The organism is Scytonema sp. HK-05, from assembly GCF_963872035.1.
In the GTDB taxonomy this organism is placed as follows: domain Bacteria; phylum Cyanobacteriota; class Cyanobacteriia; order Cyanobacteriales; family Nostocaceae; genus Kalymmatonema.
Window position 1 is genome coordinate 1 of record NZ_CAWMYC010000156.1, and the last position, 43,240, is coordinate 43,240.

34 protein-coding genes are annotated in these 43,240 nt (G+C 44.9%); 13 read left to right on the top strand and 21 right to left on the bottom strand.

Going from position 1 to position 43,240, the window contains the following annotated elements; genetic code table 11:
- Positions 1 to 424 precede the first annotated feature (424 nt).
- Positions 425 to 2,710 (top strand): amylo-alpha-1,6-glucosidase, encoded by a 2,286-nt coding sequence (locus tag AACT52_RS35995; RefSeq protein ID WP_073635207.1) that lies wholly within the window; start codon positions 425 to 427, stop codon positions 2,708 to 2,710.
- 285 nt (positions 2,711 to 2,995) lie between these two features.
- On the opposite strand, the gene AACT52_RS36000 is transcribed toward AACT52_RS35995, so the two are convergent.
- On the bottom strand, positions 2,996 to 3,328 hold the full coding sequence (locus tag AACT52_RS36000) for a DUF2973 domain-containing protein (protein ID WP_073635208.1): 333 nt from the start codon (positions 3,326 to 3,328) through the stop codon (positions 2,996 to 2,998).
- A 347-nt stretch (positions 3,329 to 3,675) separates the two neighbouring features.
- Entirely contained in the window at positions 3,676 to 3,993 is a 318-nt protein-coding gene (locus AACT52_RS36005) for a DUF2605 domain-containing protein (RefSeq protein WP_073635209.1), read from the bottom strand.
- Between the two features lie 1,087 nt (positions 3,994 to 5,080).
- Between AACT52_RS36005 and thrS the strand changes: the two genes are divergently transcribed.
- From thrS to AACT52_RS36030, 5 genes are all read left to right on the top strand, one after another.
- Positions 5,081 to 6,925 (top strand): threonine--tRNA ligase, encoded by a 1,845-nt coding sequence (gene thrS, locus AACT52_RS36010; protein ID WP_073635210.1) that lies wholly within the window; start codon positions 5,081 to 5,083, stop codon positions 6,923 to 6,925.
- 76 nt (positions 6,926 to 7,001) lie between these two features.
- Positions 7,002 to 7,193: a hypothetical protein gene (locus AACT52_RS36015; RefSeq protein ID WP_073635211.1), complete on the top strand. Its 192-nt coding sequence runs from the start codon at positions 7,002 to 7,004 to the stop codon at positions 7,191 to 7,193.
- The gene (locus AACT52_RS36020; RefSeq protein WP_073635212.1) at positions 7,178 to 7,480 is read left to right on the top strand and encodes a type II toxin-antitoxin system RelE/ParE family toxin; all 303 of its coding nucleotides are present in this window, start codon (positions 7,178 to 7,180) and stop codon (positions 7,478 to 7,480) included. The genes AACT52_RS36015 and AACT52_RS36020 overlap by 16 nt, the downstream gene beginning before the upstream one ends.
- A 215-nt stretch (positions 7,481 to 7,695) precedes the next feature.
- Positions 7,696 to 7,839 (top strand): hypothetical protein, encoded by a 144-nt coding sequence (locus AACT52_RS36025; RefSeq protein WP_158054920.1) that lies wholly within the window; start codon positions 7,696 to 7,698, stop codon positions 7,837 to 7,839.
- A gap of 99 nt (positions 7,840 to 7,938) precedes the next feature.
- The gene (locus tag AACT52_RS36030; protein ID WP_073635213.1) at positions 7,939 to 9,096 is read left to right on the top strand and encodes a DNA cytosine methyltransferase; all 1,158 of its coding nucleotides are present in this window, start codon (positions 7,939 to 7,941) and stop codon (positions 9,094 to 9,096) included.
- Here AACT52_RS36030 and AACT52_RS36035 read toward each other — a convergent pair.
- The 7 genes from AACT52_RS36035 to AACT52_RS36065 form a co-directional block, all read right to left on the bottom strand.
- The gene (locus AACT52_RS36035; protein ID WP_073635214.1) at positions 9,082 to 9,615 is read right to left on the bottom strand and encodes a hypothetical protein; all 534 of its coding nucleotides are present in this window, start codon (positions 9,613 to 9,615) and stop codon (positions 9,082 to 9,084) included. The genes AACT52_RS36030 and AACT52_RS36035 overlap by 15 nt on opposite strands.
- Before the next feature lie 133 nt (positions 9,616 to 9,748).
- Positions 9,749 to 10,246 (bottom strand): thioredoxin-dependent thiol peroxidase, encoded by a 498-nt coding sequence (gene bcp, locus AACT52_RS36040; protein WP_073635215.1) that lies wholly within the window; start codon positions 10,244 to 10,246, stop codon positions 9,749 to 9,751.
- 91 nt (positions 10,247 to 10,337) lie between these two features.
- Positions 10,338 to 10,844, bottom strand: a complete 507-nt coding sequence (locus tag AACT52_RS36045; protein ID WP_073635216.1) for a pyridoxamine 5'-phosphate oxidase family protein — start codon at positions 10,842 to 10,844, stop codon at positions 10,338 to 10,340.
- A gap of 330 nt (positions 10,845 to 11,174) precedes the next feature.
- Entirely contained in the window at positions 11,175 to 11,591 is a 417-nt protein-coding gene (locus AACT52_RS36050) for a heavy metal-responsive transcriptional regulator (protein ID WP_073635217.1), read from the bottom strand.
- Between the two features lie 94 nt (positions 11,592 to 11,685).
- Positions 11,686 to 12,234 carry a cupredoxin domain-containing protein gene (locus AACT52_RS36055; protein ID WP_073635234.1) on the bottom strand — a complete coding sequence of 183 codons (549 nt, stop codon included), beginning with the start codon at positions 12,232 to 12,234 and terminating at the stop codon, positions 11,686 to 11,688.
- Positions 12,235 to 12,242: 8 nt separating this feature from the next.
- Entirely contained in the window at positions 12,243 to 14,504 is a 2,262-nt protein-coding gene (locus AACT52_RS36060; protein WP_073635218.1) for a heavy metal translocating P-type ATPase, read from the bottom strand.
- A 495-nt stretch (positions 14,505 to 14,999) separates the two neighbouring features.
- Positions 15,000 to 15,461 carry a GNAT family N-acetyltransferase gene (locus AACT52_RS36065; protein WP_073635219.1) on the bottom strand — a complete coding sequence of 154 codons (462 nt, stop codon included), beginning with the start codon at positions 15,459 to 15,461 and terminating at the stop codon, positions 15,000 to 15,002.
- Positions 15,462 to 16,085: 624 nt separating this feature from the next.
- On the opposite strand from AACT52_RS36065, the gene AACT52_RS36070 reads away from it, so the two are divergent.
- The 3 genes from AACT52_RS36070 (at position 16,086) to AACT52_RS36080 (ending at position 19,822) form a co-directional block, all read left to right on the top strand.
- The gene (locus AACT52_RS36070; protein WP_073635220.1) at positions 16,086 to 17,789 is read left to right on the top strand and encodes a tetratricopeptide repeat protein; all 1,704 of its coding nucleotides are present in this window, start codon (positions 16,086 to 16,088) and stop codon (positions 17,787 to 17,789) included.
- Between the two features lie 153 nt (positions 17,790 to 17,942).
- The gene (locus AACT52_RS36075; protein ID WP_083630739.1) at positions 17,943 to 18,746 is read left to right on the top strand and encodes a nucleotidyltransferase domain-containing protein; all 804 of its coding nucleotides are present in this window, start codon (positions 17,943 to 17,945) and stop codon (positions 18,744 to 18,746) included.
- A 281-nt stretch (positions 18,747 to 19,027) separates the two neighbouring features.
- The gene (locus tag AACT52_RS36080; protein ID WP_073635221.1) at positions 19,028 to 19,822 is read left to right on the top strand and encodes a PhzF family phenazine biosynthesis protein; all 795 of its coding nucleotides are present in this window, start codon (positions 19,028 to 19,030) and stop codon (positions 19,820 to 19,822) included.
- Positions 19,823 to 20,036: 214 nt separating this feature from the next.
- Here the strand turns inward: AACT52_RS36080 and AACT52_RS36085 are convergent, their stop codons facing one another.
- From AACT52_RS36085 to AACT52_RS36095, 3 genes are all read right to left on the bottom strand, one after another.
- Positions 20,037 to 20,408, bottom strand: a complete 372-nt coding sequence (locus AACT52_RS36085; protein ID WP_073635222.1) for a hypothetical protein — start codon at positions 20,406 to 20,408, stop codon at positions 20,037 to 20,039.
- A 61-nt stretch (positions 20,409 to 20,469) separates the two neighbouring features.
- Complete coding sequence (locus AACT52_RS36090; RefSeq protein WP_073635223.1) at positions 20,470 to 20,838, bottom strand: pentapeptide repeat-containing protein; 369 nt, start codon at positions 20,836 to 20,838, stop codon at positions 20,470 to 20,472.
- A complete protein-coding gene (locus tag AACT52_RS36095) occupies positions 20,820 to 21,140 on the bottom strand; it encodes a hypothetical protein (protein ID WP_198941058.1) in 321 nt (106 codons plus the stop codon). The genes AACT52_RS36090 and AACT52_RS36095 overlap by 19 nt, the downstream gene beginning before the upstream one ends.
- 256 nt (positions 21,141 to 21,396) lie before the next feature.
- Here AACT52_RS36095 and AACT52_RS36100 point away from each other — a divergent pair, with 256 nt between their 5' ends.
- A complete protein-coding gene (locus tag AACT52_RS36100; protein ID WP_158054923.1) occupies positions 21,397 to 23,295 on the top strand; it encodes an ATP-dependent DNA ligase in 1,899 nt (632 codons plus the stop codon).
- A gap of 327 nt (positions 23,296 to 23,622) precedes the next feature.
- On the opposite strand, the gene AACT52_RS36105 is transcribed toward AACT52_RS36100, so the two are convergent.
- Together AACT52_RS36105 and AACT52_RS36110 are read right to left on the bottom strand one after the other, a co-directional pair.
- Positions 23,623 to 23,820 (bottom strand): hypothetical protein, encoded by a 198-nt coding sequence (locus AACT52_RS36105; RefSeq protein WP_069348024.1) that lies wholly within the window; start codon positions 23,818 to 23,820, stop codon positions 23,623 to 23,625.
- Positions 23,821 to 23,945: 125 nt separating this feature from the next.
- Entirely contained in the window at positions 23,946 to 24,482 is a 537-nt protein-coding gene (locus AACT52_RS36110) for a GAF domain-containing protein (RefSeq protein WP_073635226.1), read from the bottom strand.
- 513 nt (positions 24,483 to 24,995) lie between these two features.
- Between AACT52_RS36110 and AACT52_RS36115 the strand changes: the two genes are divergently transcribed.
- On the top strand, positions 24,996 to 26,231 hold the full coding sequence (locus AACT52_RS36115; RefSeq protein WP_073635227.1) for a sedoheptulose 7-phosphate cyclase: 1,236 nt from the start codon (positions 24,996 to 24,998) through the stop codon (positions 26,229 to 26,231).
- Positions 26,231 to 27,061, top strand: coding sequence for an O-methyltransferase (locus AACT52_RS36120; RefSeq protein WP_073635228.1), 831 nt, complete (start codon positions 26,231 to 26,233; stop codon positions 27,059 to 27,061). The genes AACT52_RS36115 and AACT52_RS36120 overlap by 1 nt, the downstream gene beginning before the upstream one ends.
- Before the next feature lie 371 nt (positions 27,062 to 27,432).
- On the opposite strand, the gene AACT52_RS36125 is transcribed toward AACT52_RS36120, so the two are convergent.
- Positions 27,433 to 28,782, bottom strand: coding sequence for an ATP-grasp domain-containing protein (locus tag AACT52_RS36125; RefSeq protein ID WP_073635229.1), 1,350 nt, complete (start codon positions 28,780 to 28,782; stop codon positions 27,433 to 27,435).
- 394 nt (positions 28,783 to 29,176) lie between these two features.
- Here AACT52_RS36125 and cas6 point away from each other — a divergent pair, with 394 nt between their 5' ends.
- Entirely contained in the window at positions 29,177 to 30,031 is an 855-nt protein-coding gene (cas6, locus tag AACT52_RS36130) for a CRISPR-associated endoribonuclease Cas6 (RefSeq protein WP_073635230.1), read from the top strand.
- A gap of 3 nt (positions 30,032 to 30,034) precedes the next feature.
- Here cas6 and AACT52_RS36135 read toward each other — a convergent pair whose 3' ends face one another.
- The 6 genes from AACT52_RS36135 to AACT52_RS36160 all read right to left on the bottom strand — a co-directional run.
- Positions 30,035 to 32,338 (bottom strand): CHASE2 domain-containing protein, encoded by a 2,304-nt coding sequence (locus AACT52_RS36135; protein ID WP_143172955.1) that lies wholly within the window; start codon positions 32,336 to 32,338, stop codon positions 30,035 to 30,037.
- A gap of 65 nt (positions 32,339 to 32,403) precedes the next feature.
- The gene (locus AACT52_RS36140; RefSeq protein ID WP_143172956.1) at positions 32,404 to 33,219 is read right to left on the bottom strand and encodes a DUF928 domain-containing protein; all 816 of its coding nucleotides are present in this window, start codon (positions 33,217 to 33,219) and stop codon (positions 32,404 to 32,406) included.
- A 114-nt stretch (positions 33,220 to 33,333) separates the two neighbouring features.
- A complete protein-coding gene (locus AACT52_RS36145) occupies positions 33,334 to 36,102 on the bottom strand; it encodes a CHAT domain-containing protein (RefSeq protein ID WP_083630740.1) in 2,769 nt (922 codons plus the stop codon).
- A 1,249-nt stretch (positions 36,103 to 37,351) separates the two neighbouring features.
- A complete protein-coding gene (locus AACT52_RS36150) occupies positions 37,352 to 37,519 on the bottom strand; it encodes a hypothetical protein (RefSeq protein ID WP_158054926.1) in 168 nt (55 codons plus the stop codon).
- Positions 37,520 to 37,897: 378 nt separating this feature from the next.
- Complete coding sequence (locus tag AACT52_RS36155; protein WP_073635233.1) at positions 37,898 to 40,414, bottom strand: two-partner secretion domain-containing protein; 2,517 nt, start codon at positions 40,412 to 40,414, stop codon at positions 37,898 to 37,900.
- Positions 40,415 to 40,768: 354 nt separating this feature from the next.
- Positions 40,769 to 43,240: beta strand repeat-containing protein (locus AACT52_RS36160; protein WP_198941057.1), on the bottom strand; the 2,472-nt coding region annotated here is incomplete at its 5' end.

The following is a 43,240-nucleotide window of genomic DNA, read 5'->3' on the forward strand; positions in this document are numbered from 1 at the left end:
ATTTTAGTAATAATAGTATATAATTATTAGTGATTCGTATTATACATAATATATTTATTTTTTAATTCCCTTTACAAGAAATTTTAAGTAACAGTTTAGGTAAAAGTGACTAACCTGTTGCGTTTTGCTGTGGAAAACCCCTATTTCCATATTGCTGCCGAGGGGCGTCTACATCTTGCCATTCTGAAGAAAAGCGGCTAAGAAAACAAGTAGAAATCCATACTTTTAAGCTTCTTCATAAAATTTTTAGAAAATCATAGATTTATAAAGATTTTATGATCAAGGCTTTCTTCATGTTTTGTGACTAGCTGTATGCGATTATGATTTTTGCTCAATGGCTCAAATCTGCTTCTAACAGCGTCTTTTTTCCTGTTGACGCTGATGCTCGTATAAAAAACTAGACCTGTACACGGAATTTTGGCTGATGACACCGGATACGCTGATGACACCGGAAAAAATTTTTCTAGACGGAAAAACTTTTGTTCCTGCCGATCAAATACCTATTCCAGAATGGCCCTGTGTAACAAGTGAAAGACCACAACCGACACTCACGGTTAAAGATGATGATTTATTTCTGGTCACAGACACTTTAGGCAATATTTCTGGCTGTTCGCTCAATGATGGAAATCCCAGTATGGGGCTATTGTGCTGTGACACACGCTTTCTTAGTCGCCTAGAGTTGCAAATTGATGGACACTCTCCTGTGTTACTGAGCAGCACTGCTGAAAAAGGATTTTCTCTGTCAATTTTGTGTACCAATCCCAGAATCGAAGACCGTCTGAGAGCCGATACAGTGGGCATTCGTCGGGAACTCGTACTTAATGGAGCATTATTTGAAGAGTTAGAAGTTTCTAATTATAGCACAAGTTCCGTCAGCTTTGAACTCAGTATTAGTTTTGACGCGGATTTTGCCGATTTATTTGAAGTCCGGGGCTATGACAGGCAAAAACGGGGTAGACTTTTACGCCTTGTAGAACCGACACCTGAAGAAGGAACATCAACTGGTGAAGGTATTTCTGCACAATCTGTGCCACCCGTACAAAAAGAGCAATCCTTGAGCCTTGCTTATGAAGGTCTGGATGGCTTACTCATGGAATCTCGCATTCAATTCCAGCATAGGCAACCAGACTATTTCAAAGGTTACACAGCAGTTTGGCGGCTGGAGTTGGCTTCTCACGAAACTCAAAAGTTGGGCTACCGAGTCAATTTCTTGACAAACAACAAATCGACTTCCATTGTCAACGCGCCTTTCACTTTAGTGCAAGCGAAAGCGTCTGAGATGATGGAGGAACAACAGTGGGTACAACAAATTACACGAATTCGCTCAGACAAAGGGACGTTCAATCACATTATTGAGCGAGCTGAGCAAGATATGTATTTGTTGCGTCAGTCCTTCGGCAAGTACAAGACTGTTTCCGCAGGAGTGCCGTGGTTTTCCGCGCTGTTTGGGCGCGATTCGATTATCACAGCTTCCCAAACCCTGATGTTAAACCCTCAAATTGCCAAAGAAACTCTGCAGCTTCTGGCGACATACCAAGGCAAAACTGATGATGATTGGCGCGAAGAGGAACCAGGTAAGATTTTACACGAGTTGCGGTTGGGTGAATTAGCTCGCTGTCAGGAAATTCCCCACACTCCTTACTACGGTACAGTCGATGCGACTCCCTTGTGGCTGATGCTGTATGCCGAATACTACGCTTGGACTCATGATGTCGAAACTTTAGATCAACTTTGGTCCAAAGCTGTGTTGGCAATGGACTGGATCGACCGCAACATTCGAGAAACAGGCTATCTCAGCTACTACCGTAAATCCAAAGGTGGTCTTGCTAACCAAGGGTGGAAAGACTCTGGCGATTGTATTGTCAATCGTAAGGGAGAGTTAGCCAACGGACCGATCGCCTTGTGTGAGGTACAAGCTTACGTCTACGCTGCCAAATTGCGCTTAGCAGAAATTGCCAGGCTGAAAAAGCGGATTGACTTATCAGACAGGTGGACAGAAGAAGCAAGAAACCTCAAGCTTCGTTTCAATAGAGACTTTTGGATCGAAGACCAGGATTTCTGTGCGCTGGCTTTGGATGGAGATGGTCAACAGGTAGACAGTATTACGTCTAATCCCGGTCATTGCCTACATTTAGGCATTTTCACACCCGAAAAAGCTTACAGTGTTGCTGAACGGTTGCGGGCACCAGATATGTTTAACGGTTGGGGTATCCGTACCCTGAATAGCTTGTCACCAGCTTACAATCCAATGGGGTATCATATCGGTTCTGTATGGCCCCATGATAACTCGTTGATTGCACTGGGATTGCGATCGCTCGGTTTAGTCGATCAAGCCCTGGAACTTTTTCAAGGTTTATTCGACATGACTAACCAGCAGCCCTATCAACGTCCTCCAGAGTTGTTCTGCGGCTACGAGCGCAATGGTGATAACGCCCCTGTACAGTATCCTGTTGCCTGTACACCTCAAGCATGGGCTACTGGTAGTATCTTCCAGTTGCTGCAAATGATAGTAAACTTGGTGCCTGACGCTCCCAACAACTGCTTACGAATTATCGACCCTACTTTGCCAGAGTCGATCAGCACTTTGTCACTGCACAATCTCAAAGTTGGTTCTACCATACTTGATTTGGAATTTGAGCGTTCTGGTAGTACAACTGCTTGTCGCGTTGCCAACAAACGCGGTAATCTCCGAGTCGTTATCGAAGCGTAAATAAGGAACTGGGGACTCTTGACCGAATCAGTTACCAGTTATCAGTTATCAAGTACCATGCTGGTACTGGTGACGCTTCCTTGCCCCTCAATTTATTGATGGAGAAATAATGAAAGTGCATCCTTATTTCAAGCCCCTCAATTCATTGATGGGGATTGACTGGTAACTGGTAACTGTTCACTGTTCACTGTTTTGACTCGGAATGGGAAGATGCTCTTGACTACCGCTATACAACCAGTCCTTTTTCTTCCCTAATACCCAATCCAAGGGTCCCCAGTCCCTGCTTTAGCCTTCCTCTTGTTGATTCTCACTTTTGTGCCCTGGAGAAGCTTCGTAAAGCGCATCTAGTTTTTGGCGCGCGTCTTCAACATTAATCGAACGCATCACCAAAAGCGGCTCTTTAATTAAGTTACCAGCAGCATCTAATAATTCTGGATGGGGTTTAAACTGCTTGGTTGATGAATTATAGGGATATCTGCCCTGATTTTCAATCGCTGCGGATCTGGGTGGATAAATCCGCTCTCTATCAAAACTGAACATAATCAGGTTGCGAATTAAGTTAGCAACAGCTATAAAAGCTAGGATGGTAAAAGCAAGAATGTAAAGCAGGTGTAACATCGTTTTTCCTCCAGAGTTCGCAGATTTTAAAGCTATATCTTGTAAAGTTTTGCTTAGTTGAGTTGGTTGATGCTGTTAATTACGGTGATGCTCAATGGTTAACGCAATCTTTATGCGCTCATACTCTTTATAAAAAGGGGAATTTTTAACCTACGGGACAGTGGACTGGTAACATAATATACATCACTTCCTATCTCAGATGATGTCAAAAAATTTTTTCTATCTGACTTACATACCGTCTTGATTAGTGCTAATTTTGCTACCCTTCACAAAGTAACGTACCCAGATAACATAGTTTTCAGCCTCGCTCCGCTTCAAAGCTACGCGTGAGCGGTGGAAACCCCAGCTCAGACTTCTCGCGCTTGACGGAAGCGCATCGCCACATTCCAACATTGTGTTACTAATTGATGCCAAGGCGCTAACGTTGCCATATCAATACCGACTTGTCCATCAGTTGCACTAAACAGCATCTTTGCTGTGTTTACTTCCTCTTGCGCTTTCTTGACTCGCGTTAGTAAGTCAGATTGTTCATGTTGAGTCATGAATGACAGCTGTTCTGTTTCCAGAAAATCGCGCGATCGCGCAAACCAGTACTGAAAATCTTCTAACAGCGGTTGCAAAACTGTTTTCAGCAGTTCAGATTCTGGTAAATTCGAGTCTCGCATAAATGAGAAGGATATTCCTAACTTTCTTACTAATATTAACTCTATTTAAGATTCTTAACATTTCTCTCGTCTCTCTCATAAGTTAGAAAATTTTGATGCTTGGTAACATTATTTACACACCCTATATTATATAAACTTCTCTAGGCTATTGTACAGATACCCAAGGGGGATCTCAAAAAACCTGTTTATATTAGAGACAAAAAAACTGAGAATCTACTAATATATATGTATTATTCAACACTTAATGAATCAGATGAGACCTCGGTTGCTCAGTGAATGTATGCAAAGCCAATCGAGAAAAACCCGAATGGTTTTCTCATCATTCCCCTAACAAGCAGTTAACAAAGTGTGCATAAACGTTTTTTAGCTCCCCCTATTGCAATTCCTGTTGCCCAAAAGACTAGGTGATGAAAAAAAACAAGCAATGGCGGCAATGTAAAGTTAAATTAATGTAATATTATCTCACAATGAAAGTTAAACTTGTAGAATATTAGATAAAATCTAGATTTCAAAGAAAAGACTTGCATGCCTGGCTTTTGTGCACAACAAAATATCCGAAGTACATAAAAATCACTGTTAGTCATCAATCAGAAGTTTGTTTTTATTCTTTATTAGACATCGTTAAATTGAAGATTAAAATATTAAGTTAAACCAACAGGAATTAAAGTGGTTATATTTAAAGAAGAGCCACAGACATAAAAATGTGGGGCAATGAAACGAGCGAACACTTCAATGAGTACGGCGAAGTCTTGGCTCGGTAGGAATCTACTTTACTGGTTAGGTTGGCGCTTTAAGTGCTCCGAAGTCTTGTAACCATGAGCGATAAGCGATAAGCATTCTCTATAAAAAACTGACTGTTTATTTATACATAGGTAGGAAATGGCATGATAACTTATTAAAAATAGATATTATGAAGGAAGGCATGAGCACAAATATATGATTAATGAATCGACAGCATCCTGCTCAAGGAATAAAAATTGGGAAAAATAAAAATATGACAAAAACGGAAAAGTAGCCCCATGTTAGTTTTGGGGAAAATCTTTTCATAACTCCAACCCATAAATGATCTTTTACAATCACTTTGCCAATGGTACAGCAGCAGATGTCGCCAAACTCATCTTCTCATCAGCCAGAAGAACCAGAAAAAATATATTTACCGCGAACCTCAGAATCAGAGACTTTAAAGAAGATTCGCCATACCGCGTCTCATGTGATGGCAATGGCGGTACAAAAGCTGTTTCCCAAGGCACAAGTCACAATCGGTCCTTGGATTGAAAACGGCTTTTACTATGATTTTGATAATCCAGAACCATTTACTGATAAGGATTTAAAAGCCATTTATAAAGAAATGGTGAAGATTATCAATCGGAAATTGCCAGTCATTCGAGAAGAAGTCAGCCGCGAAGAAGCTGAAAGCCGTATTAAGCAAATTAACGAACCATATAAGCTAGAAATTCTATCAGACATCAAACAGGAACCAATCACGATTTACCACCTTGGAGAGCAGTGGTGGGATTTGTGCGCTGGACCTCATGTGGAAAACACTAGCGAACTCAACCCGAAAGCGATTGAGTTAGAAAGCGTTGCTGGTGCATATTGGCGTGGAGATGAAACCAAAGCGCAGTTGCAACGCATCTACGCCACCGCCTGGGAAACGCCAGAACAACTCGCTGAGTACAAGCGGCGTAAAGAAGAAGCCCAGCGACGAGATCACCGGAAACTGGGTAAGGAACTGGGATTGTTTATATTTTCCGACCTAGTGGGACCGGGGTTACCATTGTGGACGCCCAAAGGAACTTTGTTGCGGAGTCTTTTAGAAGACTTTCTGAAGCAAGAACAGATCAAACGTGGCTACCAGCAGGTTGTCACACCCCACATCAGCAGAGTTGATTTATTTAAAACCTCTGGACACTGGCAGAAATATAAAGAAGATTTGTTCCCGATGATGGCAGAGGATGAGGAAGCCGCGGCACATGAACAAGGCTTTGTTCTCAAAGCGATGAATTGTCCCTTCCACATCCAAATATATAAGAGCGAGTTGCGCTCTTATCGGGAATTACCGATGCGCTTAGCTGAATTTGGCACCGTCTATCGCTACGAGCAATCAGGCGAACTGGGCGGACTCACCCGGGTGCGCGGCTTCACTCAGGATGATGCGCATTTGTTCGTGACGCCAGAACAACTCGACAGCGAATTCCTCAACGTTGTGGATTTGATTTTGTCCGTCATTAAGACTCTGCGACTAGGGAATTTTAAAGCACGACTCAGTTTCCGCGATCCAGCAAGTGATAAGTACATCGGTTCTGATGAAGCTTGGAACAAAGCTGAAAATGCCATCCGCCGCGCTGTCGAAACCTTGGGGATGGATCACTTTGAAGGCATTGGAGAAGCAGCTTTTTATGGTCCCAAACTAGATTTTATTGTTCGTGATGCCCTTGATCGTGAATGGCAACTGGGAACGGTGCAGGTAGATTATAACTTACCAGAGCGATTTGAGCTAGAGTACGTCGCTGAAGATGGTTCTCGCAAACGCCCAGTAATGATTCACCGTGCGCCTTTCGGTTCGTTGGAACGACTCATCGGTATTTTGATTGAAGAGTATGCCGGAGATTTCCCCTTGTGGTTAGCCCCAGTGCAAGCAAGATTGCTACCAGTGGGTGAAGCACAACTAGATTATGCCAAAGACGTGGCGGCGAAGATGAGAGCCATCGGTATCCGCGCTGAGGTGGATACAAGTGGCGATCGCCTCGCTAAACTCATTCGCAATGCCGAAAAAGAGAAAATCCCCGTTATGGCAGTAGTGGGAGCCAAAGAGGTAGAAACCAATACCCTGAGTATTCGCACCCGCGCCTCTGGAGAGTTAGGAACTGTGCCTGTACCTGAAATTTTGGACAAAATGAAACAGGCTATTGCTAACTATGACAACCTTTAACAAAATGTAGAGTAAAGGGTGAGCTTTTTGCTCGCCCTTAAAAATTACTTCATATAAATATTCTCAAAAAGATGCTATGACTACTACAAAAGAAAAAGTCCAATCTCTGTTGAGCAAACTACCAGACGATTGTTCTGTGGAAGATGTTCAATATCATCTGTACGTACTTGAAAAAGTTCGTCAGGGATTGGTAGTCACTGACAATCGAGAAACTATCATCTCTCAAGAAGAAGCCGAGGCGCTATTAAGTAAATGGCTTATCGAGTAGTTTGGTCTCCCAAAGCGCTCGAAGATGTAGACGCGATCGCGGCATACATATTTCGTGACTCCGCTTCCTTTTCTGCCACAGTAGTTCGGAAGATACTTGACTCCTCTGATAAGTTGAGCACTTCTCCCTCTTCAGGTTCCATCGTTCCAGAATTTAGCGAGGATACTATTAGGGAACTGTTTGCTTACACTTATCGAATCATTTATCAAGTTCAAGAAGACACTGTAATTATTGCGGCAGTCATTCATGGTAAAAGGCTCTTAGCTCAACATCTAGACATAGACTGATAAGCTGAGAAATCTTTCTCCATTACAAACCAACAATCTAGAAGGGTGGGCATTGCTCACCCTTCTACAATTTTTGATCGTAGAAAACACAGATAGGAATGTCTTCGCTGCTTTTAGCCATACTCTGGTAACCATAGGGTGACTATACAACCAAGAATCTATTGAATTTTTCTTGATTATTATAGTCAATTTGACTATAATAATTATCTACTTTAATGAGCTATCTAAACATTGAGCAATTGGGAAAACTGGCTCGTACAATTCGTAAGCATGCTGGCTTAAGTCAAGCTGAAGCTGCTCAAATTATCGGTTCTTGCCAAATCAAACGTAAGTGCAGCAGAACAGGGAAAAAGCAGTAGGTATACTAATGTTGCAATTAAATAAGTCCAGGTTATTGGGCACAAAAGCGTCAAAGAACCATTTTTCTACGTTAAAGATTCCCTAGATGACGAGAGTAAATGAAGCTTGAGAAAACAGCAGCAGATTTTTTTGCAGGAATCGGGCTCGTCACAATGGGGCTTGTTAAGCAAGGATGGGAAGTGAAGTATGCCCTTGACTATAGTGACGAGAAGCGCCGAATGTACGAGGGGAATTTTAGAGGAGGGCACTACCATCATAAAGATATCAGAGAAATAAGTGGAATCGAAGTTCCCAAAGTAACTTTGGCTCATGCGTCTTTCCCATGCGCCAACCTCTCTGTTGCGGGTTCCAGGACCGGGCTGGACTCTGGAGAATCATCTACATTTTGGGACTTTGTCCGACTCATTAGTGAAATGGGGGAACTTCGCTGTGGGGGTAAACCCCCCTTCATTCTTATTGAAAATGTAGAAGGTTTCCTCACTTCCGGGTGTGGAGAAGATTTAATCGTTGCATTAACAGCCTTAAATAATCTTGGTTATGCAGTCGATATTCTGGTCATCGATGCTGCCCATTTTGTTCCACAAAGCAGGGTGCGCCTATTTATCTTAGGTAATCTGTTTGGTTTATCACAAACTTGTGATGAGTTGGAACAAATTATGAGTAAGCCAACCCATGCAAGACCTCAAAAAGTCAAAAATTTCATTGCTGCTAATCCGACAATTAGATGGAGCCTTCGCAATGTCCCAGACTTACCTCAAAGAACAATCAACTTAGCTGATATTGTTGATGAAACTGAACAATGGTGGGCAAAAGAACGAACAGAGTATTTGTTCAATCAGATGTTCGAGCGACATCAAGCCCAAATTCGTTTAATGATGCAAAACGAATATTGGTTATACGGAACTGTCTTTCGACGCATGAGAGTACGCGATGGTATTAAACAATCAACCGCAGAACTGAGAACCGATGGAATTGCTGGATGTTTGCGAACCCCTAAGGGAGGAAGTGCTCGTCAAATTATTGTTAGAGCTGGTAAGGGACGTTTTGATGCTAGGTTAATTAATGCTCGTGAAAGTGCTCGTCTTATGGGGGCTTCTGAGTATTTAATTCCTCAAAATATTTCACTCAATAATATACTCTTTGGCTTTGGTGATGCTGTTTGTGTTCCGGTAATCGAATGGATTGCTAAGAATTATCTCAATCTATTGTTTGATGAATTAAATAGCGCAATGAAAACTTCTCTACCTGCTGCTTAACTGGTTTTGGGGAAATATAAGCATACCATCCTGAATACTCATAACTACTTGACCGTGTGCTTTTACTGTACTGTAGCTGATATTTTTGCGGTATCGACGATTAGATTCTTGACTGCCGTAACGTTCTTCCAAACCAGGTAACCAACTTTGGAAAATTTCTGACAGAAAATTTCCTGTCACTTGGCGAAATGTAACGTTTCTGTAGTCGCGACTGTAGGACACAAATAAATGGTCTACAGTCATATCTTTCAGAAGCTTACCCCTACCTGTTTTTAAATGATACTGATACTCAAATGAGTTACCAGCAATACTAGATTTTACCTCGTAATTGCTAAGGTCGGCTCCATAGCTGCCAGTACCTCTATCTCCAGTGAGTATTGCACCAAACAACTCCCAAAGCTGTGGCGAAATGCTTCCAGGTATTCGTATGTTGTATTCTCTCAATAGGCTAATAAGTTCTTCGTTGTAGATGTACTTTCTATAAAACTCATGTGCTTGTTGTATCATCAGTTCCGTCATAACCAAAAGTCAAGTATGAAAAAAGCAGTTGTGGATATGCCGGCAGGACAACACCCTATGACGTTTAGTATCAGAACTGTAATTATTGCCGTCTAAATACTCCTGCTACTATTGCTGTTGCAATTGTCTAGTTTCATGCCTGACTTGATTGGGTTTCTATCAATTCTCGCAATTGCATAAGCACAGTAGCTGCATGACCCTTAGCTTTGACTTTTGCCCAGGTGTGAGCGATTGTTTGATCAGGTGCGATAAGGAAAGTCGAACGTTCTACACCCATATACTCCTTACCCATAAACTTTTTCAATCGCCATGCTCCGTAAGCTTCAGCAACTTGATGTTCTGGGTCACTTAATAACGTAATTGATAAGTTATGTTTATTGATAAATTTACAATGAGATTTCTGAGAATCTAGACTGACACCTAAAATTTTTGCTCCTAATTTGCTGAAGTCCTGATACAACTCGGTAAAATCTTTAGCTTCAGTCGTACAACCAGGAGTGTCATCTTTGGGATAGAAATAGAGAACAACCCACTGACCAGAAAAATCACCCAAAGTGACTTGATGACCGTCTTGATCTGTCGCAGAGAAATCAGGGGCTTTTTGCCCTGGTTGAGGAATATTGTTTACCATAAAATGTCGAAGTTATATCTTAAGTTTTATAACAAAAACTCGGTTTCTTTGAGAAACCGAGTTTTTCTGTTGCTATTATTTCACTTTTTGATTATTTCAAAGTGACTTTTTCATTTTCGCCGACATTGGGTTTCTCGCCTGTGGTTATTGCCTTCACCAGTCCAATTGTGTGTGCTACAAAACCTGAAGGTGCATCCCAATACTCAGCTTTTTCTACACTCACCTTGAGCAAAGCAATATCGGGTTCATCCAGTTCTTTAGGAAACCAAGCTTTCAATTGCGGCTTCCATAACTCTTGTAATTTATTGCGATCGCGTACCAATTGAGCTTTACCTGAAACAGAAACGTAGTTTTGCTTATGTGGATCAGAGAAACTGACGTTGACCTGCTGATGCTGCTCAACTTCTGTCACCTTGTGGGAACTGGCGTAGGTAAAGAACCAAAGGTCGCCATCAAATTCGACCTCTGAGTTGGTTGACATCGGACGACTGTGCAAACTTCCGTCTTCATCAACTGTAGTCAGCATTCCAATGTCAATATCTTTGATCAGTTCACGCAGCTTCTTAATTTGTTCATCGCGATTTTGTGAATCTGTCATTTTTGCTACTCTTATCTCTACTACCTAGCTGGAATATGAGCGCTCTACTGCAAGTCGTTTCTTCACTTCTGAGAGCTTCAATTATATTGTTAGCGTTTTTACAAAGCAGTGACTTGAGTCCAAAGATGGAGTTTTGTTACCAGAAAAGGAGTATTTTAGAAAAATTAGATGTCTTGCAAAAACCTGATTGAGGGCTATAGCAATCGTATTTGATTGGTGAAAACCGCGTATGCTCAGATTCCCGACAACTTTGGCGAAGTCGGGAATCTTGTTGTTCACGAATCATCTATGACTGCTATATGCTGATTAACATAGATTAGACAAACTGAATTATTTAATTTTTTCAATAATAGGACAAATTGTTTCCTCAGGAGTTTCAGGTATTGTTTCCCAACCCGAAAGCAGTCCTTCTAACTCTTGCTTCAGAATGACTAATTGCCGAATTTGTTGATCAATATCTACCAGCTTGTCTTGCAGTTTAACTTTGATATGTTCGCACGGTAAATCACCTTGATCGTGAACATTCAAAAAATCCTTAATTTCTGATAAGGTCAACCCAAGGCTTTGGGCGCGTTTGATAAAGCTCAAACGTGCAAAAACATCAGAGTGAAATAATCTAAATCCACCTTCAGTTCTGCCTGATGCTTTAAGTAGACCTAGCTCCTCATAGTAACGAATGGTTTTAATTGGTACGCCGCTCTCTTTAGCAACTACACCAATCTGTTTTATCTCTTCTTGAACTAACATATTTAGCTGCACCTTGACTAAATACAACTACTAGTTTTATCTTAAACTCTCCAGTAAGCTGGAGAGTCAAGAGAAAACAGCATCATTCTTTGAACTATGAACTAACTGTTGATGACTGAGGCGTTTTGACTTCCACAACACCGCGAAACATATTCATACCGCAGGCAAAGGTGTATTGACCTGGTTTTTCAGGGGTGAACTCGACGGTTGTTACCTGGTTCAAGTCTAACTCTTGGGTAATGTGAAAATCGGGGAATACGACTTGTTCAAGGCAACTACTGGAATCACGGCGTAGGAAATTGAGACGGACAGGTTGAAGAGCATTGACTACAACTCGGCTAGGTTCATAGCCTCCATCCACAGTAATAGTTACCTCTTGAATGCCATCATGAGCTTCTGCTTTTTGGGACTTAGGTTTACTCCAGAGAAACCACCATATTTCTAAACCGATTAACCCCAAGCCGACCGTAGTAACTCCACCTTTTACCCATAGTGGTTGCTCTATACGACGAAACGCAGTCATCTGTGATTTCTCGTTGCTTGGTATTTCACTGGTCGTTTGTGCTACTGCTTCCCCAGAAGCGAGACTGAACAAGAATCCCAAGCTAGCTATACTGCTGAAAATTGCCTTTTTACTTAACATTTGCCACCTCATGCAATTGCTTTAGGTTGAAATTTACGTAAACGCAGAGCATTTGTGACAACAGAAACTGAGCTAAATGCCATTGCTGCACCTGCAATGATGGGATTAAGTAACCAACCGAAGATGGGGAAAAGAACACCAGCAGCAATCGGAATTCCAGCAACGTTGTAAATAAAGGCGAACAATAGGTTTTGGCGGATATTGCGAATCGTAGCGCGGCTAAGTTGAATGGCGGTGACAATACCTTGCAAATCGCCAGAGATGAGCGTGATGTCACTGGCGGCGATCGCCACATCTGTACCAGTGCCAATTGCGATTCCCACATCGGCTTGAGCTAGGGCTGGTGCATCATTGATACCATCACCAACCATTGCTACAATCTTTCCTTCTGATTGCAGTTTCTGCACCGTAGCAGCTTTTTGGTCGGGGCGGACTTCAGCAAGGACACGTTTGATACCAACTTCACGAGCAATGCTTTCTGCGGTACGGCGATTGTCTCCCGTAAGCATCACGACTTCCAAACGAAGTTTTTGCAATGCTCTTACTGCTTGGGCAGAAGTGGGTTTAATGGCATCAGAAATGCCCATCAATCCTTGAATTTCCCCATCAACTGCAATCCAAATCGCCGTCTTGCCCAAATATTCCAAACGCTCTTTGTCGTGTTGTAGGGCTTGGGTATCAATGCCCAATTCTTCCATCCAGTGTTGTGTGCCAATTTGCACTCGGCGGTTAGAAGCTATACCTTGTACACCACTGCCTGCAATTGCTTCAAACTCCCTCACATCTGCTAACGCCACTTCTTGGGATTGGGCGTATCTCACAACTGCTTCTGCCAGTGGATGTTCAGAATTACGTTCTACAGATGCCGCTAGTTGTAGCAGCTTGATTTCGTTACCATTAGCACTGCCTTTAATTGTAACAAAATCCGTCACTGTGGGTTGACCTTGAGTAATTGTTCCGGTTTTGTCCAACACGATTGTTTGAATCTTGTGCGCTAGTTCCAGGCTTTCGGCTCCCTTAATTAAAATGCCGTTTTCTGCACCTTTGCCTGTTCCTACCATGATAGAAGTTGGTGTGGCTAAACCCAAGGCACAAGGACAAGCGATAATTAGTACTCCAACCGTGGCGATGAGGGCTAAAGTCGGATTGCCCATGAAGTTGAACCAAATGATAAAAGTGAGGAGGGCGATCGCAATCACCACAGGCACAAACCATCCAGTCACTTGGTCTGCTAATCTTTGAATTGGGGCTTTGGAACCTTGAGCCTGCTGCACAAGTTGGACAATTTGCGCCAGCACTGTATCTTTTCCGACTCGTGTTGTCCGGAACTTGAAACTCCCAGTTTTGTTGATAGTGGCTCCAATAACTTCATCTCCTGGTTGTTTTTTGACAGCCACACTTTCCCCTGTCACCATTGCTTCATCAACAGTGGATGTTCCCGAAATCACTTCACCATCTACGGGAATCTTCTCACCAGGGCGAACCATTATGACATCGCCAATCATGACTTCTGCAATCGGGACATCAACTTCTCGCCCGTTACGAATCAGACGAGCAGTTCTGGCTTGTAACCCGATGAGTTTGCGGATAGCTTCAGAGGTTTGCCCTTTGGCGCGATTTTCGAGCGATCGCCCCAAAAGAATCAAGGCAATAATCACCACGGCTGCTTCGTAATATACATCCGGCATCAACCCCTGTGTTGTAAAGAAACCAGGGAAAACAGTGGCAAACAGAGAATAGATGTATGCTGTCCCTGTACCTAAAGCAACCAGAGTATCCATAGTTGCAGCGTGTCGTTTAAAAGCTTTCCAAGCATTTTTGAAGAAATCAGCACCGCACCAGAACAGCACCGGAGTTGTCAACACGAGCTGCACCCAAGGATTATGCAACCATGCTGGAATGAAAGGTAAATGCAATCCTGTCATCATGGGTAACGACCCAATCACTAGCACAACACCAATCACCCCACCCACAACAACTTTCCGCAGTAGCAAGCGTGACTCTTGCAAACGAGCTGTTTTTTCGGCATCATCTTCTCCTGCCATCAGGTTTTGTTGTTCGAGTGGGTAAGCAGAGTAACCTGCTTCATCCACTGCACCTTGAATCGCTTCTAAATTGGTTTTTTTGGGATTGTACTTAACTGTTGCCTGTTCTGCCCCAAAATTCACATTACATTCATTGACGCCAGGGACAGAACGAATTGTATTTTCAATGCTTCTAGCACAAGAGGCGCAACTCATGCCGCGTAGTTTCAGTGTGGCATTTTCCATAAGACGACTCCAATTAGCAAGTGGCGCTAACTAGCAACTAATTTCATCTTGAATCCTCCAGTACGCTGGAGAGTCAAGGGTTGTGAGAAAGAATTTTTCTGAGGCACATAATATTAGATGCTTAGAATGACTCAATGCCGAATGCACAGTTCTTATACCAATTCGCTCATTCACGCATTCATAAGGTACGGCATTAAGAAAGACAGAGATAACGAGGGTTTGGGAATGTATATCTGTCGCATTCTTTTTTCACGCTTGGTATTATATTTGCAGGACTTACGCAAAAACTCTCTCAAACTCTTATCCCTATGCGCTAAGGCGCACGCTGCGCGTAAGTCCTGCGGACAGGCTGCGCCAACACGAAGTGTGGGCTTTGCGCTTACGTGTCCTTTGCGTCCTTTGCGGTTCGTTTTTTCATAATTTTGCGTAAGTCCTGATCTGGTCACTGTCATTGTGTTAACGACAAAACGACCTGATGTGTACCTTGAGTGTATTCTAGTCCCGGTACTCCATAAACACAACGGGAACTCCTATCAACCTCTTTCCTAATTGAGACAATCCAAACTTGCGTTTCATAGACGGCGGTAAGTCCTCAAAGGAAATTTGCACAAAACCTAAGCGACGATAAAACTGCGCCAGTCGCTGACCTAAACACTCCAAATAAAGTGGTTGAGTCGCTTGGTGAATCAAATGCTGTGTCAAAATCATCCCCAAACCGCGACCTCTCCAAGCTGGTAAAACAACCAAACTACCAAGTTCTTGCGCGCCAGAGAAGTTGCGTAACTGCCCGCAAGCTACCAATTGCCCGTCGCATTCTACTACCCAGAATTGCTGCCATCTTATTTGGGTAGGATCAAGTTTTGCCCCTAGCACCAATAGCCGAATCGACCAAATATCAGCAGATGTTGCACTGCGAAGGGTACACTCAGCTGGCAAGGACAAATCGCCCTGTTTCATAGTTTTTCTTCACGCTAATTGGTTGCACACTAAGGGTTGGGCTAAACCTGCTTAAATCCTCTCATGCGGAAGGACCCGCTGCAATTGTGTTCAGAATTGTTACGTACTGGTGAAACTGGCTCATCCCAGTAACTCAGCCAGGTAGTCGTTGATGTAATCGATCACTTGGAGAAGCTGGCGATCGCATAATCCGCATAATTAGTGATTGGGCGTTTATGTAGCGTGTTCGTAAGGACATAGGGACTTAGCTCACTGTCCTGAGTCCCTCGCGGTGCGCTGCCGCTAGGCTTACGGACACGCGGAGCGTGCCTTCACCCGGTGGGAGCTTACGCGCCGAGAGTGCCTGCGCTTTGCGCATACGGGTAATCACCAAGTCGTAGTTTATCTCTCATTCTTAAAAACTTTTCATTTTAATTTACTTTAATTTACTTGCATAAGTTAAAAAAGTCTGAAAAGTTCACAAAAAGTCTGCACTTTATCGAGATAGCTCAACCTTTGCGAAAATCCTCCGTCAGATAGTGATAAATAAATATAGAAACCAATACCTAAATCAAATTCCAAACAAATTCAACGAAATTGCTTAGAAATACATTTGTGTATCTGATTCAATAGTTGCAGGTTGCGATGTTATTCAATAACAAAAAACAAATATTGTTTGTTCTAACTTTACTCATTACGATTGGACTGTCTGGATGTGGTATCAAATTTGCTAAGCAGGTGGTAGCAAATGAGCCTAGTCGCATTCATTCTGAACCGACTCATCACACGGCACCTCTGTTCAATAATCTCGGTAATCACCATCATCCTATTTCCACAAACTCGAAACTTGCCCAGCGCTACTTCGACCAAGGGCTAACTCTAGCTTACGGATTTAATCATGCTGAGGCAGCACGCTCTTTTAAAGAAGCAGCAAGTTTAGATCCTAATTGCGCTATGTGTTACTGGGGAATTGCACTCGTCAAAGGACCGAACATCAATGCCCCAATGGAAAAAGAAGCCGTACCAGAAACAGTTCAGGCGATGAAAAAAGCCATTGAATTGAGCAAAAACGCTAGCGAAAAGGAAAAAGCTTACATTCAAGCATTAGCTAAGCGCTACTCGTTACAGCCAGATGAAAACCGCAAGCCCTTAGATACCGCTTATGTAAATGCAATGCGCGAGGTGCAAAAGCGTTATCCAGAGGATTTGGATGCTGCAACACTGTTTGCGGAAGCTTTTATGGATACTATGCCTTGGAATTACTGGTCAAAAGATGGTAAGCCCAACCCAGGAACAACTGAACTTCTGACTGTTTTAGAGTCCGTGCTTAAGCGCAATCCTAATCATCCTGGGGCAAACCATTTGTACATTCACGCTGTTGAGTCATCACCCAATCCCGAACGCGGTATAGCCAGTGCAGATCGTCTTGGTGAGTTAGTTCCGGGGGCTGGACATCTTGTGCATATGCCCGCCCACATCTACATTCGAGTTGGGCGCTACCATGATGCTGTTGTTGCTAACCAAAGAGCGATCGCCGTAGACCAAGATTACATTACCCAATGCCATGCTCAAGGAATTTATGCACTGGGTTATATGCCCCATAACCATCATTTCCTAATGGCAGGTGCCATGATGGGAGGGGATAGTAAACAGGCAATTCAAGCTGCCCGCTATACAGCAGCAATGGCAGACCAGAAAAAAATGCGAGAACTTGGATATGGTACGTTGCAACATTACTACGCGATGCCGCTTTACGCATTAACAAGGTTCGGTAAGTGGGATGAAATTCTCAAACAGCCAGCGCCAGGAGCAGACCTCAAGTATCCTAATGGAGCTTGGCATTATGCTAGAGGAATGGCATTCACCGCTAAAGGTGAACTCAAGCAAGCAGCAGAGGAACTCAAACAGTTAAGAGCAATTGTAGCTGATCCAGCCATAGAGAAAGTCACAATTTGGGATATCAACACAACTTCAAATCTTCTAAAAATTGCGTCTGAGGTTTTGGCAGGTGAGATAGCGGCTCAACAAAGCGATTATACACAGGCACGCGCTCACCTAAAGTTGGCTGTAACTTTGGAAGACAACCTGAAGTATGATGAGCCTGCAACTTGGTACTCACCAGTTCGGCAATCATTGGGAGCTTTGTTGCTTAAGACTAACCGTGCCGCAGAAGCTGAGATTGTCTATAAAGAAGACTTAGAACGCTATCCCGAGAATGGCTGGTCACTGTTCGGACTAGCCCAAAGTCTGCGTCAACAAGGCAAGACTCGGGAAGCTTTGACCGTGGAGGAGCGCTTTGAGCAAGCCTGGAAGTATGCGGATGTGAAGCTGATAGCCTCACGATTCTGATACGAATTTGCTGTTTCAGCAACTTATCTGTATTTCAAGAGCATGGCAATTCACTGATCTAATTCACCCAGTTGCAGGATGTTAGCAGCTAATAGTCTTATACTACACTTTGTAACATGGCGTTACAAAGCGGCAGCAGAGATAGAAGATAGTATGTCTATTCCCGAACCACAACGCTTGTTTCTAGAGCAGATTCTTGGAAAGTTGAATCAGGATGACCGTTTGCTAGGTGTAGCGATCGCTGGCTCCTATTTGACTGGAGAAATGGATGAGTATTCCGACTTAGACCTGATTATTGTCGTAGATGATGTTTATTATGAACAGGTTTTAAAGGAGCGACAGCTTTTCGCCAATCGGCTTGGTTCGCTGCTTGCAGCTTTTACGGGCGAACACGTCGGCGAACCCCGATTGTTAATTTGTCTGTATGACAATCCGCTTGTACACGTTGATTTGAAGTTTTTGCTTTTACAAGCTTTCAAAACAGACCGAGTAGAAAATCCTACTGTTCTATGGGAACGTGAGAATTTATTGACCTCAGCTATTTCAGATAATCCACGGAACTATCCACCCGTTGATCCACAATGGATTGAAGACCGCTTCTGGGTGTGGATACACTACGGCGCAACTAAATTAGGAAGAGGTGAACTGTTTGAAGCCATTGATTTTCTTTCTTTTCTGCGTGGGCAAGTTCTCGCTCCATTAGCAAAGGTGCAGGCTGGGCTGCTTCCACGCGGTGTAAGGAATTTGGAAAGGGAAATTCCGCTTTTGGTTCCTGATTTTTGTCAGACTATTCCTACCAAACGCGATCGCCTGGAAATTGCCCGAGCGCTTCAGCACACTATCCACTTTTATCGCCAGCTTCGAGATGCATTAAAAAAGCCAGAGTTGGTTGTGCGTTCCCAAGCAGAAGCTGCCTCCACTCAATATTTGCAAACAATCATAGATGGCTTCAAATAGTGGTGACAATACTCAGGGTTTTTCAAGCTGCTTTTATTAGCTCATCATTCTAATGGGGTGATCTGGGTAGAAAGAAAAAATTTATAAGCTAGTCCGAGCAATTTTTTGAATTAGTTATCACGCTTGTGGTAGATTCCTTAGCATAATCCCTGCAAAAATGACTATTATCAACCGATGACGGCTAAATTGCTTTTTGGCTAGAACTGCCGCCTCAACCAGACTATTTATTACCAAACGGTTAAGTTTCACCACTATTCTTAATTTCAAACAGATTTGAAGATATGGGACAGACTATTACTCAAGTAGACGCATTTACTAACACACCTTTCGCAGGTAACCCCGCAGCGGTCTGCGTTTTACCTGGTCCCCAGTCCGAGGACTGGATGCAAAAAGTGGCGCAAGAAATGAATTTATCTGAAACTGCGTTTTTAGTCAGGCAAGAAGATGGTTTTCATCTACGTTGGTTCACGCCTACAACAGAAGTGCCACTGTGTGGTCATGCAACCCTTGCTAGCGCTCATGTTCTTTGGTCACAGGGACATCTTTTACCTGATGAAGTCGCTCGTTTCCACACTAAAAGCGGACTGCTGATTGCCAAAAAACAGGGAAATTGGATTGAACTCGATTTTCCAGTGAATCATTCAGAAGAAACAATTGCTCCTCCAGAACTCGATCAAGCTTTGGGTATTCCTATAAAAACGGTGATGAAAAATTCCCTGGGTTATTTGGTAGAAGTGGAGTCTGAAGATTTAGTACGACAAATGCAGCCAAATTTTGAACTCATCAAAGCGTTACCTCTTGCCAATGTGATTGTTACGAGTTCAGCACACACAGATTCAGAATATGATTTCGTCTCTCGCTTTTTTGCACCAGGAGTTGGAATTAATGAAGACCCTGTGACTGGGGCTGCTCACTGTTGCCTTGCTCCCTTTTGGCGCGATCGCCTAGGGAAGGATGAGTTCTTAGCATACCAAGCATCTAGTCGGGGTGGTGTGTTAAAGATTCGTTATGAAGGGGGTTCTCGTGTCTTTCTAAGTGGACAAGCAGTTACCGTTCTCCGTGGAGAATTAATTTGAAATTGCTTTGAAACCAACAAAGTGATTCGGCACGACAGGGTGTAGCGTGTAAGGATAAAAAAATGACTACACCCTACACTTATTTACAGCGCCCTTCAAATGATTAGACGACAAATCGTAGGGTGGGCATTGCCCATAAAAGCTTACGTAATGAACATTTGAGATATTGTGTGGTAAAAAGCGCACCTTACAGAAAACCGCTGTAAAATCCCAGCTATACACCAGTTAACGAAACCTTTTTTTCTACACGAGTTTGTAAATCTGCCATCAGCGTTTCCCCACTGCGTCGGGCTTCCCAAGGACCAGAGCCCCAAGGTTTGAGGCTCCATTGTCCTTGCATATAATCTTCATCCTCTGAGATTGTACCAACGTAGGTAACTGGGTCAGGTGAAGTCGTAAAGTAGCGCTTGATAAAGCTGATACGACGCCCAACCACCTCACCAGTTAGCTGGGCTTCTCCCAAGTCGCTGTCATCCAAAATCCTACCAGTCAATGTGTTACCACTCTGAATTAATGTCACTTCAAAGCGAGTAGGAATTCCTTGTTGCCAGTAAGTTCCCAACCAAGTGCCACTTACATCAGCCATCAGATTATTCCGCAATTTATCTCTATTATGCTTAAACTGTAGGCAATGAATATATATTTGGTCACAGCTTCCGCATATTTCTACTGATGGGGTCAAAACCTCTAGAAAAGCGGGTGCTGTCATCGTAGCAAGCCCCACTCAAATTTGCTCCATAAAGCTTGGCAAAGTTTAGCTTGGCTCCCCTGAGATTAGCTTCATGCAAGTTGACACCGCTTAAGTTAGCTCGCGTCAAGTTGGCTCCAGCTAAGTTAGCTCCTCCAAGGTTGGCTCCCCACAGTTTAGCTTTAGCTAAGTTTGCCCCACTTAAATCCGCTGCAAATAAATTGACTCCAGCTAAATGGGCTCCAATCAACTTGGCTCTACCCAGATTTGTTGCTGGAAAATCTCTCTCTCCTGCAGCATAACGCCGCTTCAGTTCATCTGCATCCATGCTTGGTTCACCTTGCTCAGCAAACTAGAAGCTATCTGCTCCCATTCTTGATCTAATCCTACTTTTGACTCTGGCTGCTCACTACGTCTGTACCAGTAACGGGCATTAGTTAAATCGCTCTCTTTGCGGTGTAGGTAGGCGTGAACCCAAGCACTATCTGTATCGCTGGCATCTTGTACTATTTCGTGTGCAGTGTTCCAGTCACCTTTGTTGTCGTACCAAAGAGCTTGCAACGCTTTTGGCAGTGACTCAGGACATTTTGAACCTTTTTCTATCAATTGCTTGAATTCCACTGGGGTCATCATATTTACCTAAAAATATTAAGCCTCTATTTCTAGGATACAAATGAAATTCATAAATGAACCACAGATGGACACAGATAAATTAGTACTTCATTCAAACGAGAAGCGCTATATTTTTATTAAAATATATAAAAATTGATGATTTGCTAATTGCAAAAGCAAGTCCCAAAGGTAAGTTTTTTGCATACTCTTTTGGGCAGATGAAATTTATTTGTAGTAGTAATTACTATTAAGTGTTCCAAAAGCTTTGTTTGCTGTGTCTGAAGAAATAACTGTTAGTAACAACATAATTCTACAGGCTAATGCCTTCATCTGTTTTGCCCAAGTTGCAGAAAGTATCGCTACCACATCAAAGCGTACTGAAAAAGCTGCATTGCTGGGCGACTACTTCACCAAATTATCTGATAACGAGTTGGTACTTGCTGCAAGATATTTTTCCGGATATATATTTCCATTACGCGACCAACGCACAATTAATATTGGTGGAGCGGCGTTATTGACAGCAATGACAAATGTTAGTGGTGCTGAAAAATCAGAAATTCAAGAGAATATAGTCAAAAAGGGCGACCCTGGAGACGTAGCATTTGAAATTTTTAATAACAATTCCCATCTCGATCAACATCAGCCTACTCTTACCCTTTTTGAATTATCAGAAAAACTCGAAGAACTGGCAACAGCAAAGGGAACAAAACGCAAAACCTCTCTTGTTACAAATTTACTAAAATTAGCAACACCTCTAGAAGCAAAGTATATCGTCAAACTGTTAGCAGGTGATTTACGCATTGGATTAAAAGAAGGTGCTGTTGAGGATGCTATAGCCCGTCTATTTAAAATCCCAGTTGCTAAAGTGCAATGGGTGAATATGCTAACTGGTGATATTGGCGAAACAGCTATTCTTGCTCGGAATGGACAACTTGATTCTGCACGGATGCGCCTATTTCATCCGATGAAATTTATGCTAGCAAGTCCCGTTACTGATTTAACGGAAGTTGCAAAGCAAATGCCTTCGGGTTTTGCTGTTGAAGATAAGTATGATGGTATTCGCGCTCAAATTCACATTGCGCCAACCTCAGAAGACCAAGAAATTTTGCACGGCACAGTTTGTCACAATAGGCGTGTGGCAATATTTTCGCGCACTCTTGACGAAATTACATTAAGCTTTCCAGACTTAACGAGTCCGCTGGCTGATTTGATATCACTTGAATCAGATGTGGGTGAAGCTCATAGTTTAATTTTGGATGGGGAAATTGTACCAATTAGAGGTGAAGAAATATTACCTTTTCAAGAACTGCAAAAGCGCTTGGGACGCAAAAAAGTTTCACAAGAGTTGCTGAATGAAGTGCCTGTGGCATTCATTGCTTATGATATATTGTACGCTCAACAACGCGTGTTGATTAACGAACCGTTTTCTACTAGGCGAATAATTCTAGAATCTCTACATTTAGACAGTGAAAGAGTGCGAAGGGGAATTCATAAACGGTTCGCTGATATTTCCAGTTTAGATGAAGAATTTGCCGCCGCTCGTGGACGGGGTAATGAAGGATTGATGGTGAAAGACCTCAATTCAACATATAAACCAGGTCGTCGGGGACGTGATTGGCTGAAAATTAAACGGGCGATCGCCACCCTTGATGTTGTCGTTACAGCAGCGGAAGTAGGAACTGGCAAACGCAGTCGCTTTCTTTCTGACTATACTTTTGCAGTACGCAAAAGCGAAACAGATCCAACACTTTTGAATGTGGGCAAAGCATACTCAGGACTCACTGATGCTGAAGTCACAGAACTGAGTCATTGGTTTCGCGCTCATACTTTGCAAGAGTTGGAACACGGTAGGGTGTGTGTGGTGGAACCAAAAATGGTTTTGGAAGTTACTTTTGACCGCGTGCAACTATCCGAACGACACAATAGTGGTTACGCCTTGCGCTTCCCCCGCATTCTCCGTATACGAAATGATAAGCCTGCTGAAGAAATTGACACCCTCGAAACAGTACGGCGTTTGGCTGAAACAGTCCCAGAATCTCCAGAAGATAAGGGAGTAGGGGGAGTAGGGGGAGAAAATACTTCCTTATCTCCACGCCAGTCGCCTCAAGTCGGGAAACCCGCCCACGGCGCTGGCTCCTCATCTTCCCCCACTTCCTCTACTTCCGCATCTTAACTGAGTGCCATTCCTCCCGGAGATATCAACACGATACCAACTCTTGAGGCTGCGCGTGATGCTTTCAAGGCTTTTGTTGAACGCATAAAAGCTCTGAAGGTGAAGGCAATTACGGTCATGGACACGATTTTGCTTCTGGAGGAAGTTTGCCTGTGGAGCGTTGGCATGAATTGTTAGTTAAACTTGGCTTTGAGCAATGAGCTCTAAAAACTTCTTAGTTGTCAGGGTTCGTGTTACTAGGGAAGTGCAGTTACTATACACATCTCTAATAACACGAACCCTGAGGTCAGCCTATATCACGGCGAAATTCACGTTTACCGTCACTTCTTACACTTGAGTGACATCTTCCTGATTTAACTGCTGCTCAACATTACTGATAGCAGCGTTTAGACCAGCAAGTTTAGTCTCTAAATCATCTCGCATTGTCTTGAGAAATCTCAGCTTACGCTCTAGACGGCTTTTGCGAGAAACAGGCTCGCCAGTATAGCAGTTGTTATACCCAAAAGGAAAAGAAAACGGAAACATAGTTTGCTTTTTTAGAAATGACCCTACTTAAATTGTGGCTAAATCCTAGGCGAGATAGGGGATCACAGAGTGGGGGGATAACCGACCTAGTAAGTAGGGTTTCAATGCTGTCCGCCCTGACATCCCTAATTAAAATTAGCTGCTTTAACATAAGCAGCTGCTAGGGGTGCTATTTTGCCTTCCACTTCGGTTACAACGGCGTGGTCAAACTCTGACCAGACTCGTTGACTTCCAAAAACACAGGGTTGCAAAATTCCCCATAGTTGACCGTCCCAGACAAGGTGGGAGTGAATTAACGCTCGATGTCCAAACTCCTTGCGCTCAAACTCCCGGTTGACGACCTCTGGGTTCGCGGTTTCTACATCTTCAACATAAACAGAAGGGTCAGTTCGCAAAGCCGCAGCAAATAGAGGGTCTTCTTCAGGTAGAGATTCCGGTTCTGGTTTCCAATCGGGGTCTAGGATTTCTGGAATTTCTTGGTTTCGTCGCCAGCAATAGGGGACTCTGCCAAGTTTGGTTTGAGGGTTTCTCAGGTAAAGGAAACAGCGATCGCACTGCAAGACTTCCCCAAGTACCCCAACCAAGGCACTAAAGACAGCATCCGGCTCTTTGTATGTATCTAGGATATTTTGTATAGCTTCTGGTAGATTTGAGTGAGTCATATGATGTGGTAATTAGTAGTTTAAATACAAACGATATCAAACGATTTATACTGCTGCTGTCTAGTGAAATTCTCGCATTTTTATGAAACTTTTGAGTCATTTCGGTTACTTTGTATCCGATAGTTGGGAGGAGAATAGAAAAAAAACTTAATTTCATTTAAGCAAATGTGATAATTTGATAAAGAGGTCAAAATACAATGACCATTCGATAGCTATCAACAGAGCAAAGCATGAGGAATTTTCTGCAAAATGTGGAATTTTAACCTGATGTCAGCGCTCTTTGGCTCACTAGTCAGCTAATCAAAATCAAATCAATTACTGAAATATGCTCAAAACCTAATTATATGGGTGGAGAGCATTATATTGTGTTCCCTTATTCTCCTCCAATTCTCTTATCCATTGAGCAGTCTGCCCAAGGGAATAAGTGTTTTGTGAGTGTACTGGAGTTACGACTATCTTGCGAATAGTCCCCCATTTTGTTTGGGGGATAGTGTCAACTTTAGGTCAAAAAGAATGAGTACCGTCCAAACAAAGTTTGAAGCTACTAAAACCGCTTTTCACGTAGAAGCTTACCAGAAAATTGAGTACAGCTTGATTTATGTTAATGGAGTTTTCGCAATCGAAAATGCAGAATTAGCACAAGTTTACAAAGATTTTGGACGCTGCTTAGCTGTTGTAGATGAAAATGTGTATAAACACTACAGCAGTCAAATTCAGCAGTATTTCAAGCATTACGGGATTGACTTGACGGTTTTTCCCATCACCATCACTGAGCCAAACAAAACGATTGAATCGTTCGAGAAGATTATCGATGCTTTTGCTGAATTTAAGCTGGTACGCAAAGAACCAGTGCTAGTGGTTGGTGGTGGACTGATTACAGATGTCGCAGGTTTCGCCTGTTCTACTTACCGCCGCAGTAGCAACTACATTCGCATTCCAACGACTCTGATCGGATTGATTGATGCGAGTGTTGCTATCAAGGTAGCAGTGAACCACAAGAAGCTGAAAAATCGTTTAGGTGCTTATCACGCTTCGCGAAACGTTTTCCTCGATTTCTCGTTTCTGGGTACTTTGCCAACAGCGCAAGTGCGTAATGGTATGGCGGAACTCGTAAAAATTTCAGTGGTTGCCAACAAAGAGGTTTTCGATTTGTTGGAGAAGTATGGGGAAGAACTACTGCATACACACTTTGGCAACATTGACGCAACGCCAGAAATCAAGGATGTGGCGCATCAAGTCACTTACGAGTCTATCAAAACCATGCTGGAGTTGGAAGTTCCCAACCTACACGAGTTAGACCTGGATCGCGTGATTGCCTACGGTCATACTTGGAGTCCGACTCTAGAACTTGCTCCTCGCGTGCCTATCTATCACGGTCATGCGGTCAATATTGACATGGCATTATCTGCGACAATTGCTGCGGGGCGGGGCTACATAACCACAGAAGAACGCGATCGCATTCTTGGTCTGATGAGCCGTATCGGTCTTGCCCTCGACCATCCCCTCTTAGACGAAGAACTTGCCTGGTATGCTACCCAATCCATTACCCTAACACGAGACGGTCTGCTACGAGCCGCTATGCCCAGACCGATTGGAAGTTGTTTCTTTGTCAATGATTTAACTCGCGATGAACTAGCAGCAGCATTATCAGAACATAAGCATCTGTGCAAAACCTACCCCCGTGGCGGAGATGGTGTAGAACAGTACCCAGACGCTCATCAGCCAGAACTTGTCGGGAGTGAAATGTAATGTCTCAAGTTGTCGAAAAGCCAAGCGCTAGACCTGTTACGCCGTTAGGGATTTTAGCTAAGCAGCTAGAAACCATTTTGCAGACATTAAATCAGCAAACATCTGATGAGCTACTAGCTAACCTCAATCAAGCATGGCTTTTGGCAGCAGGTCTAGACCCTTACTTAGAAGAATGTACCACCCGTGAATCACCTGCCCTAGCAGCGCTAGCTCAAAAAACGGCTCAGGAAGGTTGGAGTCAAAGGTTCCACGAGGGAGCTACCGTCCGAGAACTAGAGCAGGAAATGCTCTCTGGGCACGTGGAAGGACAAACGCTAAAGATGTTTATCCACATGACCAAAGCTAGGAAAGTGCTGGAAGTTGGTATGTTCACTGGCTATTCTGCATTAGCGATGGCGGAAGCTTTACCGCCTGATGGAGAACTCGTCGCCTGTGAAGTAGACCCTTACACTGCAGAGTTCGCGCAAGCTGCTTTCCGGGAATCTCCCCACGGCGCAAAAATTCGTGTGGAAGTGGGTCCAGCACTGGAAACTTTGCAGAAACTGGCAGCAGCGAGAGAGTCATTTGACTTTGTGTTTATTGATGCAGATAAGCGGGAGTATGTCAAGTACTTTCAAACACTGTTGGAGAAAGATTTGCTAATTCCTGGCGGGTTTCTCTGCGTGGATAACACTCTACTTCAAGGACAAGTTTATCTCCCCACTGAAAACCGCACCCCCAACGGCGAGGCTATTGCTCAGTTTAACCGTGTTGTCGCCGCCGATTCGCGTGTAGAACAGGTATTGTTGCCACTGCGAGATGGCTTAACCATTATCCGACGACTACCGTAGCATACATTTAGCCTGCACTTAATTTGTGTAGGGAGAACTCAGAATTCAGAATCACCGAAAGCCGCACTTATACTGTTCCCTTTTTCTGACTTCACCTATCTGAGTTCTGAGTTTTGCAACGACTCACTGCTGTCATGGCACTACGCGACAACTCCCAATCATTTAACAAGTCGCCGTAAGTCCTCCACTATAACGGTACTCCGTGAGCGTGGCGGGATATGAGGCGGGTGAAAACGAAACGCCCCTACGACTTATCGGCTGATTTATTAGCCGGAGGAGTTGGGGCAGTTGCGTTTTTACCTATCTTTGAGCCACTCCCCTAACTTCTAGTTAGGGGAGTGGCTCAAAGTCGGTGTGATGACTAACGAGTCTTACTCGATAAGCTCGCCAATGTTAAAATCTATTCTTATCCAACCCTTGAGTCTTCGTAGATTTTCGAGAAGGAGTAAGGGAATTTGCCAGTGATGTACCATCAGGAAGGGTAGGGGGTCATTCACCTCAAAAATTGCGTCTTTCCCTCGCAAAATATTTTTGACCCACGTTTGCAGTTGCTTTAACGATCTAATCTCATTCAGCCTCCAAAGTTCGTGGTACAGCCAATAGGTTGGCTTACTGTCACCAAGAGGTTGCAAAGGTTCAGCCAGAGGCTCTTTACCCAGATAGGCATCCGCTACCCCCGGATGATTGTAAAACATAGTAATGGCAGAGTGAGTGCGGGGGTTGCATTCGATTGCGTAAACAGTTCCGTCAACAGCCTGGATGAAGTCAAACGAAAGCTGCCCGGTTTGTCCGAGTTCTTTGGCAAAATGAGTCGCCCATTGCATAATTTCAGGCTTATCAACATTTTCGTAGTTGACTTGAAAGGCGGATGACTCACAGCAGCAGTACATTCTTGACTCTCCATCTCGCACGGTACTGTGAGTGCAGTATTCCTTTCCGGGGATGAATTCCTGCATAATCCAGGGCTTCTCCTCACTGATAGGCAGACTGTTGACAAATGCTGCTGTCACATCAGGAGTGTCGCAGGGTAGCTTAGTCAAGTTCAAGCGGCGCACGGAGTCGTAGGGGATGCTTTTAAGAATGTACTTATTCTTCTCTTGGGAAAAGTCGAAGTTTAGAACTTGTTCTGGAGCAGTAATTTTGAAGGATTTGGGGACTGATAAACCGAACGATCGCGCAATTTCTGCAAAGGCAAACTTGTCATCCAGCATCTGAGTGACATCAGCATCGAAGTGGAAAATCTCACAACACCCTGATAACGGTGCTTTGCCGTTGGAGTCATAGTAGATGACGGCAAAAATGGCTACCGGGATAAAAAAGTCGATGTTTTCTTTTTTGGCGATCGCACGTAGGGCTTCAATGTAGCCTTCTAAGTCTTTGTGCGGATCAGGGACGGTGTAAGAGCCAGCGACAGCGTTGGAAAATTGATTACCACTTAACCAGTATTTATCGATGTCAACTAAAATGGCTCGATGCCCAGCTGCGTGAAATGAACGCGCTAGCTGAAGGCTTTTGGTCATCCTAGTGCCAGCGATCAAGATATTTTTGGGATTCTGATTTGAAACTACTTGCTTCTTTAACGGTTGGGTGAAAAAATTCCACAGCAACGCTGCTAAGACGACGGTGCAGTTGAAGGGAAATGCGATCGCCAGTAATGCAAGGGTGCCCAAGTTTTGGAACACTGCAAAAATACGCGCTTTTATAGGTTGCAATTGGACCATTAGCTTTAAAAAGTTTCTATTGAAAATGAAAAAGAATTTATTAGGGGGTTGTGACAGAAATATGTTGTTGCAGATGTAGCGGATGGGTTATCTGTTTCTGACATAGACGAGTTTTATGAATTTTGACAAAAGACGAGGAAATAATCCCTAAAATTACGTATTTGCAGCCATTGAAGACAGTAACACTAAACTATCAATAGAGTAATTATAGTCTCAGTTGCCTCATTGGCGACAGGTTAAGAAAACTGCATTTTTGTCAAGGGGGGTATTGGAAAAAACCGAGAACCGCTATATTACAGCTATCTTCAGCTCATTGAACCAGAGATTTTTGTCGGGGCACAATAATCATCACTCTTCCCCTCTATGCAGTGTTGTTTCAGTTTACAAAAATCCCATGCCTCACAGCTTAGTCCTCAACCTACTTCCCCAATCTCCCATTCCATCACAATTCCTCACCGGCAGACATCTCCACGCCCTGTTTCTCAACCTCGTCAGTTCGGTGGATAGAGAACTGGGCGATCGCCTCCACGACTCTGGTGCTGACAAAGCTTTCACCATCAGCCCGTTACAAGCTAAATTAAACCATACCAACAGAACTAGAATCTCAGATCACACCTTGCAATGGGACCATGAAAAACCCATTCCTATAGGAACTCCATGTTGGTGGCGTATTTCCCTACTAGACGATACCCTAAGCAGCAAACTGACTCAACTGTGGCTTAATCTTAACCCTGCCCAACCTTGGCACTTGGGTCCTGCTGATTTGTATATTACCAGCATTTTCGGCACTCCCCAGTTAACGCAACCTTGGGCAAATGCGACTACCTACACTCAATTGTACGAGCAAGCATCTGATAATGAGCGCCAAATTGCTTTAAGTTTTTGCACTCCTACTAACTTTCGCCAAGGTAATTTTGACACTGCTTTACCAACAAGAGAATGTGTGTTTAACAGTCTGCTTCAACGCTGGAATAAATATAGCGGTATTTCTTTAGAACCCAATCTGACAGAAGTCATTTTTCCTAGTTTTTTTAATATTCGCACTAGCCTTGCAGCCGATTCTCGTAGTAAATTTATTGGCTGTGTCGGCGAAATTAGCTATCGAATTATGGGAAATATTGAGCCACTCATTATCAAACAAATTAACGCCTTAGCTAATTTTGCTCTCTACTGTGGTGCAGGACGCAAAACCACAATGGGTATGGGAATGATTCGACGAATGAACATGACAAAAAACAACTTTGACTGACGCCTACTCCCGGTTCACAATTACGACGATTTCTGTACCTTGAGTGGGCTGAGTGTGAATAATCAATTCACCTCCAATGCGTTCAGCCCGTTCGCTCATTCCTAACAAACCAAACCCCCTAAACAATATCTTGTCTACCTCAAACCCCTGTCCATCGTCTTTAACCCGCAAAAGGCACTGTGTGTGCTCATACACCAACTCAATACGGATTTCGTTGGCTTTTGCGTATTTGATAGCATTTGTCAATGCTTCTTGTCCAATCCGCAGTAAGTTGTTCTCAACATTCGGTGATAGAGGATATGCCGTGCCAATCACCTCGCAGATGAGGTGGGTATCGCTAGATGATTTCATTTGAGTCGTAAGACGGTTGAGAGCACTGTACAAGTCGCCCTCCTCTAGGAATTGTGGGCGAAGTGCGGCAACGGATCGCCGGGCTTCAGCAAGTCCAGTTCGAGCTAACTCATCTACCGTTTCAATGTGTACCTGTGCAGCATTCGAGTTTTTCGCCATTACCTCACAAGCTGCTCCGACATGAAGCAGAATACCAGTAAAAGCTTGCGCTAGGGTATCGTGGATTTCCCGTGCCATACGGTTGCGTTCTTCTATAATAGATGCTTCTTGAGCCAATTTGCGTTCGCGTAGCGCGGCGTCAAGCCGTTCGCTAATATCCTGTCCAATACCAACAAACAGGCGATGAGAAAGCTGAACATTTGCCCAAGAGGTGTTTACAAAGCGATCGTCTTTGGTTCTAATTTTTAAGTCTAACCATTTTCCAGTAGCGGCTAACATATGGTCTAAAACTTGCTGACGCTGCTCCTTATCAGGGCAGCATTCAGCAATCAGGTCAATATTATTCAGATCTGTGGTTGACCATCCCAAGATCTGTTCTAGCTGACGATTAACGAACTCTACTCGCCCCTGTCCATCATGAAGCGTAATCATCACAGGGATATGGTCAACAATCGTTTGTAAGAGTTGTTTCTGTTGACTCAGCGTTTCTTGCGCCTGTTTTCGTTCAACGATTTCCTGTTCTAATCTCAGGGTACGCTCTTGCACTTTTTGTTCCAGTGTTCGTGCATGCTCCTTAAGATTTTCCCACAGCAGGTAGCCATTGCTCGTAATCGCAGATCCTACTAAAGCAAGGAGGGGTGGAACGATAATGAGCCACCAACCTGCTAGAAACAGCATATATGCACTGCCTAAAAGAGCGATGCCAAAGAGAAAAACTCCAGATGCTGTCCGTCGAGGAGAAGGCGATGTCCAACCTAAGACCGCTCCAATCGTTGACCAAAGAATTATCCACAGCCACTCCAAGGGTTCTGACCAAACATGAAGTACAGGGCGTCCATCTAAGGCAGCACTTAACAATTGACTTGTTAACAAAGCATGAACTTGAACACCAGCAGGTGCTGCAATTGAGTCAGTGGTGTAGGACGTGAAAAAGCGATCTTCAATGCTCTCTGCCGTTAACCCAATGACAACAATGCGATCGCGCACTAAATCCCGTGGCATTCGTCCCTGTAACACATCCGTTATCGAAACCGTGCGGAAGTCATTCCTAAGCCTGGGAAAGTATGATATAATTTGATATCCTCCATTATCAACACCAACATAACCTCCGTCATTTGGCTGCAACGAAGTAAATACTGCTCCACCCAACCGAAACTGATTCTGATTAGAGTCAATAGGTTGGCGGGTGATGCCTTGAGCCTTAAGATACGCAAACGCTAACTGCGCTCCAAGCGTCAATATCGATTGATCGTCTTGAGTTCTCAAATACAGCAAACTGCGGCGAATCCTGCCATCAGCATCTAACACGAGATCGCTTGCACTGACTTGATCACGCTGTTTTAACATGGGTGGTGCTTGAATAACCTCACCTTGAGCCGTTTTAATCACTTTCTCAATCCCAATTAAATTGGGTGTAGACTTGAAAACCTTGACTAATTCTTGATGACCAGGCTCTACGGGTAAATCTCGAAAGATATCAAGACCAATCACTCTGGGCTGCTGTTGTTTGAGCGATGAGATTAAGCGAGCTAGCACTGCATCAGACATGGGCCAACGTCCTAGGTGCTTAATATCTGATTCATCAACCGTAACCAGGACAATTCGAGGGTCGGGAGGTTCAAAGGGGCGTAGACGAAACATCTGGTCAAGCGCCACTAGCTCCATGAGCTGTAGTGCACCTGTTAACCGCAAAATCAGCAATCCTCCAGCAATGCTGGGAACAGTTATCAGCACCCCGCGCCATCGCCAGATTTGCCGTTTCAGCTTTGCCCACATAGGATGAATGCGATCGCTCAAGGCGAGTTCTCTCTAGTGTTTTACTTATTATCTTTTCACTTATTATCTTTTCACTTATTATCTTTTCACTTATTATCAATCATGCCATCGACTCCACCAAATTGCAGGAATTCGCGCCAAGCTGCGCTGATGCTTGGGTCATTCGGTTGGGTGCGCCGTAGCTCCAATAGGATGGGGAGGGCATCGTACCAAATGTCAGCTTTCTGGTATAATGAGACGCGTTGTTTGAGAGGTGCTTGCTCAATTTGGCGCAAGCGAGTTGGATCGAGTTCGGTTCGTTGAACGGTGCCTGTGACAAATTGATCTTCAACGCGATCGCTCGGGTTACAAATTACCGCAAACGACCACATATATCGCTTCTTAATCTCTAAAGGCGGTGCGTTAGATGGTAAGCTGATGCTGACAATATCAGGGGTATTGGTCAAGGTAAGCGTTGTCCGATATAGACCGCTACCATTTTGATTACGTAAACTAAATTCTGCGGTTTTAGCGCTGGTTTTTGGCACGTATACGAAAAATGTTGGACGCTCTGCTAGAGTTAAGCCTGGTTTGGTTGTTGGGCTGAGAGCAGTCAGGATTGGACCTGTTGTTGCCGCTTCAGTATCTTGAGGACAGGCACTTCGGTCACGCCGTCCTCCGGGTGCTGAGCTACCAGGATTCTTAGGTGGAGGGGGAGGATTGCTTGGCTTGGGGTTTGCATTCTTGACCTTTGAGACTTGCGGCTGTTCAAGCGCATCCAGATCTGCTGCCAGAACACTGGGTACGATAAGCATTGCTGTACTAAGAGCGATTGCCTGCGGCAGAGCTACGCTTAACGCCAATTCTACAGCCAGGGCAACTCCAAGGGAAGCAGTACACAATAAGTGTTTTATGCGATACATAGGGTTTATAGCGGTTTGTAATTGGGTCAGGTATAATAAAGAAATAATCAACCACAAATGAACACTCACCAGACACAGATAATTCTGTACTTCATTCAATTGAATTGCGCTAGATTACAGCCAATTTCCTAAGAGAACAAACGGTGCCCAATAGTAAGGGGAATTGTAATCGTCTTGGTGCAACAAAGCTACTTGAGCACGACGCAGAGCTTCGGCTTTCGTCACGCCAGGCTTACTTAACTCTTGATAGAACGAAATCATTAGCGATGCTGTAGAGCGATCGCTTACTGACCATAAGGAGGCAATAGTACTTCGTGCTCCCGATTGTACAGCAAAACCAGCCATTCCTAATGCAGCCCGCTGATCACCCGCCGCCGTTTGACAGGCGCTCAGTACCAGCAATTCGATTGGGCGGAGTTTTCCCTCTCTAGAACGCAGCAGTTGGTCCAATTGTTTGACGTTAAGACGTCCATCCCAGGTCAAGATAAAGGTATCGTCAACATTAGAACTAAACTGACCATGCGTTGCCAGGTGAACGATTGACACACGAGTGGAATCAACCCGGTTTTGAAACGCTCGATTGGTAAACGATTGATTGAGAAGCACCTGAGCGGGAATTTCTGCTTCAATTTGCTTAATTTCAACCATAACATTCGGCAATGCCGGAAAACTCTCACGAGCTTGACTTAGCCCTGCTAATAATCCTCTAGAACGCTGGCTTTCTAGGGGTTGGGGCCCAAGCAGTTGTAAACCGGGGGTTAGCACGATGCTATACTTTTCAATGAGATACTGCTTACCATCGTGGAGCGTTGCCATTGGCAAATTGCGGAGTAAGCCATCTGGAACAAACACGAGGGTTTTTACGCCACTCGCCTCTAACTGAGACTTTTGAGGACGCAAAAGCAAATTATAAACTTGTTGAGCAACGGGCAACCAATCTTCCACAAAGGCTGTGGGTCTAAGAGATTGGCGCATTTGGTTTAAGATTTGCTCCACTTTCGCTTCAGCCAGAGGTGTCTGGTGATAACGCAAGGGTTGGTTAGGGAAGGACAAGATAACAGCGAACTTGTTGGGCAGAATGATCGGGTAGATGACAGCAGCTTGTGGATCAATCTGGTCAATTTCTACAGGGCGAGCATTGACACATGCTTCGCGGAAAAAGTTGTCGAGTTCTGCCAACTGCAACGCTTCAATGACCTCGCGAGCTTGTTTGAGGTTTTTCTGGCTGGGTTCACCCCCCGAACTTCCCGGAGATAGGGTGAGTAAAAGCTCAACAAACTGTCGATAGACAGGTTCCACGTTTTCCCGAAACGAAAACTGTACATCTTGATTGATGGCGACGAGATCACTACGGAGAGATTGGAGCGTTTTGACTGCTTCTCCATACGCAGAGGTTGCACTTTGCAGATTTTCAGTGGAGTTACACGGCTCTGTGCCTTGACAAAAAATTCGTCCTAGCTGCCAATGCCACTGATAGGAAATGTCAGCCGCATCAATTGACTGAGCCAAGCTGAGGGCTTGTTCTGTTACGCTTTTAGCGCTACCCCATTGCTGGGTGCTTTCATACAGGTTTCCCAGAGTACCAAGGGCATAGGATTCGGCACGGCGATCGCCAAACGAGCGAACTTGTTGGATAGCAGTCGCTAGTTCGTGAGCTGAGGTACTGAGGAGATGAGAGGATAAAGCTTCCCCAACTCCCCCAGTTCTCCCTGCCTTGCTCCTCATCTTTACTAAGCTTTGAGCCAAATTGATTCGAGCATAGGCAGTTAGGCGACTCGGTGGCAACTCAGCAAGCTGAGATTGAATTTGAGGCAACAAGCGTTGACCTTCCGCCCATCGATTTGCTTCAACCAGTAGGCTTAACTGCACAAGCTGAATTTGAGTTTTTGCTGTGAGCGAGGGAGCGGTGGTTACTGCTTTGTGGTAAAATGTTAAAGCGGCATCTTTCTCTCCTTGGGCACGAGCAGTGTTTCCCAAATTCAGTAGAATGCCACTCATATCTGAGGCAAATTGATTTGAGGGAACTTGCGTTTTGTCTTGGAGTTTCTCAGCGATCGCCAAGCTTTGCTGCAAAACAGTCCGAGATTTCGCCACATTGCCTACTAATCTCAAAATTTTGCCAAGGTTTCGTAAACCAGTCACCTTGAGACGCGAATCGGGCTGCTTTTCAAGGGATTGTTCTACTTGAGTCAGAAGAGTAGTAGCTCGCCTGTAAAGTCCCTGTGTCTGGAAGGCTCTAGCCTGGTTAATTTTGCTACCGAGTATACCGTTGGTATCATTCGCTTTCCGGTAAGCCGCTTCAGCATTTTGCCAAGTTTGCAAGGCTTCTGAGGCTTTGCCTTGAGCTAGTTGTAATTTTCCTTGAACGGTGAGGACTTGGGCGAGAACGTGTGAAGTATCTGAATTTTGGGCTGAATTTTGAGTGTTTAGCAGCGAAATCGCGTGGTTGATCGCCTCATTCGCTTGAGTCCACTGTCCCAGATCTTCAAAGGCTGTGGCAAGGAAGTTGAGAACGAGCGCTTGATTGAGGCGATCGCCTTTGCTGTCATAAATTGTCGCTGCTTGTTGCCAAAGAGCGATCGCCTCTGAATATTGTCCTGCTTGATAACGCTCTTCTGCCTGTTGCACCACTTGAGCAGGTGAAGCAGTCGCAGCCTTATCAAAGGAATTTGACGTAATTTCTACCTGCTGCCTTTTATTGTCGCCCTTAATCAAGTCGCCAGTCTTGTCTACCGCAACAGCAATTGAAGCATGGAGGCTGATAGCGATCAGCAGTCCCACCAAAGCGACTCGAAGAAATGTCAGCCATCCCCTTTTTAAGAAGAGGCTCTGCAATACCGACTTTCCCTGATGAATTCGCCTGTTCAAGTGCCCCCCGTTCATCTCGTTGTGCTGCTTGTTTGTTGCTGATTTGACACTCCCCACGGCTATAAGGGATTTCCAACAAATAAATTATCCAATCTTGTGTGGGGGAGCGTAAGCTCCAGGAGGGCTTCGCCGTGAGCGCTCAGCCGAACGGTTTCCCGACAGAGGCGACTGGCGTTGGGCTGTCCAGCCCGCCCAGTTTATAGGACGGGCAAGATGCCCATCCCACAAAAAAAAATTGGATATTTTTTAATTTGGAAGTCCCTAGACAAGTGTCGAAATCTCGTAAGAGAGTAACCAGGAAATCTAAAGCGTAAGTTTTGGGAAGCCTCCACCAAATCAATAGATTATGGTGGGGGAGATGTCACTAGTATTGTCATCACAGATTTTGTAGAATAAAACAAAGCAAGATAAGCAATTTAGCTAAATTTTTTTTGAAAAGACAAGTGGGGTAGAGCGCGTTCCTCACAATAAGGAAGTTCTGGAAAGATAAAATATGCTAGAAATCTATACCTACATTGTAGGTGTAGGAGCGTCACTTTTACTTTAAATGGTAGAAAACAATTCATGACCTCCCCTTACACATTCTTAACCGATTTGACGGATACTGCAAGGTTGGTTCGGACGTATCGGCGACAAGCATGACCTCTCCCGTGGGGCTAATCCGCCATCCGGTCGCTTCTACCAGCACCGTTGGAGAACTTCGTTGACTATGGGATCGAGAAGCCCAAGCAGGTGAAAATTTCGCCAGATGGTAAAGTCTCGGCTCAAATGAAGGGCGCTTAAGTCTTTTAAAAAACTTTTCAGTCTACTGACATTCAGAGTATTACGTACTTTAGTTGGAGTCAACCTTCCATTTTAAGAGCGACTAATTTATCAATCATTCTATTGTGAAAAAGTTTCTACTATGAGTGGATGACTTCTTAGAGTCAATTACCTATATTGAATTCATGCAAACATTGATAACAATTTAGATGCAATATCTAAGTTCAGGTTTTTAAACATCAGTGGTATTCATCCTCTGACAAAATTGACTTTTCACAGTATTTGAAAAACCCCACTTATACTCTCTTATAGGGGAAGGGCTTCACGTTAGTTTTTCCATATGACGTGAAAAGTCAGATGACAAACAGCACAAAAATGCAAAAAGACAACTTAGAAAGAGGTTCAGAAAAATGTTGAAAAAGTCTTTTACCTTTAGTCTGTTAGCAGTTGGTTTGATGATTGCTCCAACTACAGCTTTTACTGAACAGTTTCAAACTAATGTTCAAAAACCCATAGCCGCTATACGCCTGTCTAGGTCTGTCAAACCCGGCTCAAGTTCTCCACGCCCGTCTCTATCGCCCCGCCCCGTCCCACGCCCCGTCAAGTCCTCCACACCCGCCCCAAGTCCTGCACAGCCGCGATCCCAATCTCGCTGATTTTCTCCGTACAAAAACCGCGTTCATACACATGATGCTCAATCTGTACAGTCAGCTTTACCGAAAAGATTTCTAGAAGGCTTACCATGCGTTGATTTGACGCCCGTGTCTACAATCTGCCAGAATGCCCGCATTATACGAAGTTGCCAAAGTTTGTCTTGTTTGGAGTTAAGCTCCCTACTGGACTGGCTTGCAAGCAAATAATACGAGCAAAGACAACTTGGTATTATCTGCTTTTTGAGCAATAGGGTTGTACATCAGTTCTCCCGTTGAGGTAAGCAATACGCCCGCTTGCGTCTGCACAGAGCGCAATCGCTCTGGTCAGTACCAGAAACGTCGCCCCAAACCCTTATTCTTTCGTCAACTTACAAAAGTTTTTGGTAAAGCTGACTTTACTGCTTGCCAATGCAATTAACTGGCTCCTTCAACGGATGTTGCACCGTTGGATCTGGTGTGGTGGCAACCAGGATGACTTCTCCAGCGGAAGTTATCTGCCATCCGGTTGCTTCAATGATTGGGGTGTGGGATTTGGGGTTTGGGGTGTGAGTGGTTGGGGTGTGGGCTGCTGTGGGCTGCTGTGGGGTTTGCTGAGCAACGACTAGTCTACGTCGGTCTTGCCACTCGGCATTATCGTCCAATTCCTGCTCAGGAGTGGGTGGTAAGCCACCCCGCCCAGTGATGACGAAGGAATTGCCTTCGTTAGCGGGACAGCCAGTAACAATCAGGCGAGATACATCAACTACAGTCGTGGGCAGTTCGACTAAGCCGGAGGAGGGGTCAAGTTGTTCGATGTTGAGTTGGACAGTGCCACTTTGAGCAGAACTGGCTCCAGTAGCCGTGATGTCGCTACTAGGCGTGTCTTGAGGGCGAAACTGGATGCCAAAGATGCCATCTGCGTTGATGGTGACGTTGCCGCCACGGGCGTTAACAGAGTTGGCACGGATGTCGCTATTTTCGTTATCGACGGCGACGAGTGAGGACGTATTAATCCTGATGTTGCCACCATTGCCCGTGCCAGCAGCAGATGCTGTAATCGGACTGTTGTTTCGCTGTAGCAAGACATCCCGCACGTTAAGGTCAATGTTGCCACCTTCCCCAGAGGCGGTTGCTGCCGTGATACCAGCTTGATTGTCTAGAAAGATAACGTTCGCTTCAACCCGCAATGCCCCAGCATTACCTGACCCATCATTTTTGACGTTGACTAAAGCACCATCAGTGACGCTCAACCTCCCAGTATTAATCGTCACGTTTCCAGAAGTCCCACGCGGTACTAGAGGTAGGTTATAAAGCTGTTGTAACGTTGTGTCCACAATATTGGTAGAGGAGATGATCTGAGTAGGATTTCGAGACCCTGGAACTGTGCCACTGACCTCTACAGACTCAGCAGCATTGATCGTGACACTTCCAGCTATACCATTGGCATAGCTAGAAGCAGCAACAATTCCGCCGTCTCGAATCACTAACTTTGGTGTGTTGATTGTTAAGTTGCCAGCATCTCCAGCATTGAACGTTGATGCAGAAAGGCTACTCGGCGTAAAAAGATTTTGGATCACTCCAACCAGTTCTATAGAACCATTTGCGTTCACCGTCACGTCTCCTCCCTTACCAGTTCCAAAGGTGACAGATGTCACGTTTCCTCCATCATTAGCAGTCAACCGCCCGGTTGATACTGTGACATCTCCTGCCCGTCCAGAACTGAAACTTGACGCAGCGATAACGCTGATAATGGCAGGATAAAAAGGTGCAAACCCGCTCACTTGCACAGAATCAGAAGCGTTCACTCTGATGTTGCCTGCTGTGGCAGTACTGTAAGTGTCAGTAATTAGTTGTGCTCCGCCCTGAATAACCAGACGCTTGGTTGAAACGGCAATGTTTCCTCCACTGCCAACGCCCACAGCATCGTTGACCAGGCTACTTGCAAATAGATTATTGGGTATGACTCCACTTAGTTCTAGAGACTCAGAAGCATTGACACTGATGTTTCCTGCTGGTTGGGTGCCTTGGTTTTCAATTAAAACTGATGAGCCATCACTCAGCACGATTTGTCTACCAGCAAGCTGGATATCACCACCACTAACACCACTAGCATCGGCTAATGCCGTTTGAGACAAACGAATATCTTGAAAGCTTTGCTCACTTCCATAGCCCAAAGTCCAACCAGAGGCAGTTGGGCTGAGGCTGACAACACCACTGGCTACACTACCTAATTCAATCCGCCCCCCTGGTGCTGTAAGCAGTCCACCCTCTAAGGCAACATCACCCCCTACTAAGGCTAAGGTCTGACCTGGCGGTACTCGTAAGCCAGTTAGGCTGCTACCCGCTCCTGTAATTGGTGACAAAAATTCGCCAGCTAGATTGTGACCCGTACCTTGGACGCGAATGCCTCCCGGATTCGGTCCAAATTGCAGCCCAATGGGCGTACTGATAGTCAGCAAGGGTGTAGTTTGGGGATTGGTGGCGCTGTACTGAAAATTATCGGCAAAGTTGATGCTGTTGGCGGTACTGGCAACAAACGAGCCGCCAATATTGAGTCGGGCACCTGCACCAAACAGAATGCCATTCGGGTTGAGTAAGAACAGATTCGCCGTACCATTTGCCCGAATCAAGCCATCAATATTCGAGATTGATCCACCCGTAACGCGGCTGAAAATGTTCTGCACATCTGCTGCATTGTTGAAGAACGCAGAACCGCCAGTCGGCACCGAAAACGATTGAAAGCTGTGGAACAGATTGCCACCCCGCCTTGCGCCGCCGTCAATCTGAAAATTGGGATTACCTGTGACTTGCGTTTGCTCTCCCACTGGCAGTGTGTTATCGGGAACGACTTGAGCGGCGATCGGTTGAACACAACTGAGTACCCACACAGCACTACCCATCAAAACCGATGTATTTAGATGCCACCTGCTCATCTTGTCTTGCCTCCAGCATGACGATTGTTCGATGCGATGCCTACGGCGGGGCGAAGCCCATCGCGCCTTACGCGGCTCAAGAGGGATGATTGCATGATTGCCCTGCGCTTCAAGCAGCAATCGCGCTTTTACAAATTGGCAATCCCTGCTTGAACGCCATGATGATTGCCTGTGTTCGGTATGAAACCCCCTAGCGTAGTTGAAATGGCAAAATGCAGCATTTCAAAGTTGCGAGCCAAATGTGTATACACATTCTTTGTACTGACATCAGCAGATATCTGTTCTTCGCTCTTGTGAGTATCATTATCTCAAGTTTTGCACAATAAGACTATGCAAGATAAGCAATTAAACAGTTTACTGCCTGCGTTGGCAGGTAACTGGCTCCTTCAACGGATGCTGCACCGTTGGCTCAGGTGTGGTGGCAACCAGGATGACAACTCCTGTGGGAGTTATCTGCCATCCGGTTGCTTCGATGATTGGGGTGTGAGATTTGGGGTTTGGGGTGTGAGTGGTTGGGGTATGGGGTGTGGGCAGCTTTTCGTTTTGCTGAGGAACTGTTAGTCTGCGTCGGTCTTGCCACTCGGCATCATCGTCCAATTCCTGCTCAGGAGTGGGAGGCAAGCCACCGCGACCAGTGATGACGAAGGAATTGCCTTGGTTAGCAGGACAGCCAGTCGCAATCAACCGCGACAGGTCGGCAAAGTCAGTCGGTAATTCAACTAAACCAGCCGCCGGGTCAATTCCTGCTGTGGTGACATCAAGCGTGCCACTTAAGGCATCGGTCGCTCCCGTGGCGGTGATGTCGCTACTGGGGGTGGGCTGAAGACGCGGTTGAATGCCAAAAATCGAATAGGCATTGATGCTGACATTCCCACCGCGAAAATCTTCAGAATTGGCGCTGATATTGCTATCTTCACTCTTGCCAGCCACCAGAAACCGGGTATCAATCCCAATATTGCCACCAGGAATGTTGCTGCCTGTGGCGTTTGTCGTGATGTTACTGCCATTGCGCAACAGAATTAAAGGCGATCGCAGATTGATATTGCCCCCACCGCCACCATTCGTGTCGGCGCGGATGCTGCCAGTATTGTTGAGATAGATTTGATTGGCATCCACGAACAAGGAACCAGCACTACCTTTGCCGGAACTGCTGACGGTGACTTCTGCTTGGTTTTGAATGCCGAGGGTGCCTGTGCGGAGATTTAAGTTGCCACCATTGCCACTACCACCCGTCCCGGCGGCAATGACCGAACCATCCCCTGTGAGCGTGATTGACTCTGGGGCAGTAATCGTTAGCTGTCCCCCATGACCACCGCCGGAAGTGGAGGCAGAGATTTGTGCGCCGGATTGCAGGTTCACCTGGACATTTTGCCCGTTTCCTCGTGGCTGAATCGTCAAGTTACCAGCATTCCCGGCACTGGTGGTTCCAGCAAATAGACCACTGGTTGCCCCTGATAGTTGGAGGTCGGGAGTATTAATTGTGATGTCACCAGCACGACTGTTACTATTCGTTGTGGTCAGCACTTGCCCGCCACTACTCAAACCCACCGTGTCGGCAGTAAGTGTGACATTGCCAGCTCTTCCTTCTCCAGCGGTGGCAGCAGCGAGTTGCGCTCCATTAAGCAGTGAGAGCTTAAGCGCTGTGATATCGATATTACCTGCACTTCCCACAGCTCCTGGTTTCACCGAGGTAAACACCTGACTGGGGTAGTCGGTACGAGTAGGGGCTGTGCCACTAATCTGTACAGAGTCACGAGCATTAATGGTGACGCGACCAGCATTTCCCTGCCCAGCCGTGGAAGTATTCACGGCACCCCCGTTGGCCAGAAACAGTGAGCCAGTTGTTATATTAACGTCTCCGCCTTGACCCACAGCTCTTGACTGCACTGCCGTGAAGATACTGCTGGTGTTATAGGCACTACCAATGCTGCGTCCACCGCTGATGATTTCTGCGGAGTACTCACCATCAATAGAGACGCGATCGCGGGCATTGATATTCACGCTGCCTGCATTTCCCTGTCCAAGGGCGACGGAAAACAGTTGAGCGCCATTAGTGAGAGAAAGCGATCCTGTAGTGATGTTGATACCGCCAGGTTTACCGATGCCAGAAACTACGATATTGTATACAGTACTGTTATCCAAAGAAATGGTATTGTAGGCATTAATGTTCACACTGCCTGCATTTCCCTGTCCAGCCGTGTAGGAAAGCAGTCCAGCGCGCCCTCTGAGAGAAACGGTATCGCGGGCATTAATATTCACACTGCCTGCATTTCCCTGTCCAGTCGTGAAAGAAGTCAGGTTAGCGTTATTGGTGAGAGAAAGCGATCCCGTAGCGACGTTGATATCGCCAGCGTTACCGATACCAGTTGAGCGCGTGAGATTGTATACACCACCGTAACCATCAAAAGAGACGGTATCGCGAGCATTAATATTCACACTGCTTGTATTTCCCTGTCCATCTGTTTCGGATTGCAGTTGAGCGTTGGTGAGAGAAAGCGACCCGGTGGTGATGTTGATATCGCCAGTGTTACCGACACCAGTTGGTTGCACGAAATTGACTACAAGAGCGAGATCCAAAGAGACGCGATCGCCCGCACTTAGATTGACGCTACCGATACTTCCGTGTCCAGATAACAAGTTTTCCAAGGCGCTCATGCTGATTGTGATAGAGCCAGTTGCATTCAGATCAATATCTCCGGCTTGGGTATTGGGTAATCTCGAATCGCTCTTAATCCCAATATCAAGTACACTTTTGGAGATATCAATGTTTTGGGCAAGCAATCGAATACTGCCACTGGCTCCCCTAACGTCAATGCCACTACCGCT

Coding starts and splice junctions, on each gene's coding strand:
- AACT52_RS35995 (WP_073635207.1), top strand. CDS start 425: ATGACACCGGATACGCTGATGACACCGGAAAAAATTTTTCTAGACGGA.
- AACT52_RS36000 (WP_073635208.1), bottom strand. CDS start 3,328: ATGTTACACCTGCTTTACATTCTTGCTTTTACCATCCTAGCTTTTATA.
- AACT52_RS36005 (WP_073635209.1), bottom strand. CDS start 3,993: ATGCGAGACTCGAATTTACCAGAATCTGAACTGCTGAAAACAGTTTTG.
- thrS (WP_073635210.1), top strand. CDS start 5,081: ATGGTACAGCAGCAGATGTCGCCAAACTCATCTTCTCATCAGCCAGAA.
- AACT52_RS36015 (WP_073635211.1), top strand. CDS start 7,002: ATGACTACTACAAAAGAAAAAGTCCAATCTCTGTTGAGCAAACTACCA.
- AACT52_RS36020 (WP_073635212.1), top strand. CDS start 7,178: ATGGCTTATCGAGTAGTTTGGTCTCCCAAAGCGCTCGAAGATGTAGAC.
- AACT52_RS36025 (WP_158054920.1), top strand. CDS start 7,696: ATGAGCTATCTAAACATTGAGCAATTGGGAAAACTGGCTCGTACAATT.
- AACT52_RS36030 (WP_073635213.1), top strand. CDS start 7,939: ATGAAGCTTGAGAAAACAGCAGCAGATTTTTTTGCAGGAATCGGGCTC.
- AACT52_RS36035 (WP_073635214.1), bottom strand. CDS start 9,615: ATGACGGAACTGATGATACAACAAGCACATGAGTTTTATAGAAAGTAC.
- bcp (WP_073635215.1), bottom strand. CDS start 10,246: ATGGTAAACAATATTCCTCAACCAGGGCAAAAAGCCCCTGATTTCTCT.
- AACT52_RS36045 (WP_073635216.1), bottom strand. CDS start 10,844: ATGACAGATTCACAAAATCGCGATGAACAAATTAAGAAGCTGCGTGAA.
- AACT52_RS36050 (WP_073635217.1), bottom strand. CDS start 11,591: ATGTTAGTTCAAGAAGAGATAAAACAGATTGGTGTAGTTGCTAAAGAG.
- AACT52_RS36055 (WP_073635234.1), bottom strand. CDS start 12,234: ATGTTAAGTAAAAAGGCAATTTTCAGCAGTATAGCTAGCTTGGGATTC.
- AACT52_RS36060 (WP_073635218.1), bottom strand. CDS start 14,504: ATGGAAAATGCCACACTGAAACTACGCGGCATGAGTTGCGCCTCTTGT.
- AACT52_RS36065 (WP_073635219.1), bottom strand. CDS start 15,461: ATGAAACAGGGCGATTTGTCCTTGCCAGCTGAGTGTACCCTTCGCAGT.
- AACT52_RS36070 (WP_073635220.1), top strand. CDS start 16,086: ATGTTATTCAATAACAAAAAACAAATATTGTTTGTTCTAACTTTACTC.
- AACT52_RS36075 (WP_083630739.1), top strand. CDS start 17,943: ATGTCTATTCCCGAACCACAACGCTTGTTTCTAGAGCAGATTCTTGGA.
- AACT52_RS36080 (WP_073635221.1), top strand. CDS start 19,028: ATGGGACAGACTATTACTCAAGTAGACGCATTTACTAACACACCTTTC.
- AACT52_RS36085 (WP_073635222.1), bottom strand. CDS start 20,408: ATGGCTGATGTAAGTGGCACTTGGTTGGGAACTTACTGGCAACAAGGA.
- AACT52_RS36090 (WP_073635223.1), bottom strand. CDS start 20,838: ATGGATGCAGATGAACTGAAGCGGCGTTATGCTGCAGGAGAGAGAGAT.
- AACT52_RS36095 (WP_198941058.1), bottom strand. CDS start 21,140: ATGACCCCAGTGGAATTCAAGCAATTGATAGAAAAAGGTTCAAAATGT.
- AACT52_RS36105 (WP_069348024.1), bottom strand. CDS start 23,820: ATGTTTCCGTTTTCTTTTCCTTTTGGGTATAACAACTGCTATACTGGC.
- AACT52_RS36110 (WP_073635226.1), bottom strand. CDS start 24,482: ATGACTCACTCAAATCTACCAGAAGCTATACAAAATATCCTAGATACA.
- AACT52_RS36115 (WP_073635227.1), top strand. CDS start 24,996: ATGAGTACCGTCCAAACAAAGTTTGAAGCTACTAAAACCGCTTTTCAC.
- AACT52_RS36120 (WP_073635228.1), top strand. CDS start 26,231: ATGTCTCAAGTTGTCGAAAAGCCAAGCGCTAGACCTGTTACGCCGTTA.
- AACT52_RS36125 (WP_073635229.1), bottom strand. CDS start 28,782: ATGGTCCAATTGCAACCTATAAAAGCGCGTATTTTTGCAGTGTTCCAA.
- cas6 (WP_073635230.1), top strand. CDS start 29,177: ATGCCTCACAGCTTAGTCCTCAACCTACTTCCCCAATCTCCCATTCCA.
- AACT52_RS36140 (WP_143172956.1), bottom strand. CDS start 33,219: ATGTATCGCATAAAACACTTATTGTGTACTGCTTCCCTTGGAGTTGCC.
- AACT52_RS36145 (WP_083630740.1), bottom strand. CDS start 36,102: ATGAACGGGGGGCACTTGAACAGGCGAATTCATCAGGGAAAGTCGGTA.
- AACT52_RS36155 (WP_073635233.1), bottom strand. CDS start 40,414: ATGAGCAGGTGGCATCTAAATACATCGGTTTTGATGGGTAGTGCTGTG.